Source organism: Peptoniphilus sp., assembly GCF_034090345.1.
Taxonomy (GTDB): Bacteria; Bacillota; Clostridia; order Tissierellales; family Peptoniphilaceae; genus Peptoniphilus.
Genome location: NZ_JAXDSS010000069.1, coordinates 1 through 57,526 on the forward strand (window position 1 = coordinate 1; position 57,526 = coordinate 57,526).

69 protein-coding genes, 1 tRNA gene and 1 pseudogene (1 of these 71 cut by a window edge) are annotated in these 57,526 nt (G+C 30.3%); 63 read left to right on the plus strand and 8 right to left on the minus strand.

Features of this window, described 5'->3' with window-relative positions; genetic code table 11:
- The 6 genes from SOR77_RS05935 to SOR77_RS05960 form a co-directional block, all read left to right on the plus strand.
- A partial coding sequence (locus SOR77_RS05935) for a type II toxin-antitoxin system HicA family toxin (RefSeq protein ID WP_320636232.1) occupies window positions 1–212 on the plus strand: 212 nt, incomplete at its 5' end.
- 35 nt (window positions 213–247) lie between these two features.
- Complete coding sequence (locus SOR77_RS05940; RefSeq protein WP_320636233.1) at window positions 248–646, plus strand: type II toxin-antitoxin system HicB family antitoxin; 399 nt, start codon at window positions 248–250, stop codon at window positions 644–646.
- A gap of 159 nt (window positions 647–805) precedes the next feature.
- Window positions 806–1,024 (plus strand): hypothetical protein, encoded by a 219-nt coding sequence (locus SOR77_RS05945; RefSeq protein WP_320636234.1) that lies wholly within the window; start codon window positions 806–808, stop codon window positions 1,022–1,024.
- Complete coding sequence (locus tag SOR77_RS05950) at window positions 1,021–1,836, plus strand: hypothetical protein (protein ID WP_320636235.1); 816 nt, start codon at window positions 1,021–1,023, stop codon at window positions 1,834–1,836. The genes SOR77_RS05945 and SOR77_RS05950 overlap by 4 nt, the downstream gene beginning before the upstream one ends.
- A 2-nt stretch (window positions 1,837–1,838) precedes the next feature.
- Complete coding sequence (locus SOR77_RS05955; RefSeq protein ID WP_320636236.1) at window positions 1,839–2,147, plus strand: STAS-like domain-containing protein; 309 nt, start codon at window positions 1,839–1,841, stop codon at window positions 2,145–2,147.
- 119 nt (window positions 2,148–2,266) lie between these two features.
- Window positions 2,267–2,683, plus strand: coding sequence for a hypothetical protein (locus SOR77_RS05960; protein ID WP_320636237.1), 417 nt, complete (start codon window positions 2,267–2,269; stop codon window positions 2,681–2,683).
- Between the two features lie 626 nt (window positions 2,684–3,309).
- On the opposite strand, the gene SOR77_RS05965 is transcribed toward SOR77_RS05960, so the two are convergent.
- Window positions 3,310–5,661 (minus strand): bifunctional dihydroorotate dehydrogenase B NAD binding subunit/NADPH-dependent glutamate synthase, encoded by a 2,352-nt coding sequence (locus tag SOR77_RS05965; RefSeq protein WP_320636238.1) that lies wholly within the window; start codon window positions 5,659–5,661, stop codon window positions 3,310–3,312.
- A gap of 768 nt (window positions 5,662–6,429) precedes the next feature.
- Between SOR77_RS05965 and SOR77_RS05970 the strand changes: the two genes are divergently transcribed.
- The 38 genes from SOR77_RS05970 (at window position 6,430) to SOR77_RS06155 (ending at window position 33,739) form a co-directional block, all read left to right on the plus strand.
- Window positions 6,430–6,618 carry a hypothetical protein gene (locus tag SOR77_RS05970; RefSeq protein WP_320636239.1) on the plus strand — a complete coding sequence of 63 codons (189 nt, stop codon included), beginning with the start codon at window positions 6,430–6,432 and terminating at the stop codon, window positions 6,616–6,618.
- A 316-nt stretch (window positions 6,619–6,934) separates the two neighbouring features.
- A complete protein-coding gene (gene rsxC / locus SOR77_RS05975) occupies window positions 6,935–8,266 on the plus strand; it encodes an electron transport complex subunit RsxC (RefSeq protein ID WP_320636240.1) in 1,332 nt (443 codons plus the stop codon).
- A 9-nt stretch (window positions 8,267–8,275) separates the two neighbouring features.
- Window positions 8,276–9,277 (plus strand): RnfABCDGE type electron transport complex subunit D, encoded by a 1,002-nt coding sequence (locus tag SOR77_RS05980; RefSeq protein ID WP_320636241.1) that lies wholly within the window; start codon window positions 8,276–8,278, stop codon window positions 9,275–9,277.
- Window positions 9,277–9,861 carry an FMN-binding protein gene (locus tag SOR77_RS05985; RefSeq protein WP_320636242.1) on the plus strand — a complete coding sequence of 195 codons (585 nt, stop codon included), beginning with the start codon at window positions 9,277–9,279 and terminating at the stop codon, window positions 9,859–9,861. The genes SOR77_RS05980 and SOR77_RS05985 overlap by 1 nt, the downstream gene beginning before the upstream one ends.
- A gap of 10 nt (window positions 9,862–9,871) precedes the next feature.
- Window positions 9,872–10,468: an electron transport complex subunit RsxE gene (gene rsxE / locus SOR77_RS05990; protein WP_320636243.1), complete on the plus strand. Its 597-nt coding sequence runs from the start codon at window positions 9,872–9,874 to the stop codon at window positions 10,466–10,468.
- A gap of 2 nt (window positions 10,469–10,470) precedes the next feature.
- Window positions 10,471–11,049, plus strand: coding sequence for an electron transport complex subunit RsxA (gene rsxA / locus SOR77_RS05995; RefSeq protein WP_004821734.1), 579 nt, complete (start codon window positions 10,471–10,473; stop codon window positions 11,047–11,049).
- An 11-nt stretch (window positions 11,050–11,060) separates the two neighbouring features.
- A complete protein-coding gene (locus tag SOR77_RS06000; RefSeq protein ID WP_320636244.1) occupies window positions 11,061–11,960 on the plus strand; it encodes an RnfABCDGE type electron transport complex subunit B in 900 nt (299 codons plus the stop codon).
- A gap of 361 nt (window positions 11,961–12,321) precedes the next feature.
- Entirely contained in the window at window positions 12,322–12,486 is a 165-nt protein-coding gene (locus tag SOR77_RS06005) for a hypothetical protein (RefSeq protein ID WP_320636245.1), read from the plus strand.
- A 136-nt stretch (window positions 12,487–12,622) separates the two neighbouring features.
- Window positions 12,623–12,805 (plus strand): hypothetical protein, encoded by a 183-nt coding sequence (locus SOR77_RS06010; protein WP_320636246.1) that lies wholly within the window; start codon window positions 12,623–12,625, stop codon window positions 12,803–12,805.
- A gap of 89 nt (window positions 12,806–12,894) precedes the next feature.
- Window positions 12,895–13,287, plus strand: a complete 393-nt coding sequence (locus SOR77_RS06015) for a NusG domain II-containing protein (RefSeq protein WP_320636247.1) — start codon at window positions 12,895–12,897, stop codon at window positions 13,285–13,287.
- Window positions 13,284–13,799: a Gx transporter family protein gene (locus SOR77_RS06020; RefSeq protein ID WP_320636248.1), complete on the plus strand. Its 516-nt coding sequence runs from the start codon at window positions 13,284–13,286 to the stop codon at window positions 13,797–13,799. The genes SOR77_RS06015 and SOR77_RS06020 overlap by 4 nt, the downstream gene beginning before the upstream one ends.
- Complete coding sequence (locus SOR77_RS06025) at window positions 13,792–14,373, plus strand: Maf family protein (RefSeq protein ID WP_320636249.1); 582 nt, start codon at window positions 13,792–13,794, stop codon at window positions 14,371–14,373. Before SOR77_RS06020 ends, SOR77_RS06025 begins: the two co-directional genes overlap by 8 nt.
- 3 nt (window positions 14,374–14,376) lie before the next feature.
- Window positions 14,377–15,093 carry a RadC family protein gene (gene radC / locus SOR77_RS06030; RefSeq protein ID WP_320636250.1) on the plus strand — a complete coding sequence of 239 codons (717 nt, stop codon included), beginning with the start codon at window positions 14,377–14,379 and terminating at the stop codon, window positions 15,091–15,093.
- Window positions 15,090–16,139 carry a ribonuclease E/G gene (locus SOR77_RS06035; RefSeq protein ID WP_320636251.1) on the plus strand — a complete coding sequence of 350 codons (1,050 nt, stop codon included), beginning with the start codon at window positions 15,090–15,092 and terminating at the stop codon, window positions 16,137–16,139. The genes radC and SOR77_RS06035 overlap by 4 nt, the downstream gene beginning before the upstream one ends.
- Window positions 16,127–16,663, plus strand: a complete 537-nt coding sequence (locus SOR77_RS06040; RefSeq protein WP_320636252.1) for an SGNH/GDSL hydrolase family protein — start codon at window positions 16,127–16,129, stop codon at window positions 16,661–16,663. Before SOR77_RS06035 ends, SOR77_RS06040 begins: the two co-directional genes overlap by 13 nt.
- On the plus strand, window positions 16,647–17,684 hold the full coding sequence (locus SOR77_RS06045) for a hypothetical protein (RefSeq protein ID WP_320636253.1): 1,038 nt from the start codon (window positions 16,647–16,649) through the stop codon (window positions 17,682–17,684). Before SOR77_RS06040 ends, SOR77_RS06045 begins: the two co-directional genes overlap by 17 nt.
- A complete protein-coding gene (locus tag SOR77_RS06050; protein WP_320636254.1) occupies window positions 17,681–18,106 on the plus strand; it encodes a type II secretion system protein in 426 nt (141 codons plus the stop codon). Before SOR77_RS06045 ends, SOR77_RS06050 begins: the two co-directional genes overlap by 4 nt.
- Window positions 18,096–18,422 carry a type II secretion system protein gene (locus SOR77_RS06055; protein ID WP_320636255.1) on the plus strand — a complete coding sequence of 109 codons (327 nt, stop codon included), beginning with the start codon at window positions 18,096–18,098 and terminating at the stop codon, window positions 18,420–18,422. Before SOR77_RS06050 ends, SOR77_RS06055 begins: the two co-directional genes overlap by 11 nt.
- Window positions 18,379–18,849 (plus strand): competence type IV pilus minor pilin ComGF, encoded by a 471-nt coding sequence (locus SOR77_RS06060; protein WP_320636256.1) that lies wholly within the window; start codon window positions 18,379–18,381, stop codon window positions 18,847–18,849. The genes SOR77_RS06055 and SOR77_RS06060 overlap by 44 nt, the downstream gene beginning before the upstream one ends.
- Before the next feature lie 3 nt (window positions 18,850–18,852).
- Complete coding sequence (locus tag SOR77_RS06065) at window positions 18,853–19,758, plus strand: hypothetical protein (protein ID WP_320636257.1); 906 nt, start codon at window positions 18,853–18,855, stop codon at window positions 19,756–19,758.
- A 66-nt stretch (window positions 19,759–19,824) separates the two neighbouring features.
- Window positions 19,825–20,382 (plus strand): elongation factor P, encoded by a 558-nt coding sequence (gene efp, locus SOR77_RS06070; protein WP_004821712.1) that lies wholly within the window; start codon window positions 19,825–19,827, stop codon window positions 20,380–20,382.
- 22 nt (window positions 20,383–20,404) lie between these two features.
- Window positions 20,405–20,713: a CD1247 N-terminal domain-containing protein gene (locus SOR77_RS06075; RefSeq protein WP_320636258.1), complete on the plus strand. Its 309-nt coding sequence runs from the start codon at window positions 20,405–20,407 to the stop codon at window positions 20,711–20,713.
- Window positions 20,714–20,824: 111 nt separating this feature from the next.
- Complete coding sequence (locus tag SOR77_RS06080) at window positions 20,825–21,205, plus strand: Asp23/Gls24 family envelope stress response protein (RefSeq protein WP_320636259.1); 381 nt, start codon at window positions 20,825–20,827, stop codon at window positions 21,203–21,205.
- Window positions 21,205–21,606, plus strand: a complete 402-nt coding sequence (gene nusB / locus SOR77_RS06085; protein WP_004823031.1) for a transcription antitermination factor NusB — start codon at window positions 21,205–21,207, stop codon at window positions 21,604–21,606. The genes SOR77_RS06080 and nusB overlap by 1 nt, the downstream gene beginning before the upstream one ends.
- Window positions 21,607–21,683: 77 nt before the next feature.
- On the plus strand, window positions 21,684–23,246 hold the full coding sequence (gene xseA, locus SOR77_RS06090; protein ID WP_320636260.1) for an exodeoxyribonuclease VII large subunit: 1,563 nt from the start codon (window positions 21,684–21,686) through the stop codon (window positions 23,244–23,246).
- 1 nt (window position 23,247) lies between these two features.
- Window positions 23,248–23,466 (plus strand): exodeoxyribonuclease VII small subunit, encoded by a 219-nt coding sequence (gene xseB, locus SOR77_RS06095; RefSeq protein WP_320636261.1) that lies wholly within the window; start codon window positions 23,248–23,250, stop codon window positions 23,464–23,466.
- Window positions 23,466–24,326, plus strand: coding sequence for a polyprenyl synthetase family protein (locus tag SOR77_RS06100; protein ID WP_320636262.1), 861 nt, complete (start codon window positions 23,466–23,468; stop codon window positions 24,324–24,326). The genes xseB and SOR77_RS06100 overlap by 1 nt, the downstream gene beginning before the upstream one ends.
- Window positions 24,326–25,108: a TlyA family RNA methyltransferase gene (locus SOR77_RS06105; protein ID WP_320636263.1), complete on the plus strand. Its 783-nt coding sequence runs from the start codon at window positions 24,326–24,328 to the stop codon at window positions 25,106–25,108. Before SOR77_RS06100 ends, SOR77_RS06105 begins: the two co-directional genes overlap by 1 nt.
- 1 nt (window position 25,109) lies before the next feature.
- A complete protein-coding gene (gene recN, locus SOR77_RS06110; protein ID WP_320636264.1) occupies window positions 25,110–26,777 on the plus strand; it encodes a DNA repair protein RecN in 1,668 nt (555 codons plus the stop codon).
- On the plus strand, window positions 26,770–27,315 hold the full coding sequence (locus tag SOR77_RS06115) for an NUDIX hydrolase (protein WP_320636265.1): 546 nt from the start codon (window positions 26,770–26,772) through the stop codon (window positions 27,313–27,315). The genes recN and SOR77_RS06115 overlap by 8 nt, the downstream gene beginning before the upstream one ends.
- Window positions 27,308–28,105, plus strand: coding sequence for a purine-nucleoside phosphorylase (locus SOR77_RS06120; RefSeq protein WP_320636266.1), 798 nt, complete (start codon window positions 27,308–27,310; stop codon window positions 28,103–28,105). Before SOR77_RS06115 ends, SOR77_RS06120 begins: the two co-directional genes overlap by 8 nt.
- Window positions 28,105–29,409, plus strand: a complete 1,305-nt coding sequence (locus SOR77_RS06125; RefSeq protein WP_320636267.1) for a pyrimidine-nucleoside phosphorylase — start codon at window positions 28,105–28,107, stop codon at window positions 29,407–29,409. Before SOR77_RS06120 ends, SOR77_RS06125 begins: the two co-directional genes overlap by 1 nt.
- Window positions 29,402–30,013 carry a site-2 protease family protein gene (locus tag SOR77_RS06130; protein ID WP_320636268.1) on the plus strand — a complete coding sequence of 204 codons (612 nt, stop codon included), beginning with the start codon at window positions 29,402–29,404 and terminating at the stop codon, window positions 30,011–30,013. Before SOR77_RS06125 ends, SOR77_RS06130 begins: the two co-directional genes overlap by 8 nt.
- On the plus strand, window positions 30,010–30,750 hold the full coding sequence (locus SOR77_RS06135; RefSeq protein ID WP_320636269.1) for a segregation and condensation protein A: 741 nt from the start codon (window positions 30,010–30,012) through the stop codon (window positions 30,748–30,750). Before SOR77_RS06130 ends, SOR77_RS06135 begins: the two co-directional genes overlap by 4 nt.
- Window positions 30,740–31,285, plus strand: coding sequence for an SMC-Scp complex subunit ScpB (gene scpB / locus SOR77_RS06140; RefSeq protein ID WP_320636270.1), 546 nt, complete (start codon window positions 30,740–30,742; stop codon window positions 31,283–31,285). The genes SOR77_RS06135 and scpB overlap by 11 nt, the downstream gene beginning before the upstream one ends.
- Complete coding sequence (locus tag SOR77_RS06145; protein WP_320636271.1) at window positions 31,282–31,992, plus strand: pseudouridine synthase; 711 nt, start codon at window positions 31,282–31,284, stop codon at window positions 31,990–31,992. Before scpB ends, SOR77_RS06145 begins: the two co-directional genes overlap by 4 nt.
- Window positions 31,986–32,546: a class I SAM-dependent methyltransferase gene (locus SOR77_RS06150; protein ID WP_320636272.1), complete on the plus strand. Its 561-nt coding sequence runs from the start codon at window positions 31,986–31,988 to the stop codon at window positions 32,544–32,546. Before SOR77_RS06145 ends, SOR77_RS06150 begins: the two co-directional genes overlap by 7 nt.
- Window positions 32,546–33,739 carry an NAD(P)/FAD-dependent oxidoreductase gene (locus SOR77_RS06155; RefSeq protein ID WP_320636273.1) on the plus strand — a complete coding sequence of 398 codons (1,194 nt, stop codon included), beginning with the start codon at window positions 32,546–32,548 and terminating at the stop codon, window positions 33,737–33,739. Before SOR77_RS06150 ends, SOR77_RS06155 begins: the two co-directional genes overlap by 1 nt.
- A gap of 310 nt (window positions 33,740–34,049) precedes the next feature.
- Here SOR77_RS06155 and SOR77_RS06160 read toward each other — a convergent pair whose 3' ends face one another.
- The gene (locus SOR77_RS06160) at window positions 34,050–34,361 is read right to left on the minus strand and encodes a transposase family protein (RefSeq protein WP_320636274.1); all 312 of its coding nucleotides are present in this window, start codon (window positions 34,359–34,361) and stop codon (window positions 34,050–34,052) included.
- Window positions 34,362–34,599: 238 nt separating this feature from the next.
- Window positions 34,600–34,686 (minus strand) — tRNA-Leu (locus SOR77_RS06165).
- 412 nt (window positions 34,687–35,098) lie between these two features.
- Between SOR77_RS06165 and SOR77_RS06170 the strand changes: the two genes are divergently transcribed.
- The 19 genes and pseudogenes from SOR77_RS06170 (at window position 35,099) to SOR77_RS06255 (ending at window position 53,313) form a co-directional block, all read left to right on the plus strand.
- Window positions 35,099–35,452 carry an Asp23/Gls24 family envelope stress response protein gene (locus SOR77_RS06170; protein WP_320636275.1) on the plus strand — a complete coding sequence of 118 codons (354 nt, stop codon included), beginning with the start codon at window positions 35,099–35,101 and terminating at the stop codon, window positions 35,450–35,452.
- Window positions 35,453–35,465: 13 nt separating this feature from the next.
- Window positions 35,466–37,115 (plus strand): DAK2 domain-containing protein, encoded by a 1,650-nt coding sequence (locus SOR77_RS06175; RefSeq protein WP_320636276.1) that lies wholly within the window; start codon window positions 35,466–35,468, stop codon window positions 37,113–37,115.
- 35 nt (window positions 37,116–37,150) lie between these two features.
- Window positions 37,151–39,184: an ATP-dependent DNA helicase RecG gene (gene recG, locus SOR77_RS06180; protein ID WP_320636277.1), complete on the plus strand. Its 2,034-nt coding sequence runs from the start codon at window positions 37,151–37,153 to the stop codon at window positions 39,182–39,184.
- 51 nt (window positions 39,185–39,235) lie between these two features.
- The gene (gene rsmD, locus SOR77_RS06185) at window positions 39,236–39,772 is read left to right on the plus strand and encodes a 16S rRNA (guanine(966)-N(2))-methyltransferase RsmD (protein ID WP_320636278.1); all 537 of its coding nucleotides are present in this window, start codon (window positions 39,236–39,238) and stop codon (window positions 39,770–39,772) included.
- The gene (gene coaD, locus SOR77_RS06190) at window positions 39,769–40,248 is read left to right on the plus strand and encodes a pantetheine-phosphate adenylyltransferase (RefSeq protein ID WP_320636279.1); all 480 of its coding nucleotides are present in this window, start codon (window positions 39,769–39,771) and stop codon (window positions 40,246–40,248) included. Before rsmD ends, coaD begins: the two co-directional genes overlap by 4 nt.
- Window positions 40,248–40,688, plus strand: a complete 441-nt coding sequence (locus tag SOR77_RS06195; protein WP_004822866.1) for a hypothetical protein — start codon at window positions 40,248–40,250, stop codon at window positions 40,686–40,688. The genes coaD and SOR77_RS06195 overlap by 1 nt, the downstream gene beginning before the upstream one ends.
- A gap of 106 nt (window positions 40,689–40,794) precedes the next feature.
- Window positions 40,795–41,310, plus strand: coding sequence for a hypothetical protein (locus tag SOR77_RS06200; RefSeq protein WP_320636280.1), 516 nt, complete (start codon window positions 40,795–40,797; stop codon window positions 41,308–41,310).
- 120 nt (window positions 41,311–41,430) lie between these two features.
- Window positions 41,431–41,715 carry an ATP-binding protein gene (locus tag SOR77_RS10240; protein WP_414153389.1) on the plus strand — a complete coding sequence of 95 codons (285 nt, stop codon included), beginning with the start codon at window positions 41,431–41,433 and terminating at the stop codon, window positions 41,713–41,715.
- A 431-nt stretch (window positions 41,716–42,146) separates the two neighbouring features.
- Window positions 42,147–42,746 carry a TetR/AcrR family transcriptional regulator gene (locus SOR77_RS06205; RefSeq protein ID WP_320636281.1) on the plus strand — a complete coding sequence of 200 codons (600 nt, stop codon included), beginning with the start codon at window positions 42,147–42,149 and terminating at the stop codon, window positions 42,744–42,746.
- 11 nt (window positions 42,747–42,757) lie between these two features.
- Window positions 42,758–43,354: an MptD family putative ECF transporter S component gene (locus SOR77_RS06210; protein WP_320636282.1), complete on the plus strand. Its 597-nt coding sequence runs from the start codon at window positions 42,758–42,760 to the stop codon at window positions 43,352–43,354.
- Between the two features lie 3 nt (window positions 43,355–43,357).
- Window positions 43,358–44,056, plus strand: coding sequence for an energy-coupling factor transporter transmembrane component T (locus SOR77_RS06215; protein ID WP_320636283.1), 699 nt, complete (start codon window positions 43,358–43,360; stop codon window positions 44,054–44,056).
- Window positions 44,041–45,489: an ABC transporter ATP-binding protein gene (locus SOR77_RS06220; protein WP_320636284.1), complete on the plus strand. Its 1,449-nt coding sequence runs from the start codon at window positions 44,041–44,043 to the stop codon at window positions 45,487–45,489. Before SOR77_RS06215 ends, SOR77_RS06220 begins: the two co-directional genes overlap by 16 nt.
- A gap of 4 nt (window positions 45,490–45,493) precedes the next feature.
- On the plus strand, window positions 45,494–47,209 hold the full coding sequence (locus SOR77_RS06225; protein ID WP_320636285.1) for an ABC transporter ATP-binding protein: 1,716 nt from the start codon (window positions 45,494–45,496) through the stop codon (window positions 47,207–47,209).
- Window positions 47,209–48,939: an ABC transporter ATP-binding protein gene (locus SOR77_RS06230; protein WP_320636286.1), complete on the plus strand. Its 1,731-nt coding sequence runs from the start codon at window positions 47,209–47,211 to the stop codon at window positions 48,937–48,939. The genes SOR77_RS06225 and SOR77_RS06230 overlap by 1 nt, the downstream gene beginning before the upstream one ends.
- Before the next feature lie 586 nt (window positions 48,940–49,525).
- Window positions 49,526–50,119, plus strand: a complete 594-nt coding sequence (locus tag SOR77_RS06235) for a TetR/AcrR family transcriptional regulator (protein ID WP_320636287.1) — start codon at window positions 49,526–49,528, stop codon at window positions 50,117–50,119.
- An 18-nt stretch (window positions 50,120–50,137) separates the two neighbouring features.
- Entirely contained in the window at window positions 50,138–51,475 is a 1,338-nt protein-coding gene (locus SOR77_RS06240) for an MATE family efflux transporter (protein ID WP_320636288.1), read from the plus strand.
- Window positions 51,476–51,491: 16 nt separating this feature from the next.
- Window positions 51,492–51,650, plus strand: a pseudogene (locus tag SOR77_RS06245) (DUF4368 domain-containing protein); the annotation flags it as partial.
- Between the two features lie 60 nt (window positions 51,651–51,710).
- Window positions 51,711–52,256, plus strand: coding sequence for a GNAT family N-acetyltransferase (locus SOR77_RS06250; RefSeq protein ID WP_320636289.1), 546 nt, complete (start codon window positions 51,711–51,713; stop codon window positions 52,254–52,256).
- A 451-nt stretch (window positions 52,257–52,707) separates the two neighbouring features.
- Window positions 52,708–53,313, plus strand: a complete 606-nt coding sequence (locus tag SOR77_RS06255) for a class I SAM-dependent methyltransferase (protein ID WP_320636290.1) — start codon at window positions 52,708–52,710, stop codon at window positions 53,311–53,313.
- 52 nt (window positions 53,314–53,365) lie between these two features.
- Here the strand turns inward: SOR77_RS06255 and SOR77_RS06260 are convergent, their stop codons facing one another.
- The 5 genes from SOR77_RS06260 to SOR77_RS06280 all read right to left on the minus strand — a co-directional run.
- Window positions 53,366–54,466: an ABC transporter substrate-binding protein gene (locus tag SOR77_RS06260; RefSeq protein ID WP_320636291.1), complete on the minus strand. Its 1,101-nt coding sequence runs from the start codon at window positions 54,464–54,466 to the stop codon at window positions 53,366–53,368.
- Between the two features lie 53 nt (window positions 54,467–54,519).
- On the minus strand, window positions 54,520–55,308 hold the full coding sequence (locus SOR77_RS06265; protein ID WP_320636292.1) for an ABC transporter ATP-binding protein: 789 nt from the start codon (window positions 55,306–55,308) through the stop codon (window positions 54,520–54,522).
- The gene (locus SOR77_RS06270; protein WP_320636293.1) at window positions 55,309–56,322 is read right to left on the minus strand and encodes an iron ABC transporter permease; all 1,014 of its coding nucleotides are present in this window, start codon (window positions 56,320–56,322) and stop codon (window positions 55,309–55,311) included.
- Window positions 56,315–56,950 (minus strand): nucleoside-triphosphatase, encoded by a 636-nt coding sequence (locus tag SOR77_RS06275; protein WP_320636294.1) that lies wholly within the window; start codon window positions 56,948–56,950, stop codon window positions 56,315–56,317. The genes SOR77_RS06270 and SOR77_RS06275 overlap by 8 nt, the downstream gene beginning before the upstream one ends.
- A 179-nt stretch (window positions 56,951–57,129) precedes the next feature.
- On the minus strand, window positions 57,130–57,526 hold the end of the coding sequence (locus SOR77_RS06280; RefSeq protein ID WP_320636295.1) for a carbon starvation protein A. Its footprint extends 1,073 nt past the window's final position; the window shows 397 of its 1,470 coding nt (coding positions 1,074–1,470); the start codon falls outside the window, past its right edge — the gene reads right to left on this strand; the stop codon is at window positions 57,130–57,132.

Below are 57,526 nucleotides of genomic sequence, written 5' to 3' on the forward strand. Positions count from 1 at the left end.
CGCTTCTTATGAAGAGTTATAACTCAAGGGAATTGTTAAAGATACTAAATGAAAATGGTTGGATTGAGACAGGAATATCAAGGGGAAGTCATTTATACATGCACAATCCAGATAAACCTGAATTGGGGAAAGTAACCATACCGCACCCAAGAGATAATTATCCAATAAAAACTTTACAGAGTATCGAAAAACAAACAGGGGTTAAATTATAGCCCCTTATCCCTAAAACGATTTGAGGTGACTTATAATGAAAGACAGATATATTTATCCAGCTATTTTTGATTATGATGAAGATGGTATTAGTATCAGTTTTCCGGATTTGCCTGGTTGTTTGAGCTGCGCAGATAATGATGAGGAAGCTTTAATTATGGCTGAAGATGTTCTAGGTTTATGGATGGAAAATTTAGAGGAAGAAAAATCTGATATTCCAACACCAAGTAAATTGGTAGATATTTCAACTTCGGAAAATCAAAAAACTATACTAGTTGATGTGTGGATGCCGACAATTAGAAAAGCTATAAATAATAAAGCTATTAAAAAGAATTTAACAATACCGCAGTGGTTAGACATAATGGCTAGAGAGAAAGATTTAAACTTTTCTTTTATTTTACAAGAAGCTTTAAAAAGAGAATTAAATATAATATAATTATTGCACAAGGGTTTTAACAGCCCACTAAAAAAGGACTGGATAGGGTTTCTATCCTACCAATGTGCACATTGAGAAAGCCTAGGGATTAAATCTCTAGGCTCTTTTTTTAATATCAATAGTCATGTATAATAAAGTTAGTTATTAGGAGTGTTATACATGAAAAAAGTAAGCTTGAGATATAGAAAATTCAATAAACATAAGTCTGAAAAGATTATGAGGTTGCTTTCAAAAATAAAAAGAGAAAAAATCAAAGATGATTTACTTAAAAAGAGAAAAATCATTTCTGAATTTGAATTACCATCAGATTTTAGACTTTTTGAGAACTATGACATAGTTATGAATTTTTTCATAATGTACTTAAAGAAATTAAAATGAAACTTTCACTTCATACGGACATAAAAACTTTAAGTGTAAAATTTAAACTAAAAAATATAGAACGAGCAACAAATGAAAGTATAATGTTCTTATTAGCCATAGTAAATAGTTATAAAAATGAATCAATCAAAAATATTCACTATTCTGGAGATGTCCCAATTAAAGAGTCTGTAAAAAGAATGTTTATAGAATCTGGATTTTTAAATTATTGTAGGACAAATAATATGGGAAATTTACAAACTTCAGAAAATAAGATTCAGATAAAATACGGAAATGGGTACTATAAGCCGAATGATTTTATTTCTGTATATGATTGGATATCAAGAGATATAAATGTGGCAAAACATTACACAAAAGATTTAAGTGGAATAATAAATGAAATTATTGGCAATGCAGTAGAACATGCTTATCCGAAATCAAATAATAATTTTAAACAAAAAAACTGGTATTTTTACGCAGAGAAAAAAGAGAAACACATAGAATTTATAGCACTAGATCCAGGAGTAGGAATGCCGCAGACTATGAAGAAAAATTTCTTTGAGAAAATATTTCAGTGGACATTAAACACTGATGCAAAGTTAATTGAAAGTGCTTTGCTAGGTATATTTAGAACAAAAACAGAAGAAAGAAACAGAGGTAATGGGTTACCTAAAATTTATAATAGTGTAGTTAAAGGTAAAATTTCTAATTTACAAATTTTATCTCAAAAAGGATATTGTTTTATTGAAAAGAATGGAAATATATTTACAGAAAATAAACATAAAGGATTTCCAGGGACTTTATATAAATGGGAATTGAAAGTGGAGGAGTAATTATGAATGTAAATGTAAAAGAATTTACAACTACGCCAGGTGGTAGGTATAAACAAATAAGCTCTTTCTCGGGTGAAGAGTTTAGAGATGATATATTAAGACCTGCAATAGAAGAAGCTATTAACAAAGGAGAAAATATAGTTATAAATTTAGATGGGACTTATGGTTATCCTACGTCATTTTTGGACGAAGCTTTTGGTAAATTATGTAAATATTTTACTAATAATGAGTTGAAAAAGATAACTTATATATCTAATGATGAACCAAGTTTAATTCAAGATATTGAAAAATACACAAAAAACAATAGATGACTATGAAAGATTTTTTTAAATTGCCATTAAAAACTTTAAAAGCACTACTGTATATATTTTTATTTATATTAGTTTTATTGATTTTTATATATAATATTAAGAGAAAGTCATTTTTTTATATGAATTTTTTTGAAATCTTAACTCTAATCTTTGCTTTTGTATTTGGGTATTTATATGTTGAAAATTCTAAAAGAAATACTGACATAAAAAATGAAGTTACAAGAATATTATATAAAATCTTAGAAGAACTTCCTAAGTTGAAAGAAATAGATGACAAAGACTATACTCTAATTCAACGAAAGATTAATAATTATATTGAGATGATTAGTAAAGTTCAATTAAATAAAGATATAAGTTCCGATATATTTTATATAAAGATGCAATTTGAATATATAAAATATGACTATAGTATCTATATTGATAAAATGAAAGATAAATCAGAAATTAAAAATCATATAAATCTCAGCGTTAATAATATAGAGACTAAAGTTGATAATATAATTTTTGAACTAAATTGTCCTATTAAAAAATACTAAACACTATAAAATAGCCAGGGGAATAAATCCTCTGGCTGTTTTATATCACATAACCATATTGATTAATGCTGACTAATTTTTATAAGCAATATACAAACAATTTACAAAATGGCTTTAAATCAACTAATACAGCCGTTTAAAATTCTCAAAGAGATAAAAATATTTTTCATGCAAAAAAAGAGAACCTTTGGAAACACCAACTTCCAAGGGTTCTCTTTTTTGGCTCTATGTCAAATATTGGATTCTATAATATCACTAAAAATCAGTTAGAAAACTCCTTTATATTGTTTTGTTGGGTGCTTAATAATTTAGGATTGAGTGATGATTTGTGTAATGTAGTTCAATTTGGTATTGTAATTTATAGGAGATATTCTTTATAAAAACATCAAATTTATTTGCGAATTTCAACTTTTGCTTCCATCAGAAGAGCTCATACATAAAGCTATTAATATACCTGGATTAATATTTATAAGTTATATTGTACTCATCTCTTTGGTTCAACTTTTTGGGAGTATTCTAGTTTTTAATGTTACCCTATCAGGAATAGTTTTCAAAAACAAATTATTTAATATTCTCAAAAGTGATGAGCAGAGTAGAATTATCTACTTTGCAACATCACTTTAATTTTAGTTATTTTTATTTCTTATATATTTATCAATTGCCACTGCGGCATCTTTTCCTGCGCCCATTGCAAGGATTACAGTTGCAGAACCTGTTACAGCGTCTCCGCCAGCGAATATTTCTGGTCTTGAAGTTTGACCTTCTTCATTTGCAACAATTCCGCCCCATTTACTTGTTTCTAAATTATCTGTAGTAGATGAAATAAGAGGATTTGGATTTGTACCAAGTGCCATGATAACTGTCTGGTATTCAGTTTCGTATTCTGAACCTTTAATAGTTACAGGTTTTCTTCTGCCTGATTCATCTGGTTCACCAAGTTCGTTTTGAACATTTACAAGGCCACGAACCCAACCACTTTCTGTTCCAAGGATTTCAACTGGAGCAGTTAGCATTTTAAAGTTTATTCCTTCTTCTTTTGCGTGATGAACTTCTTCAACTCTTGCTGGAAGTTCTTCTTCAGTTCTTCTGTAAACAATATCTACTTCTGCACCAAGTCTTCTTGCAACTCTTGCAGCATCCATTGCAACATTACCTCCACCTATAACAGCAACTTTTTTACCAAGTACAACTGGAGTATCGTATTCGCTCTCAAAAGATCTCATAAGATTGTTTCTAGTCAAAAATTCATTTGCAGAATAAACACCGTTTAAATTTTCGCCTGGGATATTCATAAATCTTGGAAGTCCAGCTCCTGAACCTATAAATATTGCTTCAAAACCTTCGCCATCAATTAATGAATCGATTGTTACAGTTCTTCCAACGACGATGTCGTTTTCAATTTTAACTCCAATTTTAATTAAATTTTCAACTTCGTGTTTTACTATCTCATCAGGAAGTCTAAATTCAGGAATGCCATATACTAGAACTCCACCGCTCTGGTGTAGGGCTTCGAATATAGTTACGTCGTATCCCATTTTAGCAAGTTCTCCTGCACAAGAGATACCGGCAGGGCCACAACCGATTATTGCAACTTTATGTCCATTTGACCTTGGCTTTTCAGAAAGAGTTACATTGTTGTTTCTTGCATAGTCAGCTGCAAATCTTTCAAGCTTTCCAATTGCAACGGCATCGCCTTTATTTGTAAGGATACATCTTTGTTCACATTGAGTTTCTTGTGGACAAACTCTACCACATACTGCAGGCAGTGCTGTATAAAGTGACAATACTTTTGCTGATTGTTCAAAATTATGGTTTGCAATTTCTTTTATAAAACCTGGAATATCAATTGAAACAGGGCAACCACCAACGCATAGAGGTTTTTTACAATTTAAACATCTCTTAGCTTCAATAACAGCTTCTTCTTCTGTATAACCAAGACAAACTTCTTCAAAATTTTTACTTCTGATTTCTGGGTCTTGATTTGATATAGGAGTTCTTGTAAATCTATCAAATTTTTCATTTTTTGCAATTTCATCAACTGTTTTATCATCTTTATCATTTAAGCTTTTTTCTAAATCGTGAAGAATTTCTTTATGTTGTTTAGCGATGGCTATGTCGATATTGCAGTCGTGGTCTTTTTTCTTTAAGTCTAAGTAATTGTCTGTGTTATCAGCAAATTGTCTTTGTCTTGCAATAGCTGAGTCAAAGTCAACTAAGTGTCCATCAAATTCCGGACCTTCAACACATGCAAATTTCATAACTCCATCTACTGCAACTCTACAAGCTCCACACATACCTGTACCATCAACCATAATAGGATTTAATGAAACGATGGTAGGAAGCTCATATTTCTTAGTTGTTAGACATACAAATTTCATCATTATCATAGGACCTATTGAAACACATTGGTCATAAGTTTTCTTTTCATTCTCAATTAAGTCAACTATTTTATCGGTAACCAAACCTTTAAATCCATAGCTACCATCATCGGTACATATGTATAGATTGTCACATACAGAACCTAATTCTTTTTCCAATATAACAAATTCTCTATTTTTAGCTCCGATAATTACATCAACATTAATACCATGTTCATGTAACCATTTTGCTTGAGGATACACAGGAGCAGTACCAACACCACCGGCAACCATAAGATATTTTTTATTCTTAAGTTCTTCTATACCTTCATTTAAAAATTCTGAAGGAACTCCGAGCGGTCCAACAAAGTCTTTTAATTCAGCACCTTCATCAAGTGCACAAAGTTTTTGGGTAGAAGGTCCAGATGCTTGAACTACGATTTGAACAGTGCCTCGTTCCATATCATAATCAGATATTGTAAGTGGTATTCTCTCTGAATACTGGTCTGTAATAACTATGATGAATTGTCCGGGTTGAGCTGATGCGGCAACTCTTGGAGCATATACATCCATTAAATAAATGTTTGGAGCTAAAAGCTTTTTTCGCATTATTTTATACATAAAACACCTCTTTTAAAAATTAGACTATTCTATTATACTTCTTAGAATTTTAAATAACAATCAATATAGTTAAAAACTTATAGAATATATAGTATTACAATAAATATGAGACCAAATAAAAGAAAAATAGAGATATATCTTATATAATTAAATTAACTAAAATTTAAAAAAGAAAAGATATTCCATGGCAATACAATTATACAGAAAAACAAAGATATTTGTGCACATTTTAGATACAAGATATCATGCTGTTAAATCTGATAGAAATGTATATTAACTAGCCTTTATATTTTAAGAAGATATAAAATTTCTAAGGTGTCTTTAATGAGATGGAACAAAAGAATTTCTTAAAGATAAGTCTAATAGACTTTTAAGCAAGCAGACTAATACTCATACTGATGAGGAAATTTTACGAATGAGGTCTTTTAATAAAAGAAATCCTAATCTTTATATTATAGAACTGTATGCATAGCTTAAGTTTAAGAAATGGTATGAAAGACATCTTTGTTATTTATATATTAAGAAAGTGTAAATGATAATCTAAAAGCGGTCCAAAAATCGGCAAATTATAGTCGAAAAATGGTCCACTTGTTTTAAAATTAAATATCATATGAAATAATGTGGATGTATAGGAGTGAAAATTTTAATGGACAAACATTCGATTATCAAACTAAAAAATGAAGGTTATTCTAACCGTGAGATTGTTAAAATGCTATAGAAAGAAAAGTAAATATACAAAAGAAATAGATGCCTTTTTAGATCAAATATTTGAAGAGGAAAAAAAGGAAAAGAAAACAGGAAATAGTAGATGCAGGTAATGTATTTGCTTTAAAATATGAATTTAAAAGTATAGACGAAGCAAAAGTATATAATTTAGAAGAAAAATTGATAGAATTTAATAAAAAATCAAAAGATAGAAGAAAAAGAAAAACTCTTTCCCATAAGATCAAAATATGACCTAACATAATATTAAGGCAAAAGGTAGATTCATACGGATTGTACAAGTAGAAAACAATAAATATTCAGTCTATGACTACTTAGCATGGAAAATAGTAACAATAAGAACCTATGCAGAAGAAGTAAAAATATACGTATGAAGATAATCTAGTTGCAAGCCATAAAAAGAAAGATGGTTTAGGTGAAATAAGTATTAATATCAGACACAAAAAGAGTTTATTTTTTCACAATCTCAATATACAACAAATATTTTAGGTGTTATAATCATAGTAGTGTGTTATGTTATTATCAAATTTTTTAATAAGAGGTGAATTAAATGAGTTCTACAAATCTCACTTTTAAAGTGGGCGGTGTACACATGAATGAACATAAAGAGCTTAGTGAAGCGAACTCGATTGAGAGATTGCCGGAGCCCAAAATTGTTTACATACCTATGAGTCAACACATAGGAGCACCTTGTAAGCCTACAGTGCAAAAAGGGGATGAAGTAAAGATTGGTCAAACTATTGGAAGTAGCGAGGCATTTATATCAGCAGACATTCATTCTTCGGTATCTGGGGTAGTTACAAAGGTAGAAAATATGTATACAGCTGATGGTAGGTTCTGTGAGTGTGTTGTAATTGAAAATGATGGTCTAAATACTTCTGTTGATTTTAAACCTATAGAAAACTATGACGAGTTGAAAGTTGAGGAGTTTGTACCATATGCAAAGAAGATGGGACTTGTTGGAATGGGTGGAGCTGGATTTCCACTTCATGCAAAGTTAAAGGGGGAAAATCCTCCATTGGATGAATGTATAATTAATGGTGCAGAATGTGAACCTTTTTTAACTTGCGATCATAGAATAATGTTAGAAAAGACAACTGAAATACTTGAGGGGTTAAAGATTTTTTCTAATTTTTATAATAAACAAGTTTCATACATGGCTATAGAGGAAAATAAACCTGATGCCATTAAAAAGATGAAAGAAGTTATAGATTCAAACAGTAGATTTTCTAATTTAAAAGTTGTAAGTTGTCAAACTAAGTATCCTCAAGGAGATTCAAAGAGATTATCTGAAGCTGTTTTAGGGAGGATTGTTCCACAAAATGGTGTAACTAATGATGTTGGAGTGTTCTTAACTAATGTAGGAACTACATTAGCTTTTTATGAAGCTGTTGTAGAAGGAAGACCTTCTTATGAAAGAGTTATTACAGTTAGTGGGAAAGGAATTCAACAACCTAAAAACTTGCTAGTTAAAATAGGCACACCTGTTGAAGATATAATAAATTATTGTGGTGGACTTAAAGATGAAGCTATAGAAATAGTTTGTGGTGGACCTATGACAGGTAAGAGTGTTTTTGATTTAAAAAGTCCTATAACAAAAACAACTTCAGGATTATTGGCATTGACTGATGAAGAAATGAACTATGCAGAAGAATCTCCATGTATAAGATGTTCAAGATGTGTAGACCATTGTCCGGCTAATATAAATCCAACTGACATAAATGCAGCTATATTAATCAATGATGTAGATTTTTGTAATGAACTTCATGCTGACCAATGTATGGAATGTGGAATATGTTCATTTGTTTGTCCTGCAAAGAGAAATCTTGCGCCATCTGTTAAATTAGCTAAACGTGAAATTAAACTTAAAGCTATTAAATAGGAGGGTACTGTGGAAAATACAAAGTTAAATCAATCTTCACATAGTGAAAGGTTTGTATCATTGGCCCCTCATGTAAGGAGTAATGATACAACTCAAAAAATAATGAGGGATGTAATAATTGCCCTCGTACCAGCAATGATAGGTAGTATTTATTTCTTTGGAAGTAAAGCAGCAATACTTTTAGCTGTTTGTATAATATCATGTGTTGGCTCTGAAGCTATTTTTCAAAAATTAACGCATAAGGAAATGAGAATTTCTGATTTATCTGCTGTTGTAACAGGTATTTTAATAGCATTCAATTTACCAGCTACATCACCTTGGTGGATGGCAGCATTCGGTTCTATTTTTGCCATAATAGTTATAAAAGAATGTTTTGGTGGTATAGGTTCAAACTTTATGAATCCTGCTATCGGAGCTAGAATAGTAATAATGGCTTCTTGGGCTAAGTTAATGACTAGTTATGTAAGTCCGGAAATGGCTAAATGGACTTCTGAAGTTGTAGCAAGTAGCGCTACAGTAGACGCTACAAGTTATGCAACACCTTTGACATTGATGAAAGCGGGAACATTTGAACAATTGCCTAGCTTAATGGATATGGCTATAGGGAATATAGGTGGTGTAATAGGGGAAACTTCAGCAATACTTCTATTAATAGGAGCTCTTTATCTAATTGTTAGAAAAGTTATATCTCCGCTTATTCCGGTAATCTTTATAGCAACAACTGCCGTAGTACTTATGTTATTTGGAATTTCATTCGAATATATGCCTTATCAATTACTAGGTGGTGGATTAATACTAGGAGCTTTCTTTATGGCTACTGACTATTCTTCTACACCAATGAATACAAAAGGAAAGATAATATTTGCGATTGGTTGTGGTATTCTAACTGCTGTAATTCGTGCAAAAGCTTCTTTGCCAGAAGGAGTTTCTTATGCAATAGCTTTAATGAATGTTGCAACACCTTTGATTGATAGAATCACAAGAACAGAAGCATATGGGGAGGCGAAATAATGAGCGAACCAGTTAAATTCGGAGCAATTTTACTTTTATTTTGTGCTATTAGTGCAGGTCTTTTAGCTTTTGTAAATAGCATGACTGTTGATGTAATAGCTCAAGCACAACTTGAACAAACACTTAATTCATATAAGACAATTTTTGGTGAGGAAGCTGATAACTTTGAAGAATATGATCAGAGTAAACTAGAAAAAATTCAAGAAAAATATCCTGAAATAGAAGCTATTTTTGTAGCTGAAAAAGCAGGTCAAAAAGTAGGGTTTGGAGTTAATGTTACAACTAATGGTTTTGGTGGAGCAATGACTAATGCTTTAGGCATAAAAATAGAGGGTGACGAAATATTAGGTTATAGCAATATAACTCACCAAGAAACTAAAGGTTTTGGTACACAAATTACTGAAGAACCATATATATCTTCATATAAGGGAAAGAGTGTTTCAGAAGAGTTAGTTTTGTCAAAAGAACCTAAGGCACCTAATGAAATAATGCAAATTTCAGGAGCTACAGTAAGTTCAAAAGCGGTTTTTGAAGGGGATAAAATTGTAGCTGAAGTTTATAAAGACATATTAAAGGCAGAATAGGGGGATAAAAATGAAATTGTCTAAAGTATTAATTAATGCCATTTTTAGAAATAACCCCGTATTCATACAAATGATAGGGTTGTGTTCGGTATTAGCAATAACAAACTCTTTGATGAGCGCTATAGCAATGGGCATAGCTGTAACATTTGTACTTATAATGAGTAATGGAGTTGTATCTATACTAAGAGGTGTAATACCTGAAAAAATAAGAATACCTTGTTTTATAGTAGTTATAGCGACATTTGTAACAATAGTTCAAATGGTTTTACAAGCTTTCTTTCCACCAATATATGAAGCTCTTGGTATCTTCTTACCACTTATAGTTGTTAACTGCTGTATATTGGGAGAAGCTGAAGGATTTGCTTATAAAAACAAATTAATTCCTTCATTAGTAGATGGTTTGGGAACTGGTATAGGATATACTATGGCAGTCGTGGCTATGGGATTTGTAAGAGAATTATTAGGATATGGAACTTTACTTGGGTTACAAGTTTTACCAGAATCTTATCCTGGTATAGGACTTATGGGAGCACCGGCAGGGGCATTTATACTTTTAGGTTTCTATATAGCAGGTTTTAAACTTTTACTTTCAAGAAGGGGTGAATAAAAATGTTAGGCTCAATTATAACTATTTTAGTTTCTACAATATTAGTTAACAACTACATATTTGCTCAATTCTTGGGAATCTGTCCTTTTCTTGGAGTTTCTTCAAAAGTTGAAACTGCAACAGGAATGGGAATAGCAGTGACTTTCGTAGTTGTTATAGCATCTGCAATTACATGGTGTTTACAAACTTTTATATTAGATAAATTTGGCTTGGGATACTTACAAACAATAATGTTTATATTAGTAATAGCATCTCTTGTACAATTTGTAGAAATGGTAATTAAAAAATTATCTCCATCACTTTATACTGCAATGGGAGTTTTCCTTCCTTTGATAACAACTAACTGTATGGTTCTTGGAGTTACAGTACTTAATGTACAAAACGGATATAATTTAATTGAAACTGTAATAAGTGGACTTGGTGCTTCAATAGGATTTACAATAGCTCTTGTACTTATAGCAGCATTAAGAGAAAGACTTGTATATGCAAAAGTACCTAAAGCTTTACAAGGTGTTCCTATAGCTCTTATAAGCGCTGGTCTTATGGCATTAGCATTTTCAGGCTTTTCAGGACTTGTATAGGGGGTTAAAAAATGAATGAAATAATTTTGCCTATTATTTGTTTAGGTATAACAGGTGCGATTTTTGGAATTTTACTTTCAATAGCATCTAAGGTATTTGCAGTTGAGCAAGATGCTAGAATGGTTGCTGTAAGAAATGCACTTCCAGGAGCAAACTGTGGGGCTTGTGGATTTCCGGGATGTGATGGATTAGCTGATGCAATAGCAAAGGGAAAAGCTCCTGTAACAGGATGTGTAATAGGCGGTAAAGATACTGCCGATGCAGTTGCTGATGTAATGGGAGTAAATGCTGGAGATGTTGATAGAATGGTAGCTAATGTACTTTGTCAAGGAACTTGTGGAGTTGCTAAAGACAAATACAGATATGAAGGATTAGCTGACTGCAGATTGATTTCAGATTTCCAAAAAGGATCTAAAGCTTGTAATTATGGTTGTGTTGGAGGAGGCTCATGTGTAAGCGTATGTGAGTTTGATGCAATACATATAGTAGATGGAATTGCAAAAGTAGACAAGGAAAACTGTGTAGCATGTAAAAAGTGTGTGGAAATATGTCCTAAGAACTTAATTGACTTAATTCCATACAAAGCTAAAACAGTTGTAGAATGTCACTCAAATGATATTGGTAAAGATGTTAGAGTGAAATGTGGAATAGGATGTATATCATGCGGACTTTGTGAGAAAAATTGTCCTAAAGATGCTATTCACGTAAATAACAATTTAGCTAGTATAGATTATGAAAAATGTATAAACTGTGGAATATGTGTATCATATTGCCCAACTGGAGCTATTTTCTGTGAATATCCTGAAAGAGTAGAAAAGATAAAAGAAAAGCGTAAAGCAGATCAAGAAAAGAAAAAACAAGAAGCTTTAGAAAAAAAGAAACAAGCTGAAGAAGCGGCTTTAACTAAATAGGAATTAAATAAAATTTGTAGGGTGGACATAGTTCGCCCTTTTTTATGTTTGAAATTAGGATATAAAATTTTAAAAAGGAAATAGATGAAAATGCCTACACTGTTTGTTGGACATGGCAGTCAGATGATTGCAATTTAAGATAATGATATAACTACGAAATTTAAGAATATTGGAAATACAATAATCGATAAATATGGTAAACCAAAGGCAGTTTTAATGTTTTCAGCACATGGGTTTACTAGTGGGAATCTATTACAAAGTGTGAAAAATCCTAAGTAAATTTTTGATATATATGGATTCCCAAAAGAGTTATATGAAGTAGAGTATAGTCCTAAAGGTAATTGGAGCTCACTAAAAAGTTTTGGGAATTTTAGGTAATGATATATATGTAAATAATGATTGGGGAATTGACCACGGAGCTTGGTCTGTATTAATCCATGTGTTTCCAAAAGCTGATATACCAGTTGTGCAACTAAGAGTTAATAGAAATTTAAGCGAAGACGAGATTTTTAATTTAGGTTTTTAATTTAGGCAAAAAATTATCTATTTTAAGTGATGATAAATATTTAATTAAGGATAGTGGGAATATTGTACATAATTTGGCAATGGTTAAATGGGATAGTGAATTTGTAAGTGAATATGTCGATGAATTTGATGAATAAGTGAAGAAGAATATTTTAAATGGCGACTATAGTGAAATAATAAATGGAATAACGAAAAAAATTACAACTATGCAGTTTCGACCTAAAGAACATTTTTATTTATTACTATATGTACTTGAAGCAAGCATATGCAGAAGAGTAACAATTTTTAATAATATAAAAAACTTGGATTCTATATCATGACTTCTTATTTATTTGAATAGAAATTAAAAAACATTATTAATAATATAAATAATTTTTTTAGTGTGATATAATTTTATTGAGGTGCATATATGAAAAAAGGAGATTATATAATTGTTGCCTTAATTTTATTGTTATCAACAGGAATTTTTTTAGTATCTAAAAATTCTGTAGTAGAAGCTGCAGAGAAAGAGGTTGTAGTAAGTGTTAATGGTAAGGTTGAGGCAAGATATACGCTCAGTGAAAAAGAAAAACTTTATACAATAGATAATAAATATGGTAAAAATACTTTTGCAATAACTAGCGATGGAGTACATATGGTTGAGTCTGATTGTAAAGATCAAATTTGTATTCATATGGGTCATATAACTAGGGCTGGAGAATCTATTATATGTCTACCAAATAGATTGATAATTTCATTAGTGAATGCAAATGCGGACAATGATGTTAAAGACACAAGAGAAGTGGATGTGGTACTACATTGAGAATTAAAAAGATGATTTTTTTATCACTACTTGTGTCTTTAGGCTTAGTCATTGGTTTATTTGAAATGATGTTGCCAACACCAGCTGCAATACCTGGAGCTAAATTAGGTCTTTCAAATATGGTAGTTTTAATAACTATTTTATTTTTTGGTAATAGAGAAGGTATAGTAGTTGCGGCTTTGAAATCAATCTTATTAGTTATAGTAACAGGGTCAGTAACAAGCTTTATTTTTTCTTTTACGGGAGCTATGTTGAGTACGGTAAGCATGTCTTTGGCAAATAGCTTCTTAAAAAAATATATATCTACAGTTGGGATTAGCTTAATAGGCTCAGCGTTTCATAATATGGGGCAAGTTTTAGCAGCGTGTATAGTGTTAAATACATTTAGTATAATTTCATATTTACCATTGTTATTAGTGCTCGGAATTTTTACAGGATATTTTGTTGGGGTAGCCAGTGAGTACTCAGTTAAAAATTTGAGTGTTACTTTTAAGGGGAATATTAATGAATAGAAGAATAGTTCTCGCATCGAATTCGCCTCGTCGAAAAGAAATGCTTACAGAATTTATAGATTTTGAAGTTATCAGCAAATTTATAGATGAAACATATGATGAAAGTAAATCTGAACATGTAAATGTTATGTCTATAGCTTTTAATAAAGCGTATGAAGTAGCAAAGGAAAATGAAAATGCCATTGTAGTTGCAGCGGATACTTTAGTTTATAAAGATAGACCGTTAGGCAAACCTAAGGATAGAGAAGATGCAAAAAAAATGTTGTTAAGTCTTTCTGGTACTATACATGATGTATTGACAGGTTGTGCAATAATTTGCATGGAAGAAAACTACAAAAAGATATTTTATGAGAGAACACAGGTTAAGTTTAAAAAATTGAGTGAAATACAAATAGAAAAGTATTTAGATACTTTGGAATATGTAGATAAAGCGGGAGCTTATGGTATTCAAAGATATGGAAGCCTATTAATAGAGTCTGTAAAAGGCGATTTCTTCAATGTTGTAGGGCTTCCGATATCGAGATTGTATGATGTGTTAGATGCTGATTTTGATGTAGATTTTTTAAAGAGGTAGACTATGCAAGAGAATTTTAGTATTAAAGAAATGCCTGAAGAAGATAGACCTGAGGAAAAATGTTTGAAACTAGGGACGGAAGCGCTCTCTAATGCTGAATTACTTGCACTGATAATAAGAACAGGGAACAAATCTAAGACATCTGTGGAATTATCCCAAGAAATATTAAATAAATTTAGTTATAAGGATGAATATGGGTTCGAACATAGGGGAATAAGTGCATTAAAAAATATAAGGATATCTGACTTGACTGCTATAAATGGAATAGGAAAGAGTAAAGCTTGTATGATACTTGCAGCTGTTACTTTGGCAAAGAGGATGAGTCAAGAGTCTGTATTTAAAAAGACAAAGGTGAATTCGCCATCTAAAATAGCTAGTTATGTAATGGAAGATATGTGCAGTTTGAAAGTGGAAGAGTTTAAAATAGCAATATTAAATACAAAAAAAGAATTAGAAGTGATAAAAAATATATCAACTGGTTCAATGGATATGACAGTCGTACATCCAAGAGAGGTTTTTAAAACTGCCATAGATTACTCTGCGCATACAATTATAGCAATACATAATCATCCTTCAGGAGATATAACGCCATCAACAGAAGACATAGCTTTAACGAAGAGATTAAAAGAGGTTGGCAATATAATTGGTATTGAACTTGTGGATCATATAATAATAGGTAATAGAGTTTATTACAGTTTTTTGGAGAATGGATTAATATGAAGTATTATGTGGATTCACATGAAAATTTAATCATAGGATACGATAATAAAATAGAAAAAATTATAATATTAGATGACCCAATAAATAATATTTACAGAGGTAGTGTTCAAAAAAAAGTGAAGGGAATTGGAACTTTTATAGATTTGGGAGATTACATAGGATTCACTCAAGAAAAAATATCTCAGAGCGAAGGGGAAAGTGTAATAGTTAAAGTAATAAAAGTTCCAAGCGAAAAAGAAAAAGCATTAAAAGTAAGTAGAAAAATTTCTGTAACAGGTAATGCTATGATTGTATTTGATGATGACTTTATAAAAGTATCATCAAAAATTAACGCTGAGATGAGAAATAATTTATTAAATTTTGCTGAACACAACTCTTTTAAGGGAGTATTATTTAGAACTGAAGCTCAAAATATTGCTTTTGAGTCACTAAAAGAAGAATACACTGATTTAAAAGAAAAATTGAATTTACTAGAATTAGAAAAAGATAGGTTACCAAGCCCAAAGTTATTATATAAAGAGCCAATAGTTAATAGAATAAATTTAAAGGAAAATGAAGAAATATTATTTAATGATTTGGAACTTTTTAAGCTTTATAAAAATCTAGTAAATTCAGAGTTTGATGCTGAGTTTAGTATTAAATACATACCTGAATTGGTTAGAGAATTAAATGTTTTAAAGGGTAGAGAAGTTGCCCTACCTGATGGAGGAAATATAACCATTGAAAAGACATTGGCTTTTACTGTAATAGATGTAAATTCAAAGGGTTATAATGCTATAAATAACCATGAAGTTGTGAGAAAAATAAATTTAGATGCAACTAAAGAAATCGTGAGGCAAATTTTACTTAGAAATATTTCGGGAGCTATAATTGTAGATTATATAGATTCAGATGAACAAATCAAGAAAGAAGTTATAAATTTGTTAAGGAAAGAATTAAAACAAGATGGTAAAAATACTACTGTGCATGGCTTTACTAGAATGGGATTGTTGGAAATGTCTAGAAAAAATAGAGGAGAAGAATTAAGTAATATATGGATAGAATAGTAGTAAATATTGTTGGTGATTCTATAGTTAATGGTTTTGGTGTTAAGGGCAATTCATTTTCAAAGATAGAGTCTGATAAAATATTATTTAATAATTTTGGCGTGAATGGAGAAACGTCCTCAAGTGTTCTAGATAGAATTGATAATTTATTAGATTGTGATTTATTGGTGTTATTTTACGGGTTAAACGATTTTCTTAATGGTATGCCGGTAAAATATGTAGTTGAAAATACTGAAAAAATTTTGCGTAAGTCAAAATCAAAAGTATTAGTATGTATACCACATATGGTGGATACAAATGAGCTGAGATTTATTTTTAATCCGGGCGGAATAAATAGAAAGTTAGAAAAATTACATGATGAATATTTAAAATTGAATTTTAGTAATTTTAAAATTCTGAATTTTTATAAGTTAGTGAAAGATATTGAACTTTTTGACGGAATTCATCCTAATGAAAAAACACATGAAGATATGAAAAAATTATTTTTAGAATTTTTAGAGGTGAACTATGGATTTTATAAATAAGCTTAACAAAAGGGAAAAGGTTTTATTAATTGTTTTGGTGGTTTTGATTTTTGAAATGCTGATATATTCGTTAGTATTTTCTGAAAAAGTAAAAAACATTGAAGCATATAAATATAAAATAGAAAATACTAAATTAGACTTAAAAGATATTAAATTAAAAAGTGAAATTAGAGACTCGGATAAAGAAAATGTCGTAGTAAAAAGAGAAGATAATGAAGGGTTTATAAAAGAATTTCCACAAGCTGCAATAAGCACTGTCGAAGAAAATAAAATAATAGACATACCATTAAAGAAAGAAGAACTTTTTAAGTTATTAAATTTGTCTGATTATTATAGTTACGATAATGCAACTTTAACTCAAGATTTTGAGGGATATAGAATAACTTTCACTTTCAAGAGTGATAGTTCTTCTATATTACCGCAAATAGTGGCATCTGAAGGGGATATAAAGAGTAAAATTTTTAAAGAAAAATTAGATGAGAAAGATAAAAATAATAACATTATATCTGCACTTAATGAATCTAAAAGTGTAAAAGAAAATAAATCAGAAAGTAAGAAAGTAGATAAAGAAGGAAATGTATTATCAACTTCAAAACAAGAAAATAAAATCGAAAGTATACCAAAAAAAGAAATAATAGAAAATATTGAAGCTTTAGGGAATGAAAAAGTACACAGCAATTTCAATATAAATGCTGAAGATTGTATGTTATTAAAAAATAATGAGTCATCAGAAGCTATGATAAGTGCTATGGAAAATGGATTTAATTTATATTATAAGACTAAAGGAGAGTCTACTTTAGATATTGTGTTGAATAGAGTAGAGTATTTAAAAAAAATAAAAATCTATGTTTATTCATATTTAGATACAAAAACATTATTAGAAATTAAGGGCGGAGAGTATATTATCTCTAGAGGGAAAAATGAAATTGAATTGACAAATGATAATATAGACAAGATAAGCTTGAAATCAATTAGTGATGAAGAAAATTTATTATCTTTTGTAATCGAAGGTGAATTATGAAAAAAGGATTCACTTTGATTGAAATAGCAGTGGTTTTAGGGATATTAGTTATACTGATGGGAATATCAATACAAAGTATTTATGGAATTAAAGCATATAAGCAAAAACTTGCAGTTAAAAATTTTGTATCAGATTTAAATTCAGCTAGAGGATATGCTGTAGCAAATAACAAAAAAGTTTCAGTCAAAATTTCAGAGGATTATTATAGTTACGAAGTCAATGATGATTTTATTTTGCAAAAATTACCGGAAGGACTTATTTTAGAACCTGAAACTAAAGAATACAAGGATATAGTTTTTACAAGAAAAGGAGTTTCATCAAGAGAAGCTGGAAGAACTATAAATTTTAAAACTGAAAGAAAAACATATACAGTAACCATATCTCCGGTAAGTGGAAAGGTGAGATTGAGCAGTGGAAACTAAGAAAGGATATACTCTAATAGAGTTAGTGATAGCAATAGGAATAGTTATAATACTTGGGACTTCAATCATCTCAGCATATATAAATTTAAACAAATCAAGAGTGTCGATTTATGAAATTCAAGATGCGAGCAATAAATTGCAAAATGCAATGGAAAATGCAATTGTTAATATAAAAAATGGCAACTCAAATGTAGAATATGAAGATGTGGATGTAAAGTTAAAAAAAGTTTCAGATGATTTATTTGAAGTAAGAGTAAGTTTTGGAGAAAAGTATGAGCTTAAAAAGTTGGTCAAAAAAGGGGTTTACTCTGATTGAATTAGTTATGGTTGTTGGAATATCATTGATTTTATTTTCTTTACTAACCACGATGGTCAGTCATTTAGTGATGGTAACTAAGAAGGTTAGCATTGAAGAAGATATTGCGAGTGAATTATATTTTTTTGAAAATTACATAAGAGATGAAATATTAAATGCACAGAAAATAAAACAAGACGGGTCAACTGGATTTAAAATAGTAAATACTGAGAGAGTTAATAAAGAAATTGTACAAAAGACTATTCATTTCGAATTGAAAAATAAAAACATACGCAGAGTAACTAGTGGAAAAGAAGGTAATAATCCATTGATATCAAAAGTTGAAGTTTTCGATGTTAAATGTACAGATGATTATATAAAAATAGATATGGAAATGATTAATGGAAAGAAGAGAGAAATATTAGTGGCGATAAGAAATAAGGGATAGATTATGAAAAGAGGATATGCAATTGTAGTTACGGTATTAATAATGAGTTTAGGGCTTATTTCGATTAGCTTTCTTTTGAACTCTATTTTTAAAAGTGCTTTAGTACAAAAAAATTCTATTGATTCTATACAAGTAGACTACAATGTAGAATCTGCAATTGAAATGATTACATCTGCAGAAAATTTTGAAATACTGATAAAGAATTTATATGAAAACAAAAAATATATAGATAAAGTGGAAATATTTGGCAGTGAGGTTGATGTAATAGGTGTTATGGTTGGGAATAGGCCTCCGAATTTTGAAATAAAAGCTGAAATATGTAATAAAAATATAAAGTCTAATTGGTATGCTTATGGGAATATAGTAAATGAGATATACACAACAGGGCGTAGCATTGTAAGTCCTAGAACTTGTAATGTGAATGGAAAAGTTAGTATAGATGAACTTCAAAAAATGAAAAGTAATATAGGCACTGGAAATACTAAAAATATAATTCTACCCTCCGAAGATATATATTTGCATAAAGAAGGGAGCTCGATAGTATTTTTTAAAGATAGCGAACTTAAAGAAAGAGTTGATACTGTCTCTTCTTTTGATAGATTTTATTTGGAACAAAATGATGGGAATTTAATTGTATTAAGTGATATTAAAGCTATGGCTTTATTTAATGTTGAAAATATAATTTTGGGAGCAAACATAAAAATAAACGGAATTTTGAATTTAAAAAGTGACATTCAATCGTTGGGGGATTATAATATAGAAGTTGATGGATTAACACTGAATTATGACCAAGTATCTGAAAATTACATAGTTGCAAATTATAATTATGATAAATTGCACATGTTTCACAAAAATTTTAAAGATTTTATTAAACCTACAGTTAAATATACATCTAAAGAAAAGAAGTAAAAGTATTTAAATAGATATTTGTAATGTGTTATAATAAAATGAAGAGAAAATTTAGGAGGTAAATTTATGATATCAGCAGGTGATTTAAGAAAGGGCGTTACGTTTGTAATGGATGGAGATGTTTATGAAATTATAGATTTCCAACACGTTAAGCCTGGAAAAGGAGCTGCTTTTGTTAGAGTGAAAATTAAATCAGTGCTTACTGGTGGAGCTAGAGAAACAACTTTTAACCCTTCAGAAAAATTTGAAAAGGCAGTTATAGAAACTAAAGAAATGCAATATCTTTATAGTGATGGAGAACTTTATTATTTCATGGATAATGAAACATACGAACAAATTCCATTGGAAAAAGATGTAGTAGAAGATGCTCTTAATTTTATGAGAGAGAATGATGTAGCTGTTATCAATTTTTATAAAGGTAAGCCATTTAGAGTTGCACCTGCAAATTTTGTTGAATTAGAAGTAACACAAACTGAGCCAGGTGTAAAAGGAGACACTTCATCAGGTGGAAATAAACCTGCTACAGTTGAAACAGGATTTACCCTAAATGTTCCACTCTTTGTAAATACAGGCGATGTTATCAGGATTGATACAAGAACAGGGGAGTACATGTCTAGAGTATAATCTAGAGAATTAGGAGGAAACTATGGAAAACTTAAAAGCAAGAATTGCTTATTTAGAAGGTCTAGCAGATGGATGCGAGATTGATGAAGCTTCAAAAGAAGGACGTATTTTAGTTGAACTTATCGATGTACTTGGAGATTTAGTTGAAGAAATTCAAAGCCAACAAGAAGATATTGACGAATATCTTGATCTACTAGATGAAGATTTATCAGATCTTGAAGATTATGTATATGACGAAGACGAAGATGATGATTTTGATCTATACGATGAAGATTATGAGGATTTATTCTATGATGAATTTGAAGATTCAGATTTAGAAGTAGAAGAATAAATTTAATTGGGCCGAAAGGCCCTTTTTTTATTGCAGAAGCAAATAATTAAAAAATTGAATACATAGTTTAGATTTGATATAATTAAGTTTACTAAAGCATGGAGGTGCGAAATGTCTGAAAAGTATTTAGTAAATACAGATATATCTGGAGATGTAAAAATATCAGAAGATGTTATTGCTACAATTTCAGTTCTTGCTGCTGAATCTGTTGATGGGGTAGCAAAGATGCAGGCTAGTTTAAAATCTTCTGTTACTGATATACTAGGCGTTAAAAATGTTGGACGTGGAGTTAAAGTGTCCGTTGGAGAACAAGAAGCAGTTATAGATACTTATATAACTGTTGAATATGGCAGAAATATAGTTGGAATTGCAAAAGTAGTGCAAGAAAAAGTGAAAGAAGCCGTTGAAAATATGACAGGTTTAGAGGTTGTAGAAATCAATGTTCATGTAAGTGGAATTGCAGTATCGGAAAAAGAGAAAGTAAGAAGTTAATGAGTAGAAAAAAAGCAAGAATAGGTCAAATGCAGTTGTTATATCAAATGGATTTAACTAATAAATTTGATATAAAAGAAGTTGAATTATTTTTAGATAACTTTTCTTTTAGTGACGATGAAATTGAATATATAAATGTAGCTATTCCGCAACTTATAGATAATATAGAAGAAATAGATTCTGTTATAGAGAAAAATCTTGAAAAATGGTCTTTTAAAAGACTAGCTAAGGTCGATAGAGCTATTTTGAGAATTGCGGTTTTTGAAATGCTTTATAGAGAAGATATCCCGGAAGAAGTATCTATAAACGAAGCTATAGAAATAGCTAAAGTTTATGGAAGTCTAGAATCTCAGAAGTTTATTAATGGAATTTTAGGTAGTATTTATAGAAGTATAAATTAACCGAGGGGTATCTCTCGGTTTTTGTTGTATAAAATAATACAAATAAGATTGGTTTTTCTTTTTAAGTTGTGGTGAGTATGAAAGCTATAAAGGTCAGAGAATTAAATAAATATATAAAAAAGTATGTGGCTATGGACTATCTTCTCTCTAATATATATGTAGAAGGTGAAGTGTCTAATCTAACTAAGCATTCAAATGGCAACTACTATTTAACTTTAAAAGATGAAACTTCATCTATTAGAGCTGTTGTGTACTATACAGATGTTGAAAATTTGGAGCATGAGCCTTTTGAAGGTGATTGTGTAATAGCTGGTGGCGCAGTTGCAATATTTGAAAAGGATGCATCTGTAACTTTCTTTATAAGAAAACTTCGTTCAAAAGGTAGTGGAAATATAAAAGAGGCTTATGAAAGGCTTAAAGAAAAGCTAGAAGCTGAAGGATTATTTGTAAAATCGGGCAAAAGATTAAAGGCTTTTCCACAAAAGGTAGGGGTTGTAACTTCCAAGACAGGAGCTGCAATACAAGATATAATAAATGTAATTAAAAGAAGAAATTCAGCGATTGATATCATATTATTTCCAACATTGGTACAAGGTGAAGGAGCCGTTAAAAACATCCTAGAGGGATTAAAATATTTTGAATATTCTGATGTAGATGTTGTAATAGTTGGTAGAGGCGGAGGTTCTTATGAGGATTTAGTTGCTTTTAATGATGAGGGAATAGCTAGGTATATACATTCAATGAATAAAATTGTAATATCAGCAGTAGGGCATGAAATAGACTATGTAATAAGTGATTTTGTTGCTGATTTTAGAGCTCCAACACCATCTTCAGCAGCTGAAATAATATCTTTGTCTAAGGATGAATTGAAGCAACATTTAGATTTAAGTTTTAATATTATAAAAAATAATATTTTAGAAAAGATAGAAAACAATAAATCTAATTTATTAAGAGAAAAAACTTACTTATTTGAGAACTGTAGTGAAAGATGCAATTTTGAAAGAAGAGAAATAAACTTTATCAAAAGGATATTAAACTCTAATATTCCAAATATTGATAAAAATAAAGAGGATTTGAATGAGAGTTTAATATCTTTAAATAAAAAATTAGATAAAGTTTGTTTTGATAAAAAAAGAGAGTTGTTATTTTCAAGCAATATTTTAAAATTTGATGTATTTGAAGCTAGAAAAAATGAATTAAAATTAATAAATAGATATTTTCCAAATCATAGAATAAAAACTTGTATCTATGATGAGCGATATAGGTTAAAGTATTTAAAATCTAGAATAGATAGTATAATTTATTCGAATCTTAGATATGAGAGAAAAAATATATTTAATTTAGATTTAATAAATAAGAAAAACATTTTGTTAAGCAGTATTGAATATAACAAGAAATTTTTAGACAAGTCTAAAGATCAAGTAAATTTGAGAATAGAAGCTAAATTAAATAAGATTAAAAATGAAGTTTTAAAAAATGGAGAAAGTTTAAGAGATACTAAATTTTCGAATATTTATGCACTAGATGATAATGGTAAGATAATAACTAGTATAAAACAAGTTAAAAATAATCAGATTATGAGTATAAACTTTAAAGATGGAACAGTTAAATCTAAGATATTTAACATAGAGGAGAAATAGTATGAATGAAAGTTATGAAAGTGCATTTCAAAAGCTAAAAACTATAATATCAGAGTTGGAATCGAGAGAGATTACATTGGAAGATTCTATAAATAAATACGAGGAAGGATTAAAGCTTTATAAATTCTGTTTGAGTAAATTAGACGAATATGAAGGAAGAGTAAAAGTTTTAATGCAAGAAGGAAATGATATAGTAGAGAAGGATTTTGAGAGGAAATAATGACAACAAGAGATTACAGTGAAGATATAAAAATAATAGAGAATCATATATTTAAGTATTTTACTTCTATTGACGAATATCAAAAAAAAGTTTATGAGTCAATGCTCTATTCGCTTTCATCAGGTGGTAAAAGGATAAGACCTTTAATGTCTGTTATGGTTTACAGGGCTATAGTTGGCGAAGACTATGCAAAAATTTTACCATTTGCAACTGCAATTGAAATGATTCACACATACTCATTGATACATGATGATTTACCTTCAATGGATGATGATAATATTAGAAGAGGAAAACCTACTAACCACAAAGTATTTACTGAAGCAATAGCTATTTTGGCTGGAGATGGTTTACTAAACATGGCTGTTGAAGTTCTAGCAAGAGAATTAGAGAGTATTGAAGACTTAAGTGAATTAAAACGTGCTTTAAGGGCAATGAGATATATGTTCACAGCTTCTGGCGTTCATGGAATGGTAGGTGGACAGGTAATAGATTTAGGATTTTCCGAAGTTCGCAATCTAGAGGTATGTGAAACTATGTATAAACTAAAGACGGCTGCTCTTATAAGAGCAGCGGTAGTTTCTAGTGCGATACTTGCAGGAGCTAGTGACGAGGAAATAGCAGAATTTGAAGAATTTGCAAATTGCTTAGGTATGGCGTATCAGATGAGAGATGACTTATTAGACGCAAAAGATGACATTGAAAAAGAAAATAACACTATATTAAATTACATTAGTGATAAAGATCTTGAAGAAAAAGTAGATGAGTATAGTGGAAAGGCAATATTAGCTCTTGGAAAGTTAAAATATAACACTGAAGAATTAGAAGAACTAACTAGAAGTTTAATAAAAAGGAATTATTAATGGCTAAAGTAAGAGCTGATATTCTACTTTACGAAACTGGTGGAGCAGAATCTAGAGAAAAAGCTAAAAGATTAATAATGAGTGGAGAAGTTTTTATAAAAACTCAGAGAGTTGAAAAACCCGGACAATTAGTTGATGAAAACTCTGAAATATATGTTAAGTCTAAAGGACTTAAATATGTTAGCAGAGGTGGGTTTAAATTAGAAAAAGCTATAGAACTTTATTACATCGACCTTAAAGACTCAATTTGCGCAGATATAGGAGCTTCTACTGGCGGATTTACTCACTGTATGATTTTAAATGGAGCAAAAAAAGTATATGCAATAGATGTTGGTACAAATCAATTAGACTATAGATTAAGAGTAGATGAACGAGTTGTCAGTATGGAAAAAACCAACTTTAGAACTTTTGATGTCAATTCTATTGAAAAAGTTGATTTTGTAAGTATTGACGTAAGTTTTATTTCACTAGATTTAATACTGCCAAATGTTTATAAAATTTTGAAAGATGGCGGAGAAGTAGTTGCACTTATAAAGCCTCAATTTGAAGCTGGAAAAGGTAAGGTTGGGAAAAAAGGCATAGTAAAAGATATCAAAATACATAAAGAAGTAATTGAGAAAGTTATAGAAATTACTAAAACTTTAAATTTTAGAATAAAGGGTATAACTACTTCGCCAATTAGAGGTACTACTGGTAATAAAGAGTTTCTAATTTACTTAGAAAAATCATCTGAGCAAAGTATTTCTTTTAATATTGACGAGGTTGTTAAAGAGGTCGAATGATATGTTACTTGAACTGAGTATTAAAAATTTTGCAATAATAGAAGATATTAGAATAGAGTTTGGGAAAGGCTTAAATGTACTTACAGGGGAAACTGGTTCAGGTAAGTCAATTATAATAGATGCTCTATCCATGGTGCTTGGTCAGAGAACAAATAAAGATGTAATAAAAAAGGGTAAAGATTATGCTTATGTTGAAGCGATATTTACCTGTTATGAGCCATTAGATAAAATAGAAGAGCTTGATTTTGAATCAGGAGAACTCATAATTATTTCTAAAGAAATAAAATTAGATAGACCTGCGATTTCGAAAATAAATGGAAGAACTGTAAATAATAATGCCGTTATAAAATTGACATCAAAATTGATAGATATATTTGCACAACATGAAAGTGTCTCTTTAATGATAAATGATAACCAAAGAGAACTCTTAGATATCTTTGCAGGTAAAGAACAAGAAAAACTGATAGAAGAATTCGGTATAGAATTTGAAAACTTGAAACTTCTACAAAAAGAATTAAAAGAAAATTTATTATTAGAAAATAACAGAGAAAGAGAAATTGATCTTTTAAACTATCAATTTCGAGAGATAGAAGATGCAAATTTAACAGAATATGATGATGAAGAATTAGAAGAAGAATTTAAAAAATTAGACAATTCAACTGATATAATAAATGAACTTTCTAAAGTGAGTTTAATTTTAAAAAATTATGATGAAGTATCTATTGAACAACTAATTGATGAAGTAATATCTTCTTTATCTCATGTATATAAATTTGATAATTCTATTGAAAGTGAGTACAGAGAGAGTGAAGATTTAAGGTATAGAATTAGAGATTTATCTGACAGATTAGATAGTTATGCACAAAGAATTGATTTAGACCCTGAAAAATTAGCACATTTGGAAAATAGATTAGACTTAGTAAATAATTTAAAAAAGAAATACGGGAGAACTGTAGCTGAAATAAAAAATTTTCACAATGATGTAAAAGATAGACTTGAAATTTTAAAAAATTTTGAAGCTAACTTAAAAAAAATGGAATCTAAGATAGTAGAAACAGAAAAGAAAGCTACTGAGTTAGCTATTTTAATTTCTGAAAACAGAAAAAAATCTGCAAAAATTTTAGAATCTCAAGTGAGAGATGAATTGATAGAATTATCGATAAAAAATGCTGAATTTAGAGTTGATTTTACTACAAAAGAGTTGTCCAAAGATGGAATAGATAAACTTGAATTTATGATAAAGACAAATATTGGAGAGGATTTTAAACCTTTGTCAAAAACTGCATCAGGTGGAGAAATGAGCAGAATTATGCTAGGTTTTAAATCAATACTGGCTAAAAGAGATAATATACAAACTTTGATATTTGATGAAATAGATACGGGTATAAGTGGTAAGACAGCTATGTTAGTGGGTAAGAAAATAAAAAAATTATCTAGAGATAGACAAATTATAGCTATATCACATTTACAACAGATAGTGGCTTTAGCTGACAATCATTATTTGATAGAAAAGACATCAAATGGAATGAATACAATTTCAACTGTGAGAAGACTAAATAATGAAGAAAAAATTTATGAGTTAGCACGTCTTATAGGTGGATTGGAAATAACGGATATAGCACTCAAGGCTGCTCGTGAACTTATTTCAAAAGGAGAAATAGATGGATAATACCGAGATTACGATAAAAACGGACAAAATTTACGATGGTAAAATATTAAGTTTAAAGGTTGATACAGTTGAATTACCAAATAAAAAATATTCTAAAAGGGAAATTGTTGAACATTCAGCAGCTGTTAGTATAGTTGCGATAACAGAAGAAGATGAAATTTTGATAATTAAACAGTATAGAAAGGCAATAGAAAAGGAAATATATGAGGTCCCTGCAGGTCTTATAGAAATAGGAGAATTGCCGAAAGATGCAGCTATGCGTGAACTTACAGAAGAAACTGGATACATTGCATCTGATATTCAATATTTAAGTGAATTTTATACAAGTCCAGGATTTTGTACAGAAAAAATACATGTATTTTTAGCTTCAGGTTTAAAGTTAGGTGAGCAAAACTTAGATTTGGATGAATTTATAGATGTTGAAAAAATAAAATTTGAAGATGTTTTAAAAATGTTAGATAGATGTGAAATAAATGATGCAAAAACAATAGCATCTATATTATATTATAAAGAATTTAGGAGAAAAAATAATGAATAAATCAATAGAGTACATTAAGAGTGTAACTAATATTGAACCTGAAATAGGTGTTATATTAGGTTCAGGACTTGGAGATTTTGCTGAAACAATTGAAGAAAAAGTGGTTATTCCATACAATGATATACCTGACTTTCCTAAGTCAACAGTAGTAGGTCATGAAGGTAGTTTGATATTTGGGAAAGTAAAGGGAAAAAATGTTGTGGCTATGCAAGGGAGAATCCATTTTTATGAAGGTCAAGGTATGGATAAAGTTGTATATCCTATAAAGGTTATGAGCGAATTAGGTATAAAATTTTTAATAGTTACAAATGCTTGTGGGGGTATAAATACGAATTTTAAACCTGGGGATTTAATGCTTATAAGAGACCACATTAATTTTTCAGGCCAAAATCCACTTATAGGGCCAAATGACGATAAAGGGCCAAGATTTTTAGATATGACCTATACTTACTCAAAAAGACTTATGGAATTATCGAAAAAAGTAGCTGGAGGAATAAATATAAAATTACAAGAAGGTGTTTATATGTATTTTACCGGCCCAACGTACGAGACGCCAGCTGAAATTGTATTTGCTAGAACAATAGGAGCTGATGCTGCTGGAATGAGTACTGTACCTGAAGTTATTGTAGCAAGACATAGAGGTATAGAAGTTTTGGGTATATCTTGTATTACTAATATGGCTGCTGGAATTTTAGATCAACCATTAGACCATAAGGAAGTTATAGAAGTTTCAAACGCAATTAATGAAGATTTTAAAAAACTAGTTCAAGAAATTATAAGGGTGATGTAATGAATACTTATGAAATTATAGAAAATAAGAAAAACGGATTAAAACTTACTCCTGAAGAAATTAAATATATTGTAGAAGGATATACTAAAGGTAATATTCCGGATTATCAAGTTTCAGCACTTTTAATGGCAATTTGCTTGAAAGGAATGGATGTTGATGAAACATTTAATTTGACTAAATCAATGATAGAATCAGGCGATACTATAGATTTGACTGGAATAGAAGGTAAAAAAGTAGATAAACATTCAACAGGAGGTGTTGGAGATACAACTACTTTAGTATTAGGGCCTTTAGTGGCAAGTTGTGGAATCCCATTCGCAAAGATGAGTGGGAGAGGACTTGGTCACACAGGGGGAACTTTAGATAAACTAGAGTCTATTCCAGGGTTAAGCATAGATTTGGGGATAGAAGAGTTCATAGATAACACAAATAAAATAAAATTAGCGATATGTGGACAGACAACTGATGTAACTCCAGCTGATAAGAAAATTTATGCTCTTAGAGACACTACTGCTACAGTAAATAATGTTAGTCTAATTTCAAGCTCCATAATGAGTAAAAAAATAGCTGTTGGAGCTGACTGTTTAGTTCTAGATGTAAAAGTTGGGTCAGGAGCTTTTATGAAAACTGTAGAAGATGCAGTGGAATTATCTGAAATGATGGTAAGTTTAGGAGAAAAAGCTGGTAAAAATACACAAGCTGTCATTACTAATATGAATCAACCTTTGGGAAGAGCTGTTGGAAACAGCTTGGAAGTAATAGAAGCTATAAATACATTAAAAGGACAAGGACCAGAAGATCTTTATGAATTATCTATGGAACTTGCAGAAAAACTTTTATTGGTTTCAGGGCATTCACAGACTGAAGAAGAGGCAAGGGAAGCTTTAGAAGAAAAAATAGCATCAGGAAAAGCCTATGAAAAATTTAAAGAATTTGTAGAACTTCAAGGCGGAGATGTCAGTTATGTCGAAGATGTAAATAAATTTGAACTATCTCCAATGTTTGAATTATTCTCTGAAGTAGATGGCTATGTTCAAGGTATAGATGCTCTTGGAATAGGAGAAGCTTCTAAAAATTTAGGAGCTGGAAGAGAGACAAAAGAAAGTGAATTAGACTTAGGAGCTGGAATCGTACTAAATAAAAAAATAGGAGATAGAGTTTCTAAAGGAGAATTAATAGCTACGTTATACACTAAAAAAGATAATGTTGAAGAAATTAAAGAACAAATTTTAAAAGCATTCAAATTTAGTGATAGTAAAGTTGAAAAAGACCAACTAATTTTGAAAGTGATAAAACATGAATAATAATATTGTATTTGTGTATTTAGTAAGAATTGTTGCATTACTTGTAGCGATAATTCCACATGAATTTGCACATGGTCTTGCTGCCCTTGCTTTTGGCGACGATACAGCTAAAAGAAATGGAAGACTATCTTTTAATCCCATAAATCACATAGATCCTATGGGATTATTATTTATGGTATTGTTTAGAGTCGGTTGGGCTAAGGCAGTACCAATAAATGTAAGAGAATTTAGAAACAGAAGATTGGGGTTATTTGTTGTTTCAATAGCTGGAGTTGTAACGAACTTTATAATAGGTTTAATTGCAGCTGTTGTATTCGTTAAATTTGCATATACAAATGAAACTGTGGCGATATTTTTCAGAGAGATAATGTGGTATAACGTAATGCTGGGAGTGTTTAATTTAGTTCCATTGCCACCTCTTGATGGCTCAAAAATAATTATGTCATTTTTCTCTGATGATGTTCAAGATTTTATATTAGCTAATGAACGATATATTTATATTTTATTAGTTATAGGAATTTTCTCGGGATTTATAAATTCAATTATATTTCCTGTTATACAGTTGATAATAGATAAATTTATTACTTTTGGGTTGATGATATGAACTATAACATAGAGCTTGAAGTATATAATGGACCGTATGATTTAATTTTAGATTTGGTAAAAAAGAATGAATTAGATATATATGATATAGAAATAAATCTTATTACGTCTCAATTTTTAGAGTATATAAAAGCTGTTGAAGAATTGAACTTAGAATTGACTAGTGATTTCATTGTGATGGCAAGTACTTTATTGGAAATAAAATCAAAAATGCTTCTTCCTAAACAAACACAAAAAGAGGATGAAGAAAATGAAGAAGATCCAAGAGATGAATTGGTTCAAAAACTTTTAGAATATGAGCGCTTCAAAAAAGCTACTGAGATATTAAGAGAGCAAGAAAAATATGAAATGAAATCTTTTTTTAAACTTAAAGAGGATTTTTCATATTTAGATGACCTAAGCTTTTTAAAAGAAGTTGATGTAGATAAGTTGGCAATAACATTTAATAATATATTAAAAAGATGTGGTAAAGATGAGGATATCCATATAATACCTATGGAAAGATTTTCTGTAAAAAAATGTATGGATTTTATAAATAAAAAATTAAAGTTAAATTCGGAATTTTATTTTTCTGAATTGCTGACTGAATTTGCAATGAGAGAAGAGATAGTTTCATATTTTTTAGCTCTGCTTGAAATGTGTAAGTTACAAGTTTTAACGTTGAGTCAAAATGAAGATTTAACAGATATAAAAATAGTATCTAAATCTGAAGAAAGTGAATTGAATTATGGAAATTGAAACTTTAAGTGGAATTATAGAAAGCATTTTATTTGCTTGGGCAGAGCCGGTTACTATTAAAGAGCTAGCTCAAGCTGTTAAGGCATCAGACATTAATATATTAACTGCAATAAATTTTTTAAAAGATAAGTATGTAGATAAGAATAGCGGTTTGAGATTAACAGACATCAATGGGGCATATACATTGTCTACAAAACCTGAAAACTATGATTACGTCAATGAATTTGTAACAAAAAAGAACATAAAGAGTTTGTCGGGAGCTTCCTTAGAGGTGCTTTCAATAGTTGCATACAAACAGCCTATTACAAAGATTGAGATAGAGGAAATTCGTGGGGTAAAATGCGATACAAGTTTAAAAAATTTAGTGGATTTGAATTTGATTGCAATAACTGGTCAACTTCAAAAAATAGGCAAACCTAATATATATGAAACAACAGATGATTTTTTATTGAAATTTGGATTAAAAAATTTGGAAGATTTGCCAATTATTGATGATGAATCATATGAGACTAATTTTTTGGAGGAACGAGATTGAGATTACAAAAATTTATGGCACATAGTGGTGTAGCATCAAGAAGAAAGTGCGAAGAATTAATTGCTCAAGGAAGAGTAAAAGTGAATGATGAAATAGTAACTGAAATGGGCAAAACAGTAACTGCTAAAGATAGAGTATATCTTGATTTTAAAAGACTAAAAATTATAAAAGATCATTCTTATTATATTTTAAATAAACCTATGGGCGTTGTTTCAACCGTTTCAGATGAAAAAAAACGTACTACAGTTATAGACTTAATTGAATCTAATGAGAGATTATATCCAGTGGGTAGGCTTGATATTGATACAACTGGATTACTTATATTGACTGATGATGGAGAATTGACCAATAAACTAATGCATCCATCAAATGTAGTCGAAAAAACATATATTGCTACTGTAGAAGGAACTCCTAACAAAACTGAATTAGATATGTTAAGAGTTGGAATAAAAGTTGGAAAAGAAAAGTTTTCTCCAGCGAAAGTAAAAGTTTTAAAACGATTTGAAAGTGATAGCATATTAGAAATTAAAATACATGAAGGCAAAAATCACGAAGTAAAAATAATGTGTGAAAAAATAGGACACCCAGTTAAAAAGTTAAAGAGAATAAAAATAGGCAATTTGGAATTGGGAGATTTGAGAATAGGAAACTACAGAAGATTAGAAGAAGATGAAGTTAAGTATTTAAAAGAGTTGACGAAATGCTAGTAAATTCAAAATTTTCGGACGTAATTGATGACATCTTAAAAGAAATAGATTTAGATGGGAAATTTGCACTTGATGCTACTTGTGGAAGAGGAAATGACTCATTAAAATTAATTCAGAAATTAGGTGGTAATGGATTTCTCTATGCTTGTGATATTCAAGAAGAGGCTATAAATTCAACGAAAAATGTATTGAATTCAACAGGATACAAAAACTATAGATTATATAAAATTTCCCATGAATATATTTTTGATAGAATAGAAGAAAAGTTGGATTTTATAATATATAATTTGGGATATTTGCCTAAATCAGATAAGTTAATAGTCACAAAAGCTGATAGTACAATTATTTCTTTGAAAGAAGCAATTAATAAGATTTCTAAAATGGGAATTATTGTTGTAGTTTCATATCTAGGGCATCAAGGATCATTTGAAGAAAGAGAAAAGTTAAACGATTTTTTAAAAAATCTAGATCAAAAAAATTATAAAGTGGAAAAAATAGAATTCTTTAATCAAATAAATAATCCACCTATAGTTTATAAAATAGGAGTTGTTTAATGAGAGTTGCAGTGATAGGAGCTGGAGCTGCGGGCATGATGGCAGCTTCTGTTTGTGAATGTGAAGTTGTTTTGTTTGAAAAAAATGAAAAAGTTGGTAAAAAATTATTTATAACCGGAAAGGGAAGATGTAATTTAACAAATTCAAAAGATATCTCTGAATTTTTTGATAGTATAAATAGAAATTCTAAATTTCTATATTCTGCTCTTTATACTTTTAGTAATGATAGTGTAATTAAAAAATTTGAATCATACGGACTTAAACTCAAGGTTGAAAGAGGAGATAGAGTTTTTCCGGAATCAGATAAATCTTCTGATGTTATTAAAACATATGAAAAGATGTTAAAAGATAATAATGTGGAAATACGGCTTAATACAGATGTGCATAAGATAAATAAAGTAGATGAGAAATTTGAAGTTGATGGCGAAATATTTGACAAGGTTATAGTAGCTTGTGGGGGAGTTTCATATAGGTCAACTGGTTCGACTGGAGATGGATATAAATTTGCTAAAAGTTTTGGACATAAAATAGTGGACTTGAAACCAGCTCTAGCTCCTATATTATTAAATATAGATTGTACTGATTTATCTGGGCTAAGTTTAAAAAATGTAGAGTTAAATGCTTTCTCAGGTAATAAAAAATTAAGTTATGAATTTGGAGAAATGTTGTTTACACACAACGGAATTTCAGGTCCTATTGTACTTAGAACATCAAGTTTAATAAATCGAAAAGATAATATTAAATTATTTTTAGATTTAAAACCTGCACTAGACATACAAACTTTAGATAAAAGAATTTTAAGAGATTTTGAGGAATTTAAAAATAAAGACATTGCCAATGCTTTAAAAAATTTATTGCCTAAAAAGCTAATAGACTTGGTTTTAAAATCTGCAAACATACCATATTATAAAAAAGTGAATGAAGTATCAAAACAGGATAGAAATAATCTTGTCAATACAATTAAAAATCTAAATTTAGAATATAAATCAATTATGGATATAAATACTTCTATAGTAACAAGCGGTGGAGTGGATACTAAAGAAATTGATTCATCCACAATGGAGTCAAAGTTAGTAAAAGGTTTATATTTTGCAGGAGAAACTATAGATATAGATGCTATGACTGGAGGATATAATTTGCAACTTGCAAATTCAACAGGTTACCTTGCGGGAATTAATGCTTCTAAAATATAGACAACTCATGATAAAATAAATTAATTCAACCCGCTAGAATAATTGAAACAATAAGAATATAGAATACTATAAAATAAGAATTGTCAGAGTATAATACATTGAAGATACCGAGTTGAGGGACTTAGAAAAATTAGTAATGGTAATCGAAATATTGTGGGGGCTCATTAATACGAGTCTCTCTTATTATTTAAAAATCAACACATAGCAGCTAAAATAAATCCTAAACCAAAATAAACCAAAAACCACTAAAAATAAGCATAGCAAACAAAACTCCCAGGAGTTTTCAAAAAATTTCGTATTTTTATACCAACTATTTACAAGAAAGCATAATTCGCTTTCTAAACAAATTAAAATTTTTCATACTAAAACAATTTCTCTTTAAAGTCTTTATCTTTGTATATATGCCTTCAAAATGAATCAAAGACTTCTTACCGCAAATATGAATATCCCTAATCTTTTGAACTCTATGATCGTGAATCCAAATCCTTTTAGAACCACAATGAGGGCAGATAGACATCTTAGAAACAAAAAGATGAACATGGACAAGTTCATTATCCTCATTAAAACTATCAAAAACTACATCTTTAAAACCAAACAAATTCATGATATTATTATTTTGCACTTATATGCACATCCTAAATTTGGTTTTACTTATTTTAAGTTTAGGACTAAATGCGTATAAGTGCAAATTTTTTATACAAAAATATCTGTTAGAGATTTACTCCCCAACAGATATTATAGAGAATTTTTTGTCAAATATGTATTATTAACTAATACTGAGAAATAATTACCCTATTTAAATTTATTTTATTCTTAAATTAATATTTACAAAATTCAACTTTAATAACAAAAATAAAATATGGTGCGGAAAGCGGGATTTGAACCCGCACGCGATTACTCGCACATGCCCCTCAAACATGCCTGTCTGCCTATTCCAGCACTCCCGCAAACTCATAAGTTTAGAACATAATTATACAATTTAGTGTTATTTTTGTAAAGTTTAATATCGCAAGTTTAACTAGTGAAAATCTAGAGTTGTCAAACATATGTGACAAGAAAACCATCCAATAATATTTTCAAAGGGTGTAATTGTCTTTTACAAATAATGCATACCCTTGTCAAGGGTCGCTCCGCTTTTCCCCTTAAAAGTTAAGAAAAATTATTAAAAAGACAAAAATCAAAAACATTGTGCAAAATTAATTTAAAGAGCAATCCTCTACAAGTAAGCTATTGCAAAGCTTACAGGAGTTTTATCTTTTTTTGCTGTCAAATCCAGGATTTTAAGAGTTTTAGAAAGTTTCAATTAATGGTATAATTATAAAGATAATTATACCATTAAAGTGTCATAGGAGGTGCTCTATGTCTGCAAATATAAATACTGATTTAGGTAATATTGTGATAGAAAATAATGTTATAGCGCATATCGCGGGTATGTCTGCTATGGAATCATATGGAATAGTTGGTATGGCGTCTAAAAATGCGGCAGATGGTTTATTACAAATTTTAAAACTTGATAATTTATCTAAAGGTATTCAGGTTAATTCAGAAAATGGAATGATTAATATTACACTACATGTTGTTTTGGAATATGGTGTGAGAATTTCTACGGTTGGAAATAATATTATAGATAGAGTAAAATTTAATGTTGAAAATTTAACGGGACTTACAGTTGATAAAATAGAAGTCTTAGTTGAAGGAATAAGAACAGAGTAGGGGGAACAGTGGAGTGAAGATTGAAAATTTAAATGGGGAATTGATGTCTCGTGCAATAAATGGGGCAGTCAATTATCTTATTATAAATAAGGAGGAAGTAAATTCCTTAAATGTGTTCCCGGTTCCTGACGGAGATACGGGTACTAATATGTCTCTTACTTCAAAATCGGCATTAAAACAAGTTCAATCTGTGGAAGACTTAACTGCCCACAATGTTTCAAAAGCAGCGGCAAGAGGCTCTCTTATGGGGGCTAGAGGCAATTCTGGAGTAATACTTTCTCAATTCTTAAGAGGCTTTTCAGAAGGTTGTGAAGAAAAAGAAACTCTAGATATTCAAGAGTTAGCACAAGCTTTGAAAAAAGCATCTGAAACAACTTATAATGCTGTAATGAAACCTACAGAAGGTACTATTTTAACAGTTGGTAGAGAACTTTCAGATTTTGCAATAAAGAATTATAGAAAGTACGATGATATTTTAGAATTTTTAAAAGATATTATAGAGGCAGCTAATATATCTCTTTCTAAGACTCCTGAAAAGCTTCAAGTTTTAAAGGAAGCAGGAGTTGTTGATGCTGGTGGAAAAGGACTTTGCGTTCTTATGGAAGGGGCATATAAAGCGTTATTAGGCGAAGAAATAGTTTCGGAAGACGATGATGTACTAAACAAGAAGAAGCAAAAAGAAGTACATTTGGGAAAGGCTGATGAGAATATTGAGTTTGGATATTGTACTGAATTCATAATAAATACTGAATATGAAGATTTAGAAGCTTTCAAATCTAAATTGTCTCCACTTGGAGATTGTCTATTGGTAGTTGGTGGAAGTGGGTCAGGTCTTATAAAAGTACACGTTCATACCAATAACCCAGGAAAAGCTCTTCAATACGGAATTGAACTTGGAGATTTACAAGATATAAAAATAGATAATATGAGATTTCAACATGAAGAAGTTTTATTTTCAAAAGAGGAAGTCGCGTCTACTAAAAAAGACTCTGAAATAGTTGAAGAAAAAGAATATTCAATTATATCAGTTTCAATGGGAAGTGGACTTTCTGAACTGTTCAAATCAATTGGCGTAGACAAAATTGTTGAGGGTGGACAAACTATGAATCCTAGTACAGAAGATTTTGTAAATGCGGCAAATGATGTAGCAGGCAGAAATGTAATAATAATTCCAAACAATTCCAATATAATTCTTGCGGCTGAACAAGCAGCTAAAATTAGTAAAAAGAATATAATTGTAATACCTTCAAAGACAATACCTCAAGGGATAAGTTCAATTTTATCCTTTAGAGAAGACTTAAGTCCAGAAGAAAATAGTGAAATTATGACAAATGCTATGTCTGATGTTATATCTGCTCAAGTTACTTACGCCGTTAGAGATACAAACATGAATGGTAAAGATATCAAGATAGGAGATATAATTGGTCTTAGTGGCAAGAATATAGTAGCTAGTGGTAAAGAAATTGAAACTGTTACAAAAGATTTAATATCTGAGCTTATTGATGATGAACATTCAATTATAACTCTTTATGCCGGAGCAGATGTTACAGAAGAAAAGGCAGAAGAATTAAGAGAAGAACTAGAAGAAATATATGAAGAATGTGAAGTTGAATTAGTAAGAGGGGAACAACCTATTTATTATTATTTAATATCACTTGAGTAATTAGCCCCCATTAGTGGGGCTTTTTTAGGATAATTATGAATTTAAACACTAAACTTATAGAACTAAAAGGGATAGGTCCAAAAAAACAAAAGCTGTTTGAACAGCTGAGGATAACAACTTTAGAAGATTTGCTTGAAAATTCTCCAAGAGATTATGAAAATAGAGCTAATTTTAAAAAACTTAGATCAGCTAATGATGGTGAAAAGGCTACTTTTGTTGTATCTGTAAAGGCAATTGTAGATGATAGGTATGTAAAGAGAAAAATGCATATGCTGTCATTTATTGTTGAAGATAGCTCTGGAGAAGCAAAAATAACTTTTTTTAATTCTCCATTTTTAAAAAAGAGTATAAGAATAGGAGAAGAGTATTTAGTATATGGAAAAGTTAGTTTTTTCAAAAATACAATACAAATAAGTTCTCCCAAGATGGAACTCAAACGAACAGCTAATACAATAGGGAGCATAATACCTATTTATAATTTAACCAAGGGGATTAGCAATCAGGATATTTTAAACAATGTAAATAAAATAGTCGATTTAAATTTGTTCAATGAGATAATCCCAATTAGATTAGTCGAGAAATATGGTCTAATGGATAAAAATGCTGCCATAAAACAAATACATTTTCCTGAAAATTTAACTAAGTTAATAGCTGCAAAACAACGATTAGCGTATGAAGAATTTCTATCTTTCCAAATAAAAATACTTTCACAAAAAATATACAGTGAAGAAATAGAAATAAAACCTTACAAGATTGATAAGAGGGTTACAGATTTTATAAATTCACTTTCATTTAAACTTACAGATGGTCAGAAAGAAGCTTTAGATGAAATATTTAATGATTTTAAATCCGGCAAAAAGATGAATAGATTACTTCAAGGTGATGTTGGCTCGGGCAAGACTATAGTTGCTATTATAAGCATGTATGTAGCGTGCATTAACGGCTATCAATCCACAATCATGGCTCCTACTGAAATATTGGCAAGACAACATTTGGAATCTTTTAGAAATTTATTTGATCCACTGGGAGTAAAGGTAGAGTTGTTAGTTGGAAGTACTTCTATGAAAAATAGAAATAGGATTTTATCTGGAATAGCAAATGGGGAAATAGACATTTTAATAGGAACACATGCTCTTATTGAAGATAATGTTGAGTTTTATAATTTGGGGCTTAATATAACCGACGAGCAACATAGATTTGGAGTAAGACAAAGGGAAAAACTAAATACAAAATCAGATACAAACCATGTTTTGGTTATGACGGCGACGCCTATTCCGAGGACATTGGCTCTAGTATTATATTCTGACTTGGATATTTCAACTATAAATACGTTGCCTCCAAATAGAAAGCAGATAGAAACTACTGCAATTGGTGTTGGGATGCTTGAGAGAGCTCTAGATTTTATAAGGTCCGAAATTAATAATGGAAGGCAAGCTTATATAGTATGCCCCCTAATAGAAGAGGGTGCTCTTAATTTAAATTCAGCAACGGATGTATACAATGATATAAAAGAACACTTCAAAGATGTTAGAGTCGGCCTTTTACATGGAAGAATGGCGCCGGCTGAAAAAGAAAATATAATGTTGGAGTTTAAAGAGAGAAAACTTGATATATTAGTCTCAACTACTGTAATAGAAGTTGGAGTAAATGTTCCTAATGCAACTGTAATGTTGGTGTACAATGCAGAAAGATTTGGATTGGCACAATTGCATCAGCTAAGAGGAAGAGTTGGAAGAGGAGAACATAAGAGTTATTGTATTTTATTTAATTCTTCAAAGTCTGAAATTTCTTGGGAGAGAATGAAGGTAATGACTAATTCTACAGATGGCTTCTATATAGCAAATGAGGACCTTCGATTAAGAGGTGGCGGCGATTTATTTGGCACTAGACAATCAGGACTTATGAATTTTAAATTTGCAGATATTATGAGAGACTATAAAATATTAAAAATTGCTACAAATGATGCTAAAGAGATTTTGGAAATGGATCCTGAATTGAAATTAAAAGAGAATTTAATGCTAAAAAAAGAAATTGAAGAGCACTCTAAATCCTTTAAAATGCTTAATTAATAATTGTTATACACATTTAATTATGATAAAATATGATTGTTTGGAGGAGCGATGAGAGTTATTTCAGGAAGTAAAAGAGGATTAAAACTTCAAACTCCTATTGGAGATGGAACAAGACCAACAGAGGACAGGGTCAAAGAAAATATATTTAATATTTTGGGACAGATGTTTTATGATGTAAAAGTGATGGATTTATTTTCAGGTACTGGGCAAATTGGGATTGAATTTTTATCTCGAGGGGCTGAGAGTGTGACATTTATAGAAAAAGATAAAAAAGTACTTAAAGTTTTAAAAGAAAATTTAAACAAAGCTTCTTTTAAAGCAAAAATTCTTGAAAATGATGTTTTACTTGCTCTAAATAGTGTTGGAGATAAGTTTGATTATATATATATGGACCCGCCTTATGATGACAGTGAATTGTACTACAAGGTTGCTGAGAAAGTATATAAATTAGATTTATTGAAAGAGAATGGAATCTTAGTTGTGGAGGAGAGGACTGAAAATCAACATGATTTCAGTGAATATTTTGAACTTATAAGAAACAAAAAGTACGGCTCAACAACTATTGAACTTTGGAGAAAAAGATGAAAGTCATATATGCGGGGAGTTTTGACCCTGTAACTAATGGACATTTAGATATAATAAAGAGAGCTAAAGAGATTTTTGGAGAAGTTATAGTAGCAGTTTTAAAAAATACAAAGAAAAATTCTCTATTTACGGTGGAGGAAAGGCTTGATTTATTGAGAGAAGTCCTAAAAGATGAAGATAATATCGAAGTAGATTCTTTTGAAGGACTATTAGTAGACTATGCAAGATCTAAAAATTGTACTACAATTGTAAGAGGACTTAGATCAGCAGGAGACTATTTAAATGAATATAGTTTGGCAATGGCAAATATGCATTATAAAGATGGAGTGGAAACTGTATTTCTACTGGGATCTAATACACACTTATTTGTAAGCTCAACTTTAGCGAAAGAAGTAGCCATATTTGATGGAGATCTGTCGCTTTTTGTACCCGATATAGTGGGTAAAGCTATGAAAAAAAAATTAGGAGGTAAATGATGAATTTAATGGAATTAGTTGAAGAACTTGAAGATTTAATTGAAACTTCAAGCCAAATACCACTAACAGGTAAATTAATGTTGGACAGAGAAGAACTTCTTGAAGTAATCAATGAAATGAAAGCTCAAATCCCTACAGAAGTAAGGGAAGCTAAGCAAATCAGCTCAGAAAAAGATTTTATTATTGAAAATGCACAAGCAGAAGCTAACAGAATTATATCTGGAGCAAAAGCTCATGCAGAAGATATAATCTCACATGATGAATTGGTTATGCAAGCAAATGCAAGAGCAGATGAAATTTTAAGAAGTGCAAATGAAGAATCTAGTCAAATAAGAGAAGGGGCTAGAGATTATGCAGATGAGCTACTTGAAAATACTCAAGTTAATCTTTCAGAAATAATCAAAATGTTAAATGAAAATAGACAAGAGTTAAGAGGATAAGCACCCATATAGGTGCTTTTTTTATACTATTTTTTATTATAGATAAGATATAAAAATAAAACGAATGGAAAATGGTATAATATTTTTAAATATAGGAGGAAATATAATGAAAAAGACAGCTTTAATTGCTGCTTTATGTTTTATATTCTTGAGCTGTGGCAAAAGTTTTAATCCCTTCGTTAAAGTTAGCATCAGTGATAAAAATGGTGTAGAGCAATATTTAGAAATTGACAAAGCTGGTAAGTATAGAAAAATAAATAAATTTAAAGCGGATAATTCAAAGACATATAATTTAGATACTGTAGAAAGTTTTTTGCCTGAGATTATAGAAAAAAAGGTAAAAAATACTGTAAAAGATATTGTGATAACAAATGAAAACGGAAAAAGAGTAAAAGACAATGATATATTGAATGCAATTACAAAGAAAGTTGCTAAAGATATTGAGCACAATATTATAGAATGTAAAATTATGGAAGATGAAAATGAATATTTTGTTTTTGTTGCTTTAAATGTCAACTGGACTGATCCATGTTATCTATATTATTATAATAAAGATACTGGAGAGCTTTTAGAAATTATGGAATGGAGCAATGTTGAAGTTAATTACATAGAAGTTTCTTAAAGATACTGTGTTATAAATAAAAGATAGAAAATGATAAGTGAAATGTGCATTATAATCATGACTTGATAATGCAATTAAATAAGGCTCATGCATAAAACAGATTAGAGACCAAGGTAAAACATTTTTCTAAAATACAAGTTGTTAATTATTGATGAAATAGGATATTTGTCAATTGATAAACAAGGGGCTAACTTACTATTTCAATTAATAAATAAGAGGTATGAAGAGAATTCAATTATAATTATTACAAACCAGCCTTTTAGTAAATGGGGTGAGGTTTTCTCTGATTCCACATTGGCTAACGCCATTCTTGACAGATTAATAAATAATTCGAGCATTATTAAAATTACAGGACTTTCTTATAGCTTAAAAGGGAAAATAGTTCAATTTGATATTACAATTTAGGGTAATAATTAATTTTAATAATTGTACATTTTTGAGTTGACATTTACAAAAGGATAGATTTGATGAAATCAAACAAACCATCATGGAAATATAATCCAAGTGTGATGAAGCTCAAGACTTTAGAAAGGAACTGGAAAAGCAACACCTCATGGCAGAGTTTGATAAAAATGTATGGCTTAACGTGGTAGACTACTTTACGGTTTGTTATAATGAAAAAATTGAATTTACATTCCTTGATAGCAGTCAGGCAGAATTGAATAGGTAAAATAGTAGAAAGGCACTTCACTTAAATTTAGGAGAAGTGCCCATTTTTTGTTTTTTAATAAACAAGCGATGATATTGATAATAGCTATTGACAAAAAAATTAGTTAGGAGTAACATATTAATTATCGAGGATATCCTCGATAATTAATATAAAGGAGGAATCTTTATTGACGAGAAAAAGATTAAGCAAAGAAGAAAGAAAGTTACAAATTCAGAAAGCGGCTAAAAAGGTTCTCCTTGAAAATGGTTATGAAAATACAACTATGGAGAATGTTATTTCAGAGACGGGTATGTCAACGGGAGGTGTATATCACTATTATAAAAGTGTTTTTGATATTTTTTATGACATTATGCTAGAGGGCTTAGATTATGGAAAGCATAGAAATTTTGAGAATCCAGAAAAAGATTTAAATATTTTCATTGATTATCAGATGGCAAAAATATTTGATGACAATGAATATAAGTCGTTATTTGCCATGCTGTTAAAGGGAATTGATTACAACGATGAATTAAGAGAAATGTATTTAAAATTAAATGACAGGTACAAGGAGATATTGAGTAAAAACTTTGAAAGGAGTTCTGTGCCGATTGAAATTTTAGATGATTCATTTTTAATTTTTTTTGTACATTCTTTAATCATGGGAAATGAAAGTTTTGTTTCATTAGGCTCAAAAGAAGTATTTAAAGAGAATAAAGAGATAGTTAAAAAAATGATTGTTTTATATTTAAATGAAAAATATCCAAGCACTAAAAAGAATAGTTTCTAGGAGGAAAGAAAATGAAATTAAAAGATTTTATCACAGTAAGTTTGTTAGGACTTGTCGCATTTATTATTAGTATGGTTGGGGGAATGGCTACCCAGATATTTGGTGCATGGGGTGTTTTTATTCATGTGTCTGTAGGTAGTTTTTTGTGTGCACCGATTTATTTTGTAATGTGCCATAAAATTCATAAAAGAGGAGCTGCGTTTATTTATAACTTAGTAAGAGGTATCGTATATGCAGTTATGGGCTTTTTACCAATGACTGCGATTATGGCAGTTGCAGGTATTGCAGGAGAATTATCTATTGGCAAAGCTGACAATTATAACAATAATCAAAGAATAACAGTTTCTTATGTAATATCGGAAGTGATTTATGCATTACATGGATTCTTCTTTATTCTATTTTTAGGTGTCAATGGACTAGCTAAAACATTTCCAAATTTATTTACGGTGGAAAAGGCACAAGCAGTTCACGACACATTCTTTGATCCTAAAAATCTAATGACTATATTAGCTATTGAAATAATTGCCGCTTTACTTGGTGCTTTGTTTGGCAAATATGTACATCAAAAATTCTTCAATAAAAAGAGTCATTCTGAGAGTGTATTGTAGAGTATGGAGAAGAAAAAAAGAGGTTCAAATAGTTATGTTATAAAGCCGGTTACTTTAGGGTTTCTGTTATTAGTCTATATAATTAATCTTTTTATTGCTGATAGAGCAATTTATATCATTATGTTGCTTACAGGAGCATTAACTCTTGCTGTGATTAATAAAGAAAAGCTGACGAAAGCAGTTGTCAGCTTTTTTGTACTTGTAGCATTAACATATAGTATAAATACCTATTTTAAAATCTCAGGATGGATAGGTTCAATTTTTACAATGCTTATCATTATTTTAAGAATTTATCCTGTATGGTTGTTGGCAATGGCTCTTTCGACATATAATACATCCGCTCTTATGAATTCCTTGAGAAATCTAGGCATTTCCAATAATTTGGCCATTGCAGTTGCTGTATTTTTTAGATTCTTGCCAGATTATAAAGAGTATATGAAGGACATCAGGGAATCATTGAAAGTGAGAAATATTGCTTTTAAATGGAATAGACCATTAGAAAGCTTTGAACTTTATCTTGTGCCTATGATTTATAAAGCTTTTCAGACTGGTGAGATTTTGACTTGTTCGTTAATCACTAAGGGGATTGAATGTGAATGCAAAAAGACATCCTATTATGACTTGAGATTAACATCATTAGATTATTTGTTCATGCTTTTTGGAATTTGTTTATTGGTGGTGACGATATGGACAAACTTTTAAAGATAAATATTGAAGATTTTTCTTATGAAGAAAAAAGTATTTTAAAAAATATTCGTCTTGATATTTTCAAAGGAGAATGCCTCGTACTTACAGGGCTTTCAGGTTCAGGTAAAAGCACTCTTTTAAGGTTAATCAATAAGCTTGCTCCGGAAGTTTATGAAGGTGAGTTAAAAGGTGAAATTAAGCTATTAGATAAATCATTATCATCTTATAGATGTGGTGAACTCGCTAAATATATTGGGAATGTATTTCAAGATTTAAACAACCAATTTTTTGCTGACACTGTAGAGAATGAGGTTTCTTTAGTTGGCGAAAATATGGGAATGGAAAGAGAATTTCTTCATAATAAAGTAGACGAAGCTTTATATCAATTAAGTATACAGAAATTAAAAAGAAGAAAGCTACGCAACTTATCGGGCGGGCAAAAACAGAAAGTTGGAATTTCTTCTACGCTTGTCCATGATAGTCAAATTATTATTTTTGATGAGCCTTCAGCAAGTTTAGATTATCAATCCATAGAAGAGTTGAAAACAAATCTTAGATCATTAAAAAAACAAGGAAAGACGTTAATAATTGTGGACCATAGACTTTATTATTTAATGGATATAGTTGACAGAATGGTTGTGTTAAAAGACGGCACGATTTCAAATATATACACTCGAGACGAACTATCAAAAAATGTACAAATTGAAAATGGCCTTAGAGCGTTTTATGAAGAAGATCTAGTGTCAGAACAGCCTAAAATAGAAGAAGATCCTAATTTATATTTTAATGGCGTAAAGATTGAAAATAAGGGATACCAATTAGATGAAAGACATACTTTTAATTTAAGTCAAGGTGAGTGCATGGCACTGATAGGATCAAATGGTATCGGAAAGACGACTCTTGCAAAAGAGTTGATAGGACTACTAGATATTAAAATAGGGACAGTATCTTATGGAAAAACAAATAAGGAACGACTAGAAAAGACCTCAACCAGTTTACAAAATTGTTCAAGTATGTTTTTCTATGAAACGGTAGAAAAAGAAATCATCCCTAAAAATAAAATATCAAATAAAGAATATTTAGAAAAAGCAAGGATGTATCTGAAAAAATTAGAACTTTGGGATAAAAGATTAGAAAATCCACATAATTTGTCAGGCGGAGAGCAGCAAAGATTAGCTCTGATTATTGCTTTACTTAAAGACTCTGAACTCATTATATTGGATGAGCCTACAGCAGGTTTGGACTATAAAAGGATGTCACAGGTATCAGAAGTTATAAATGAAAGGGCAAAAGAAGTTCCTGTAATACTTATTACTCATGATTTAGAACTGCTTTTTAAAGTATGTAATACAGCCTATTTATTATCTGAGAAGGATAGCAGAAAAATTGATGTTTGTGGTAATGAATTAATAATAAGAGAATTTTTGAAATCAGGGAAAGGAATGTAATATTGTGTATTTAATTAAACAATATGTTAAAAAAAGAAAGAAACAATATTTAACCTCTATTGCTTTAGCGATAGTAGGTGTTGTTAGCAGTCTTGTTTCCTATATTTACATGGCTAAAATTATAGTTGGTCTTATAAACGGTAACGTAAGTAAAGAGTATCATTTATGTGCGTGTCTAATGATCCTTTTAATGTTTGCAATTAAGGAAATCTCGTCTGGACTATCAACCATGATTTCTCATACGGCAACATTTCATACCCTTGGCGAAATAAGAAACAATATTTCTAATAAATTATTCAAAATGCCATTAGGAGATATTACTTCTAGATCTTCAGGAGAACTAAAAAATATTATGGTGGAGCAAGTGGACAGTATGGAAACATCCCTTGCCCACTTAGTGCCAGAATTTACAGCCAATTTAGTAGGCCCTATTCTACTGCTTATATATATGTTTATCCTGGATTGGAGATTGGCTTTACTATCCTTAGTTCCATTTGTCATTGGTATGTCCGTTATGATGGGTGCAATGAATGAACACTACAAAGAAATGTATGCCAAATCCGTTAAAATTGGACAAACGATGAATAATTCAATTGTGGAATATATCAATGGGATTGAGGTTATCAAAACTTTCAATAAAAGTGATAATTCCTATAAGAAATATTCAGATTCTGTTTATAATAATGCTCAGTTTTTCTATAACTGGATGGGTGAATCTATAACCAAGGTAGCTATAGGAAGACTATTGTCACCTATGGGTATTTTTACTGTTATTCCTTTTGGTATTTTATTTTATACACAAGGGACAGTTAGCCTTCCTAGTTTGATCACATTAATAGTCTTATCATTTGCTACAGTATCAAGCATTGTTAAGGTCATGAATTATATGGATGATTTATCCAGAATTTCGACTATTACAGGAGAGATTGGAAAGATACTGGATTCAAGAGAACTAGAGAATAAAGAAAAACATGAGGAAGTAAAAAACTATAATATTGAACTTCAACATGTAGATTTTTCTTATGATGAAAAAAAGAAAGTCATTGATGATATCTCTTTAGAAATTGAGGAGGGAAGCACTGCAGCCCTAGTTGGGTCCTCTGGTTCCGGCAAATCAACCTTGGCGAAACTTATTGCAGGATTCTGGAATGTGGACAAAGGAACCATCAAAATAGGTGGTGTGGAAACAAGGGATATGTCTTTGGAAAAATTATCTTCCTTAATTTCCTATGTGTCTCAAGATAATTTTTTATTTGATATGTCTGTAAGAAATAATATACGAATTGGTAAAAAAGATGCAAGTGATGATGAAGTAGAAGAAATCGCCAAAAAATCTGGTTGTCATGACTTCGTCATGAAACTTACAAATGGCTATGACACCATCGTTGGGGAAGGTGGCGGACACTTATCTGGAGGAGAAAGACAAAGAATATCTATTGCAAGAGCCATGCTCAAGGATGCTCCTATCGTCATCTTAGATGAAGCTACTTCTTATATGGACCCGGAAAATGAGGCTATCATTCAAGGAGCTATTGGAAACTTGGTAAAAGGTAAAACACTTCTTATAATTGCTCATAGGTTAAAAACGATTACTGATTCCGACCGAATTTTTGTTATAAAAGACGGCAAATTGGATAGCTATGGAAAGCATGCTGAACTAATCCAAAAGTCATCACTTTACAAACAAATGGCAGAAGCGAGCACAAGGGGAGAAGAATAATGATAAAAGTATTAAAAAAAATATGGAATTTTTCCAAAGAAGAACAAGCTAATATCAGAAAATCTATTATCTTTGGACTTCTGCATTCCATCTTCAATGCGATTCAATTTGGTGCTATATATTATATGTTAGTTGCCATTCTCCATAATACTGTAAGTATGCAAACTATTTGGGTTTGTTTAGGCATATTATTTGTCTCACTTGTGGGTCAGGTTTTAACACAAAAGGTTTCACAAATGGATCAGACTCATGCAGGCTATTTTATGTCTGCTAATAAGAGAATTGAAATTGGCGAGAAAATAAAAAAAGTACCAATGGGGTTTTTCTCAAGTTATAGCCTTGGAAGATTAACAACCATTGCTACGACAAGCCTTACTCAGGCAGAACAATGGATTCCAATGCTTCTGGTTTTAGTGCTAGGTGGTATCTTAAATACCTTGATCTTTGTTTTAGGAACTTTTATTTTTAATCAAAAGATTGGTCTTGTGGCTGTGACTGGTGTGATCGTATTTTTCTTAGTTACTTCTCTAATGGAAAAGAAGTCCACGAAAAATGCTGAAAAAATGACCAAAGTTCAATCAGAGCTAACGAAACAAGTGCTTGCTTCTATTCAAGGCATGCAGGTAATTAAATCTTATAACTTGGCGGGTGAAAATAATGAACAACTAAATAAATCTATAAATGATACCTCTGAAATATTTTTAGAACTTGAGAAAAATGTAATTCCATATATTGTTATACAAAGAATTGTTATGAGTATTGCAACGGTTGCTATGATATATATTTCTATTTATTTAAAGTTAGCTGGTCAAATGTCGCTTGCAGAAACTGTACTCATGATTATTGCCAGTTTTATTATCTTTGAAGGATTGGTTGGGGCAGGTTCTAATATGGCGATTTTAAGAGCTGCAGAAAATGCTATTGATTCTGTTGATTTTATTAATGAAATTTCTGATATGAGAGAAGGAACCGATAAGAATACTATTCAAAATCATGACATTGAATTTAAAAATGTATCTTTCTTCTATGATCAAAGACCAATCATTAAAAATGTGTCTTGTAGAATAAGAGAAAATACTATGACTGCTGTTGTAGGACCATCCGGTTCTGGAAAGACTACTTTTTGTAATCTAATTGCTCGTTTTTGGGATGTGAACTCTGGTGAGATTATGCTTGGGGGTAAAAACATTAAAGACTACACTATGGAAAACTTGATGAACAATATTTCTATGGTATTCCAAAATGTTTATTTATTTGAAGATACCATAGAAAACAATATTAAGTTTGGCAAACAAGATGCGACTAAGGAAGAAGTTATTGAAGCCGCTAAAAAAGCTCAGTGTCATGACTTTATTATGACGCTTCCTCAAGGCTACCAAACTATTATCGGCGAAGGAGGGGCGAGTCTTTCAGGTGGTGAAAAGCAAAGAATTTCTATAGCAAGAGCTATGCTAAAAAATGCGGACATTATTATCTTTGATGAAGCAACGGCAAACATTGACCCGGAAAATGAAGACAAGCTCAAAGAAGCCATTGAGTCACTTACAAAAAATAAAACTGTAGTAATGATTGCCCATAGACTAAAAACAATAAGGAATGCGGATCAAATTTTAGTATTAAAGGATGGAGAAATTGTTGAAAGAGGAAATCATGAAGAGTTGATAAAAAATAAGGGACTCTACTCTAATTTGATTCATGTAAAGAGTAAGGCAGAATCATGGTCTATTTAGTAGAATAGAATCATATATGATTCATATGAAAAGGTGATGTTGCAGAATAGATGATTTTACTCTGCAACATCTATTTTTTGTCAAGTATTTAAGTTTATGTTAGGTAATAATACATATTAATACAACATTCAAGCATTATTAAAATTACAGGATCTTTTTATAAGTTAAAAGAAAAAATGATTTATTAGAAAGTAAAAAAGTAGCAATAATTAATTCTCATAATTGTACATATTTAAGTTGACATTTACAAAAGGATAGATTGATAAAATCAAGTTAACTATCATGGAAGAACAATCCAAGCGTGATGAGTCTCAAGAGTTTATAAAGGAACTGGAAAAGCAAGACCTCATGACAGAGTTTGATAAAAATGTATGGCTTAACGTGGTAGACTACTTTACGGTTTGTTATAATGAAAAAATTGAATTTACATTCTTTGATGGCAGTCAGGTAGAATTAAATAGGTAGAAACTAAAACAGGTAATTTGACTAAAAATTGGTGAGATGCCTGGTTTTTTATTGTTAAATATGACTAATTATGCTATAATTTTTATAGCGACGATAAAGTCGCTATAAAGGAGGTTAAGTTATGACGAGACAACCAAGATTATCAAAAGAAGAACGCATGCGACAAATCAGACATCATGCGAAAAATATATTTCTTAAAAAGGGTTTTGAACAGACCACTATGGAAGATGTGGTGAAAGAATCTGAAATGAGTAAAGGTGGTGTATATAGACACTATTCCAGTACCACGCAAATGTTGTATGACCTTATGATCGATGGCAATGATTATAGGCAGAATCTTAATAAAGAGTATCTAAAAAACAAGAATAAAAAAGACAAGTATCAACTTATGGGAGAAATCCTTACAGATAAAGCACTTGCACAAACGGATTTAATGAAACTATATGTAATTTTTCTTAAGGTAAAAGGACATTATAAAGAATTAAATGATTTGTACTTTAAGCTGGTAGATATATCAAAGGAAAGGTTTAATGAAGTAGCTAGAGAACTCGGAATTGAAGCCGATATTTTTGCGGATGGATTTTTAGTTAATTATATAAATGGAATTATACTTAGCAATGAGATTTTAAATGCTAAAGAAAGTTATGAAAAGCAAAGAGAATTTTTAATAGAAACATTCGTATGTTATATAACAAAAATAGACCAAAATAATTGATTTGAAAGGAGAATTGTAATGGAAAAACAAGATATGAAAACGCAACTTTTGACTAAAAATCCGAAAGATTTAATGTTTCAATTAGCGTTACCAGGTATTATAGGAATGCTTATAATAGGGCTTTATCCATTTATGGATGGGGTATTTGCCGGGTGGATTATAGGAGATTATGCTATGTCTTCTATAAGTATTTCTATGTCGCTTACGCTAATTAATGGTGCAATTTCCGCATTGATTGGCGTGGGTAGCGCATCTATTTTATCGAGGGCTATTGGGAAAGATAATAAGGAAATAACGGATCAAATTTTTGGAAATTTAAGTTATTGGGTAATAGTGTTCTCGGTTTTTATTACTGTGTTAGGCATTATTTTTGCATCTAATTTTTTGGACTTAGTCGGGGCACAAGGGGATATAAAATCTCTTGGTGTAAGATATTTAAGAATTGTTTTCTTGGGTTCGATATTTGTTAATTTTGCTCAAGCAGGTAATATGACAATGCGTGGTGAAGGTGCATTAAAGCATTCTATGTTTATCATGGGTTCCGGAGCGTTATTGAATATCATACTAGATCCGATTTTTATGAAATTGATGGGTGAATATGCAATCGAAGGTGCGGCGATTGCGACTGTAATCTCCCAAATTGTACAAGCAGTTTTAACATTACACTATTTTGCTAAAAAGAGTGTATTTGTTGGTATTCATAAAATAAAAAAGGGAAGTGAAATAGCAGGAGAAATGTTTAGTATAGGAAGCTCTGCTATGATGATGCAATTATTATTTGCAGTACAACAAACATTTCTATTTAAGCAAGCATTTAAATATGGTGGAAGTGATTGGGGAATTTTAATGTCTGCCACAATGAGATTATATATGTTTTCCTTTATTCCTTTATGGGGTATGAGTCAAGGACTGCAACCTGTCATTGGCACTAATTTTGGTGCAAAACAGTATAATAGGGTAAAAGAAACAATGAAGATATTTGCTTGTGGGGCAACAATACTTGCTGCTATATCTTGGATACCATCAATGTTCTTCTCTGAAAAGCTTTTATCATTATTTAATGTTAGAACTGAAATTCTGACTGCCAATGTGGATTTCTTTAGAATGTATTATTGTACTTTTATTATGTATGGGATTATGATTATGACGCTTACTTTCTTTCAATCGGTGGGAGATGCAAAAAAAGCCGGAATGGTTGTAATGTTTAGACAATTAATATTGTTTGTTCCAGCTATACTAATATTGCCAAAAATGTTCGGGGCATCTGCTGTTTGGTGGGCTCAGCCAATTGTTGATTTTTTAATGATACTGATAGGAGTTGTTATGCAACAAAAACAGATTTATAAGATGAAATAAGTATGATTTCTAATGGACGGTAGAAATGATAAATGAGTATATAGAAAAATCAGTAGTCCATTAAGGCACAGGAGGAAGAAAAGGCAAATATAGAAAACAACAAGTCGATGTATATTTTTACTTTATAGGCGACTGTCAAGTGCAACATAAAGCTGATATACAAAAAATAGCTTAAAATGGTATAATATTATTGATTATTGAGAGAGAAAAATTAGAATTTTTGGAGAACTAACACATGATTACAACAAAGCGACTTTCAATTAGACGAGTGCGTGCTGATGATTGGAAAGCAATTCAATCTATATGGGAAGATTCATCAAAATCCATTTATGCACAGTACGACAAACCAAATGATTTGGATAATCAGTCTGTTTTTAGGAGAATCGCAAAGTGGGCTTCCTTTTCGAAGAGCGATGAACACATATTTTTTGCAATCTGTTTGCAGGACATGGTAATCGGATATGTAGCTTTCAATATGAGGAAAACCAGCTATGAGATTGGATACTGCTTTCATTCGGATTATCACGGAAAAGGATATGCAAGGGAGAGTATTTCCGCAATCCTTGATTTGATGAAAAATAAGGGTGTGATTAATATTACAGCGGGAACTGCCTTGAATAATACACCGTCGGTTAGGTTGTTGACTTATCTTGGTTTTAGGCAGACTGGAACAGAGAAAGTTTCGTTCTACAAGGACGATGAGGGAAATGATATCACGTTTGAGGGCGGGAACTATGAACTTCTTTTGTGCGAAATAACAATTCCCAGTTTGTCAAAGTAAAACAATTAAATACAAACTATAACTTAGCAGTTCAGGAAACAGTAAATCAATTTACTTTTTTTTCTTTGCTCAAAAACAGAGAGAGGAAAAAAGAAAATGAAAAACATAGAAGAAAAAATTTAATGGCGGAAGAAGAAATCAAGCATTTACAGATAGGCTAAACAGGACAAGTCAATATCGAACATACTAATATTTTTATAGATTGATATGATTTTAATGGAAGGAGGGTTTTATGCATTTTATCTAGTAGATTTTAGAGTGCGTTCAAATAGAACGGTAAAAGAAAATCTATTAAAAACTATAATTTTTAGAGTTAAAAATTTAAAATGCAGACAGTAAATCAAAAAGGTTTACTGTTTTTTATTTAATTATACTAAAGAGGGGTAGTATATTAAATGTAAGTAATTAGTTTGTGTAGTATTTATAAAATATAAACATAATAGGAGAATATATGACTAATGATTATTTTGATAAAGTAGCTAAAATTTGGAATACAAAAGAAAGGGAAAATAGAACTTTCTCAATATATAAGAAAATTATAAATATATTTGAAGATGGTAGCGAAAAGAATGCTCTTGAAATTGGAGCGGGAGATGGATTGTTGGCAAGTCTTTTGGCTAAAGATCTTAAAGAGATTGATTGCATAGACAGTTCTGAAATGATGAGGGAAGAGACTGACAATAGGTTGGAGCAATTAGAAATAGAAAATGTAAAGGTGTATGATGAAAATTATTTAGAGGCGACATTAAAAAAATATGACTTTATATATTCTTTGACAGCTTTTCATCATATAGTGGATATAGAGTCTGAACTGAATTTAGTAAAGAGACATTTAAAACCAAATGGTAAGTTTATATTGATGGATTTGGACATTGTGCCAGCTTCTTTTCATAAAGATCTACCTGATTTTGATGGACATGATGGATTTTCTAGGGAAGAGATGGAAACATATTTTAGAAATGTAAAATTTGAACCATTAAATTATGAAATCCTATGGGAAGGCAGGAAGGGTGAAATTGATTTTAGAATATTTTTAATGGAAGGTATAGTTTCCTAATTAAAATAGTTTTACAACATAAAACCAGGAGTTAGATTAAATGCTCCTGGGTTTAAGTCTCTTCAGATATACTGTTTTCTAAAATTTTATCTATTTGTTCATTTTTTAAATCGTAGATATAGAATAGTTTATAAAAATCTTTTACTTCTTCTTTTATATTAACATCATATTTTTCAGGATATAGAAGATTTCCAAGCCATGTAATACCTATAATTCTGTTTACTGATGGAGGGTCTGCTAAGAAACCGTATGGTTCGGATGGAACTCTATATACTTTACCGTTCTTAACTGCATCAAGATTTGCCCAAGTTGGGTCTGTAGTTATCATGTCGTAAAGATTTTGGTTATCTGCAAGAATTACTTGAGGATTCCAACCTATAAGTTGTTCCATAGATATCTCGCTTCCGCCACCTTTTGATTGAGCTTCTACTTCTGCAACGTTTTTAGCACCAACTAAATTTAGAACTTCTGAATGGAAGGATTCTTTAGCATTTGTATTGAGTCCGGCATCTCCCATAGCCCAGTAAACTGAAATTTTTTCTTCTTCTGGGATGTTTATTTTTTTAGCACTTTCTATTACATTTTTAGAATATTCAGCTAATTTATCTATCTTAGAAGTATCTCCAATAATTTCGCCGAGCTTTTGATATGCATCAGCCATTGTTTCAAGGCTTGCTTCTACAAACACCACAGGTATATTTATTTGATTTTGTAGATTATCCATATCTTCAACTATAGTTTTTTTAGCTTCTCCTATATCTATAACTAAATCTGGAGAGTTTTTAACTAATTCTTCCATATTTAAATTTGAATTCTTTCCGTAGAATTGTCCAAAGATAGGAAGTTCAGTAATGCTTGAAAGATATTCTTTTTGATTATCTGTTACAGGTTTTGCTAATCCGGCTAGTTTTTCGGAATTAGAAGTATAGAGAACTATTTGTGCAAGAGGACCGGATGGGGCAATTTTGGATATTGTGTTGGGAATTTCAACTTCTCTGCCAACTGAGTCCACAATAGTTCTTGTTCCACTAACATCTGCAGTTTGTGTAGTCTCTTTAGAATTATTGGCAGTTTCTTGTTTCTGACATCCAACTACAATAAAATTAAAGAGTAGGGTCACGGCTAACAATTTGAATAATAGTTTTTTATTCATCTTATAACTCCTTTAAAATATATTTTAAAACGATAAATCGTTTTAATAAAAATTTAATATTGTCGATAAGTTTTCAAATCAGGTAGAATAACTTTTTGATTTGAATCTTCTATGTTACGTATAAGTATTGGGATTTGATATATATTTGACAGTAGAGATTCGGTCAAAATATCATGTGTGTTACCGTATGCTATAGCAGAGCCGTAATTTAAAATTAAAACCTTATCAGCAAATATTTGGGCATGTTCAGGATTGTGAGTAGAAAATAAAATTAGGTATCCTTGTTTAGAAAGGTTTGATATATATTCCATAACTTTTATTTGATTGCCATAATCTAAACTTGAACAAGGTTCGTCCATAATTATGATTTTTGATTGTTGGGCAATAGCTCTTGCTATTAGAACTAGCTGTTTTTCTCCACCGGATAATTCGTTAAATTTTCTATGTCTAAGATATCTTAAATTTAATGAATTGATGGCAAAATCAACTAATTCATATGACTTCTTATTGGGCATTTCAAAAGTGTTAAGAGATGAGTTAGTTCCCATAAGCACCATTTCTTCCACGCTAAAAGTGAAAATTTTATTTTGACTTTGCGGGATATAGGATATAGTTTTAGCTAATTCTTTTACAGATAGTTTTTTAATATTTACACCGTCTACTGAAATAGTTCCTAAATAATTTTTAAGAATTCCCAATATTATTTTGAACAAAGTGCTTTTACCAACACCGTTTTTACCAAGTATAGCTACTAAACTATTTGAATTGGCTTCAAAAGAAACATTTTTTAAAACTTCATGAGTTCGATATTTAAAAGAGATGTTTTCAATTTTAAGATTCATTTAATTCACCTCTCGACTCATTAGGTATATAAAAAATGGAGCTCCAATAAATGATGTCAAAATTCCTATTGGGATCTCACTTGTTGAAAGTAGTCTTGAAAAATTATCAACTATTAATAAAAATGAACTTCCAATTAGCATAGATGCAGGAAGAACTTTTCTCATATCGATACCAAAAAATATTTTTGCAATGTGGGGAATGACGAGTCCTATCCAACCAATTATACCGCTTACAGAAACACACACAGCTGTTATTAATGTAGTTGATAGAATTGCTATAATTCGCAATTTTTCTGGGTTAACACCAAGAGAATGCGCTTCTTCATCACCAAATGCAAGTATGTTTAATTTCCATCTAATTAATAAAAGAATTAATACACCAATTGATATTATGGGCAGACAAAAAAAGAAGTCATCTAATTTTGATGAATTTAAAGAGCCCATCAGCCAATAGGTGATAGCTGGCAGTTCACTTGTCGGATCTGCTATTAACTTTAATAAGGATAGAGCAGATGAGAAGATAGAACTCACCATCATTCCAGTAAGTACAAGTCCAATATCTCTGTTTTTATTTATTTTTTTTGAAATGAATATAACAATTAAGATAGATAACGTACCAATGGCAAAAGAAATTAAAGTTGTGGAGAGTCTATTAAAACCCATTAAAATACCAAGTGCGGCACCAAATCCAGCACTGCTTGAAGCACCTAACACATCAGGGGATACCATAGGATTGTGGAAGACTGCTTGTAGGGTAGCTCCGGATATAGAGAGTCCAACTCCAACTAAAATTCCAACTAAAATTCTAGGGAGCCTAATATTATAAAGAACAGTATATATATTTGGATCCAACTTAAAATTAAATCCGAATAAGTTATTTAAAATACTCTTTGATAAATCTTTAAGAGAAATATTATATCTTCCAACACAAAATGAAAAAGATATAACAAAAATCAAAATAACTAAAAGTATAATAAACATCCAATGATACTTTTTTAAAATTTGTTTAGTCATTTGTTTCTCCATAATTTAAATATTTGCCTATAATTTCAAAAGTTAAATAAGGTTCATTTAGGTTGTTCTGAGTAATAAGATCGAAATTTGCAAGGTGTTTCTCTAAAATTTTTCTCTTAGATAGAATTTCATCAGCTAATTTATTTGAAGATTTAAGCATATTATTAAATTGCTTTTGAAGTTTATACACAACAATTAAATTTTCATTAGAATTAAAAATTTCTATAAGAGCACTTAAGATTTTTGAATTCAATAGTTCTTTTCCACCTATTTCATCTATTACTATTAAATCGGAATTTAAGTCTATGTAATTTAGAAAGTATTTTTCAAAAATATCTTGATTAAATAAATATTTGTCATCAATCGTTTTTAAAAAGACTTCATCTATAACGATTTCATTATAATTGCATTTTAAAATACTATCTGAAGAATGGTTACAAAAGTATAAATCAAGTGCTTTATTTATTTCGATTAATATGTATCCATAGACTTTATTATCTTTGTAAACTCTTCTCGTCGTGTATCCGGAAATACTGTTATAATTTTTTCTGTTTTCAAATAGATATTGAAGAAGAGATGTACTTTTTCCAACTCCACTTTTTAAACTTAACATAAGATTATTTTTCATTTTACACCTAAATAAAATTCTTATTACTTAAATTTTTAATGCAAATATATTATAAATTTAAACGAGTTATTTGTCAAAAGTATTCGAAAGGGGATTTTAAAATAAAAATAAAGCAGATCGTCCTCTAAATAATAGAGCCAATCCGCTTTAAATTATAAACTTACTAAATTAATATAAAACTAGTTGTCTAGCTTTTGTATATATTCTTTTCTTGAATTTGACTTTTTAATCACAAACCATACAAATATAAATGCTACTATAATACCAACAATATAACTAGCTGTATATCCTTCAATACCTAATCTTTTATCTAAAGAGAATCCAAGATCAGCATGGAATATATAACTTGTTACTATAAATGTATAGAAAATACCTGGTATTAAAGAAATATAATAGTTTTTGTTATGAGCTTTCAAGTAGATAGATATCATTAATAGTGCAAATACAGCTACTAATTGATTAGTAAAACCGAAGTATCTCCAAAGCATATTGAATCCACCTGCATTTGTTTTAGCAAAGAATAGAATTAAAACTGCAGGAATAAAGATTATTACAGAAAGGATTACTCTCTTTATA

Bases quoted from the DNA above. Each gene is read 5' to 3' on its own strand.
- SOR77_RS05940 (WP_320636233.1), top strand. From the start codon at position 248: ATGAAAGACAGATATATTTATCCAGCTATTTTTGATTATGATGAAGAT.
- SOR77_RS05945 (WP_320636234.1), top strand. From the start codon at position 806: ATGAAAAAAGTAAGCTTGAGATATAGAAAATTCAATAAACATAAGTCT.
- SOR77_RS05950 (WP_320636235.1), top strand. From the start codon at position 1,021: ATGAAACTTTCACTTCATACGGACATAAAAACTTTAAGTGTAAAATTT.
- SOR77_RS05955 (WP_320636236.1), top strand. From the start codon at position 1,839: ATGAATGTAAATGTAAAAGAATTTACAACTACGCCAGGTGGTAGGTAT.
- SOR77_RS05960 (WP_320636237.1), top strand. From the start codon at position 2,267: ATGAATTTTTTTGAAATCTTAACTCTAATCTTTGCTTTTGTATTTGGG.
- SOR77_RS05965 (WP_320636238.1), bottom strand. From the start codon at position 5,661: ATGTATAAAATAATGCGAAAAAAGCTTTTAGCTCCAAACATTTATTTA.
- rsxC (WP_320636240.1), top strand. From the start codon at position 6,935: ATGAGTTCTACAAATCTCACTTTTAAAGTGGGCGGTGTACACATGAAT.
- SOR77_RS05985 (WP_320636242.1), top strand. From the start codon at position 9,277: ATGAGCGAACCAGTTAAATTCGGAGCAATTTTACTTTTATTTTGTGCT.
- rsxE (WP_320636243.1), top strand. From the start codon at position 9,872: ATGAAATTGTCTAAAGTATTAATTAATGCCATTTTTAGAAATAACCCC.
- rsxA (WP_004821734.1), top strand. From the start codon at position 10,471: ATGTTAGGCTCAATTATAACTATTTTAGTTTCTACAATATTAGTTAAC.
- SOR77_RS06000 (WP_320636244.1), top strand. From the start codon at position 11,061: ATGAATGAAATAATTTTGCCTATTATTTGTTTAGGTATAACAGGTGCG.
- SOR77_RS06015 (WP_320636247.1), top strand. From the start codon at position 12,895: ATGAAAAAAGGAGATTATATAATTGTTGCCTTAATTTTATTGTTATCA.
- SOR77_RS06025 (WP_320636249.1), top strand. From the start codon at position 13,792: ATGAATAGAAGAATAGTTCTCGCATCGAATTCGCCTCGTCGAAAAGAA.
- radC (WP_320636250.1), top strand. From the start codon at position 14,377: ATGCAAGAGAATTTTAGTATTAAAGAAATGCCTGAAGAAGATAGACCT.
- SOR77_RS06035 (WP_320636251.1), top strand. From the start codon at position 15,090: ATGAAGTATTATGTGGATTCACATGAAAATTTAATCATAGGATACGAT.
- SOR77_RS06040 (WP_320636252.1), top strand. From the start codon at position 16,127: ATGGATAGAATAGTAGTAAATATTGTTGGTGATTCTATAGTTAATGGT.
- SOR77_RS06045 (WP_320636253.1), top strand. From the start codon at position 16,647: ATGGATTTTATAAATAAGCTTAACAAAAGGGAAAAGGTTTTATTAATT.
- SOR77_RS06050 (WP_320636254.1), top strand. From the start codon at position 17,681: ATGAAAAAAGGATTCACTTTGATTGAAATAGCAGTGGTTTTAGGGATA.
- SOR77_RS06060 (WP_320636256.1), top strand. From the start codon at position 18,379: ATGAGCTTAAAAAGTTGGTCAAAAAAGGGGTTTACTCTGATTGAATTA.
- SOR77_RS06065 (WP_320636257.1), top strand. From the start codon at position 18,853: ATGAAAAGAGGATATGCAATTGTAGTTACGGTATTAATAATGAGTTTA.
- efp (WP_004821712.1), top strand. From the start codon at position 19,825: ATGATATCAGCAGGTGATTTAAGAAAGGGCGTTACGTTTGTAATGGAT.
- SOR77_RS06075 (WP_320636258.1), top strand. From the start codon at position 20,405: ATGGAAAACTTAAAAGCAAGAATTGCTTATTTAGAAGGTCTAGCAGAT.
- SOR77_RS06080 (WP_320636259.1), top strand. From the start codon at position 20,825: ATGTCTGAAAAGTATTTAGTAAATACAGATATATCTGGAGATGTAAAA.
- nusB (WP_004823031.1), top strand. From the start codon at position 21,205: ATGAGTAGAAAAAAAGCAAGAATAGGTCAAATGCAGTTGTTATATCAA.
- xseA (WP_320636260.1), top strand. From the start codon at position 21,684: ATGAAAGCTATAAAGGTCAGAGAATTAAATAAATATATAAAAAAGTAT.
- xseB (WP_320636261.1), top strand. From the start codon at position 23,248: ATGAATGAAAGTTATGAAAGTGCATTTCAAAAGCTAAAAACTATAATA.
- SOR77_RS06100 (WP_320636262.1), top strand. From the start codon at position 23,466: ATGACAACAAGAGATTACAGTGAAGATATAAAAATAATAGAGAATCAT.
- SOR77_RS06105 (WP_320636263.1), top strand. From the start codon at position 24,326: ATGGCTAAAGTAAGAGCTGATATTCTACTTTACGAAACTGGTGGAGCA.
- recN (WP_320636264.1), top strand. From the start codon at position 25,110: ATGTTACTTGAACTGAGTATTAAAAATTTTGCAATAATAGAAGATATT.
- SOR77_RS06115 (WP_320636265.1), top strand. From the start codon at position 26,770: ATGGATAATACCGAGATTACGATAAAAACGGACAAAATTTACGATGGT.
- SOR77_RS06120 (WP_320636266.1), top strand. From the start codon at position 27,308: ATGAATAAATCAATAGAGTACATTAAGAGTGTAACTAATATTGAACCT.
- SOR77_RS06125 (WP_320636267.1), top strand. From the start codon at position 28,105: ATGAATACTTATGAAATTATAGAAAATAAGAAAAACGGATTAAAACTT.
- SOR77_RS06130 (WP_320636268.1), top strand. From the start codon at position 29,402: ATGAATAATAATATTGTATTTGTGTATTTAGTAAGAATTGTTGCATTA.
- SOR77_RS06135 (WP_320636269.1), top strand. From the start codon at position 30,010: ATGAACTATAACATAGAGCTTGAAGTATATAATGGACCGTATGATTTA.
- scpB (WP_320636270.1), top strand. From the start codon at position 30,740: ATGGAAATTGAAACTTTAAGTGGAATTATAGAAAGCATTTTATTTGCT.
- SOR77_RS06150 (WP_320636272.1), top strand. From the start codon at position 31,986: ATGCTAGTAAATTCAAAATTTTCGGACGTAATTGATGACATCTTAAAA.
- SOR77_RS06155 (WP_320636273.1), top strand. From the start codon at position 32,546: ATGAGAGTTGCAGTGATAGGAGCTGGAGCTGCGGGCATGATGGCAGCT.
- SOR77_RS06170 (WP_320636275.1), top strand. From the start codon at position 35,099: ATGTCTGCAAATATAAATACTGATTTAGGTAATATTGTGATAGAAAAT.
- recG (WP_320636277.1), top strand. From the start codon at position 37,151: ATGAATTTAAACACTAAACTTATAGAACTAAAAGGGATAGGTCCAAAA.
- rsmD (WP_320636278.1), top strand. From the start codon at position 39,236: ATGAGAGTTATTTCAGGAAGTAAAAGAGGATTAAAACTTCAAACTCCT.
- coaD (WP_320636279.1), top strand. From the start codon at position 39,769: ATGAAAGTCATATATGCGGGGAGTTTTGACCCTGTAACTAATGGACAT.
- SOR77_RS06195 (WP_004822866.1), top strand. From the start codon at position 40,248: ATGAATTTAATGGAATTAGTTGAAGAACTTGAAGATTTAATTGAAACT.
- SOR77_RS06200 (WP_320636280.1), top strand. From the start codon at position 40,795: ATGAAAAAGACAGCTTTAATTGCTGCTTTATGTTTTATATTCTTGAGC.
- SOR77_RS06210 (WP_320636282.1), top strand. From the start codon at position 42,758: ATGAAATTAAAAGATTTTATCACAGTAAGTTTGTTAGGACTTGTCGCA.
- SOR77_RS06215 (WP_320636283.1), top strand. From the start codon at position 43,358: ATGGAGAAGAAAAAAAGAGGTTCAAATAGTTATGTTATAAAGCCGGTT.
- SOR77_RS06220 (WP_320636284.1), top strand. From the start codon at position 44,041: ATGGACAAACTTTTAAAGATAAATATTGAAGATTTTTCTTATGAAGAA.
- SOR77_RS06230 (WP_320636286.1), top strand. From the start codon at position 47,209: ATGATAAAAGTATTAAAAAAAATATGGAATTTTTCCAAAGAAGAACAA.
- SOR77_RS06235 (WP_320636287.1), top strand. From the start codon at position 49,526: ATGACGAGACAACCAAGATTATCAAAAGAAGAACGCATGCGACAAATC.
- SOR77_RS06240 (WP_320636288.1), top strand. From the start codon at position 50,138: ATGGAAAAACAAGATATGAAAACGCAACTTTTGACTAAAAATCCGAAA.
- SOR77_RS06250 (WP_320636289.1), top strand. From the start codon at position 51,711: ATGATTACAACAAAGCGACTTTCAATTAGACGAGTGCGTGCTGATGAT.
- SOR77_RS06255 (WP_320636290.1), top strand. From the start codon at position 52,708: ATGACTAATGATTATTTTGATAAAGTAGCTAAAATTTGGAATACAAAA.
- SOR77_RS06260 (WP_320636291.1), bottom strand. From the start codon at position 54,466: ATGAATAAAAAACTATTATTCAAATTGTTAGCCGTGACCCTACTCTTT.
- SOR77_RS06265 (WP_320636292.1), bottom strand. From the start codon at position 55,308: ATGAATCTTAAAATTGAAAACATCTCTTTTAAATATCGAACTCATGAA.
- SOR77_RS06270 (WP_320636293.1), bottom strand. From the start codon at position 56,322: ATGACTAAACAAATTTTAAAAAAGTATCATTGGATGTTTATTATACTT.
- SOR77_RS06275 (WP_320636294.1), bottom strand. From the start codon at position 56,950: ATGAAAAATAATCTTATGTTAAGTTTAAAAAGTGGAGTTGGAAAAAGT.